52 protein-coding genes and 1 riboswitch are annotated in these 56,967 nt (G+C 71.4%); of the genes, 28 read left to right on the forward strand and 24 right to left on the reverse strand.

The features are described 5' to 3' along the window. Positions 1–106: 106 nt before the first annotated feature. A riboswitch (SAM riboswitch) is annotated at positions 107–224 on the reverse strand. 87 nt (positions 225–311) lie between these two features. The 5 genes from trpD to ctaE form a co-directional block, all read right to left on the reverse strand. After that, positions 312–1,376, reverse strand: a complete 1,065-nt coding sequence (gene trpD, locus ACZ516_RS01835; RefSeq protein WP_358584046.1) for an anthranilate phosphoribosyltransferase — start codon at positions 1,374–1,376, stop codon at positions 312–314. A 208-nt stretch (positions 1,377–1,584) separates the two neighbouring features. After that, the gene (qcrB, locus tag ACZ516_RS01840) at positions 1,585–3,204 is read right to left on the reverse strand and encodes a cytochrome bc1 complex cytochrome b subunit (protein WP_358584045.1); all 1,620 of its coding nucleotides are present in this window, start codon (positions 3,202–3,204) and stop codon (positions 1,585–1,587) included. A gap of 4 nt (positions 3,205–3,208) precedes the next feature. Continuing rightward, positions 3,209–4,270 carry a cytochrome bc1 complex Rieske iron-sulfur subunit gene (qcrA, locus tag ACZ516_RS01845; protein ID WP_358584043.1) on the reverse strand — a complete coding sequence of 354 codons (1,062 nt, stop codon included), beginning with the start codon at positions 4,268–4,270 and terminating at the stop codon, positions 3,209–3,211. Next, the gene (gene qcrC, locus ACZ516_RS01850; RefSeq protein ID WP_358584041.1) at positions 4,267–5,076 is read right to left on the reverse strand and encodes a cytochrome bc1 complex diheme cytochrome c subunit; all 810 of its coding nucleotides are present in this window, start codon (positions 5,074–5,076) and stop codon (positions 4,267–4,269) included. Before qcrC ends, qcrA begins: the two co-directional genes overlap by 4 nt. Positions 5,077–5,150: 74 nt before the next feature. Next, on the reverse strand, positions 5,151–5,771 hold the full coding sequence (ctaE, locus tag ACZ516_RS01855) for an aa3-type cytochrome oxidase subunit III (RefSeq protein ID WP_205035075.1): 621 nt from the start codon (positions 5,769–5,771) through the stop codon (positions 5,151–5,153). 194 nt (positions 5,772–5,965) lie between these two features. Between ctaE and ACZ516_RS01860 the strand changes: the two genes are divergently transcribed. Beyond that, positions 5,966–6,367 carry a hypothetical protein gene (locus ACZ516_RS01860; RefSeq protein ID WP_469008029.1) on the forward strand — a complete coding sequence of 134 codons (402 nt, stop codon included), beginning with the start codon at positions 5,966–5,968 and terminating at the stop codon, positions 6,365–6,367. Between the two features lie 82 nt (positions 6,368–6,449). Here ACZ516_RS01860 and ACZ516_RS01865 read toward each other — a convergent pair whose 3' ends face one another. The 4 genes from ACZ516_RS01865 to ctaC all read right to left on the reverse strand — a co-directional run bounded on the left by ACZ516_RS01865 (position 6,450) and on the right by ctaC (position 10,924). Then, positions 6,450–7,697 carry a L,D-transpeptidase gene (locus ACZ516_RS01865; protein ID WP_469008030.1) on the reverse strand — a complete coding sequence of 416 codons (1,248 nt, stop codon included), beginning with the start codon at positions 7,695–7,697 and terminating at the stop codon, positions 6,450–6,452. Between the two features lie 133 nt (positions 7,698–7,830). After that, positions 7,831–8,229: a cytochrome c oxidase subunit 4 gene (locus tag ACZ516_RS01870; RefSeq protein WP_358584035.1), complete on the reverse strand. Its 399-nt coding sequence runs from the start codon at positions 8,227–8,229 to the stop codon at positions 7,831–7,833. Beyond that, the gene (gene ctaD, locus ACZ516_RS01875; RefSeq protein ID WP_358584034.1) at positions 8,226–9,965 is read right to left on the reverse strand and encodes an aa3-type cytochrome oxidase subunit I; all 1,740 of its coding nucleotides are present in this window, start codon (positions 9,963–9,965) and stop codon (positions 8,226–8,228) included. The genes ACZ516_RS01870 and ctaD overlap by 4 nt, the downstream gene beginning before the upstream one ends. After that, positions 9,962–10,924, reverse strand: a complete 963-nt coding sequence (gene ctaC / locus ACZ516_RS01880) for an aa3-type cytochrome oxidase subunit II (protein WP_358584032.1) — start codon at positions 10,922–10,924, stop codon at positions 9,962–9,964. The genes ctaD and ctaC overlap by 4 nt, the downstream gene beginning before the upstream one ends. 346 nt (positions 10,925–11,270) lie before the next feature. Here ctaC and ACZ516_RS01885 point away from each other — a divergent pair, with 346 nt between their 5' ends. Next, positions 11,271–12,650, forward strand: coding sequence for an aminotransferase class V-fold PLP-dependent enzyme (locus tag ACZ516_RS01885; RefSeq protein WP_469008032.1), 1,380 nt, complete (start codon positions 11,271–11,273; stop codon positions 12,648–12,650). On the opposite strand, the gene ACZ516_RS01890 is transcribed toward ACZ516_RS01885, so the two are convergent. Continuing rightward, positions 12,651–13,625, reverse strand: coding sequence for a carbohydrate kinase family protein (locus ACZ516_RS01890; protein WP_469008033.1), 975 nt, complete (start codon positions 13,623–13,625; stop codon positions 12,651–12,653). It abuts the gene before it with no gap. Between the two features lie 135 nt (positions 13,626–13,760). Between ACZ516_RS01890 and ACZ516_RS01895 the strand changes: the two genes are divergently transcribed. Beyond that, a complete protein-coding gene (locus tag ACZ516_RS01895) occupies positions 13,761–13,988 on the forward strand; it encodes a hypothetical protein (RefSeq protein WP_358584060.1) in 228 nt (75 codons plus the stop codon). Positions 13,989–14,152: 164 nt separating this feature from the next. Continuing rightward, complete coding sequence (locus ACZ516_RS01900) at positions 14,153–15,622, forward strand: hypothetical protein (RefSeq protein WP_469008035.1); 1,470 nt, start codon at positions 14,153–14,155, stop codon at positions 15,620–15,622. A gap of 77 nt (positions 15,623–15,699) precedes the next feature. Here the strand turns inward: ACZ516_RS01900 and ACZ516_RS01905 are convergent, their stop codons facing one another. Beyond that, complete coding sequence (locus ACZ516_RS01905) at positions 15,700–16,056, reverse strand: HesB/IscA family protein (RefSeq protein ID WP_030786960.1); 357 nt, start codon at positions 16,054–16,056, stop codon at positions 15,700–15,702. Positions 16,057–16,312: 256 nt separating this feature from the next. Here ACZ516_RS01905 and nadA point away from each other — a divergent pair, with 256 nt between their 5' ends. Continuing rightward, positions 16,313–17,509, forward strand: a complete 1,197-nt coding sequence (nadA, locus tag ACZ516_RS01910; protein WP_358584025.1) for a quinolinate synthase NadA — start codon at positions 16,313–16,315, stop codon at positions 17,507–17,509. 83 nt (positions 17,510–17,592) lie between these two features. Here the strand turns inward: nadA and ACZ516_RS01915 are convergent, their stop codons facing one another. The 4 genes from ACZ516_RS01915 to ACZ516_RS01930 form a co-directional block, all read right to left on the reverse strand. After that, positions 17,593–18,273 carry a response regulator transcription factor gene (locus tag ACZ516_RS01915; RefSeq protein ID WP_358584023.1) on the reverse strand — a complete coding sequence of 227 codons (681 nt, stop codon included), beginning with the start codon at positions 18,271–18,273 and terminating at the stop codon, positions 17,593–17,595. Continuing rightward, positions 18,270–19,529, reverse strand: a complete 1,260-nt coding sequence (locus ACZ516_RS01920; protein WP_361081761.1) for a sensor histidine kinase — start codon at positions 19,527–19,529, stop codon at positions 18,270–18,272. Before ACZ516_RS01920 ends, ACZ516_RS01915 begins: the two co-directional genes overlap by 4 nt. An 83-nt stretch (positions 19,530–19,612) precedes the next feature. Next, positions 19,613–19,891 carry a PspA-associated protein PspAA gene (gene pspAA, locus ACZ516_RS01925; protein ID WP_358584020.1) on the reverse strand — a complete coding sequence of 93 codons (279 nt, stop codon included), beginning with the start codon at positions 19,889–19,891 and terminating at the stop codon, positions 19,613–19,615. 43 nt (positions 19,892–19,934) lie between these two features. Continuing rightward, entirely contained in the window at positions 19,935–20,732 is a 798-nt protein-coding gene (locus ACZ516_RS01930; RefSeq protein WP_358584018.1) for a PspA/IM30 family protein, read from the reverse strand. A 243-nt stretch (positions 20,733–20,975) separates the two neighbouring features. Here ACZ516_RS01930 and ACZ516_RS01935 point away from each other — a divergent pair, with 243 nt between their 5' ends. Then, positions 20,976–21,572 carry a DUF3043 domain-containing protein gene (locus ACZ516_RS01935; protein ID WP_361081767.1) on the forward strand — a complete coding sequence of 199 codons (597 nt, stop codon included), beginning with the start codon at positions 20,976–20,978 and terminating at the stop codon, positions 21,570–21,572. 74 nt (positions 21,573–21,646) lie between these two features. Continuing rightward, on the forward strand, positions 21,647–22,354 hold the full coding sequence (locus tag ACZ516_RS01940) for a class I SAM-dependent methyltransferase (protein ID WP_361081769.1): 708 nt from the start codon (positions 21,647–21,649) through the stop codon (positions 22,352–22,354). A gap of 108 nt (positions 22,355–22,462) precedes the next feature. Here ACZ516_RS01940 and ACZ516_RS01945 read toward each other — a convergent pair whose 3' ends face one another. Further along, entirely contained in the window at positions 22,463–22,690 is a 228-nt protein-coding gene (locus tag ACZ516_RS01945; RefSeq protein WP_358584012.1) for a hypothetical protein, read from the reverse strand. A 102-nt stretch (positions 22,691–22,792) separates the two neighbouring features. Between ACZ516_RS01945 and ACZ516_RS01950 the strand changes: the two genes are divergently transcribed. After that, positions 22,793–24,019 (forward strand): bifunctional adenosylcobinamide kinase/adenosylcobinamide-phosphate guanylyltransferase, encoded by a 1,227-nt coding sequence (locus ACZ516_RS01950; RefSeq protein ID WP_469008037.1) that lies wholly within the window; start codon positions 22,793–22,795, stop codon positions 24,017–24,019. Between the two features lie 41 nt (positions 24,020–24,060). Here the strand turns inward: ACZ516_RS01950 and ACZ516_RS01955 are convergent, their stop codons facing one another. Further along, positions 24,061–25,140, reverse strand: coding sequence for a class I SAM-dependent methyltransferase (locus tag ACZ516_RS01955; protein WP_361081773.1), 1,080 nt, complete (start codon positions 25,138–25,140; stop codon positions 24,061–24,063). A 162-nt stretch (positions 25,141–25,302) separates the two neighbouring features. Here ACZ516_RS01955 and cobT point away from each other — a divergent pair, with 162 nt between their 5' ends. The 3 genes from cobT to ACZ516_RS01970 are packed head-to-tail and all read left to right on the forward strand — an operon-like array spanning position 25,303 to position 29,005. Then, positions 25,303–26,475, forward strand: coding sequence for a nicotinate-nucleotide--dimethylbenzimidazole phosphoribosyltransferase (gene cobT / locus ACZ516_RS01960; RefSeq protein ID WP_358911299.1), 1,173 nt, complete (start codon positions 25,303–25,305; stop codon positions 26,473–26,475). A gap of 44 nt (positions 26,476–26,519) precedes the next feature. Beyond that, the gene (locus ACZ516_RS01965; RefSeq protein ID WP_469008038.1) at positions 26,520–28,289 is read left to right on the forward strand and encodes a phosphatidylglycerol lysyltransferase domain-containing protein; all 1,770 of its coding nucleotides are present in this window, start codon (positions 26,520–26,522) and stop codon (positions 28,287–28,289) included. Next, positions 28,286–29,005: a hypothetical protein gene (locus tag ACZ516_RS01970; protein ID WP_469008040.1), complete on the forward strand. Its 720-nt coding sequence runs from the start codon at positions 28,286–28,288 to the stop codon at positions 29,003–29,005. The genes ACZ516_RS01965 and ACZ516_RS01970 overlap by 4 nt, the downstream gene beginning before the upstream one ends. Here ACZ516_RS01970 and ACZ516_RS01975 read toward each other — a convergent pair. Continuing rightward, positions 28,924–29,709, reverse strand: coding sequence for a hypothetical protein (locus ACZ516_RS01975; protein WP_361081780.1), 786 nt, complete (start codon positions 29,707–29,709; stop codon positions 28,924–28,926). The genes ACZ516_RS01970 and ACZ516_RS01975 overlap by 82 nt on opposite strands. A gap of 66 nt (positions 29,710–29,775) precedes the next feature. Between ACZ516_RS01975 and ACZ516_RS01980 the strand changes: the two genes are divergently transcribed. The 7 genes from ACZ516_RS01980 to ACZ516_RS02010 all read left to right on the forward strand — a co-directional run bounded on the left by ACZ516_RS01980 (position 29,776) and on the right by ACZ516_RS02010 (position 40,837). Next, positions 29,776–30,558, forward strand: a complete 783-nt coding sequence (locus tag ACZ516_RS01980) for an adenosylcobinamide-GDP ribazoletransferase (RefSeq protein WP_469008041.1) — start codon at positions 29,776–29,778, stop codon at positions 30,556–30,558. Between the two features lie 147 nt (positions 30,559–30,705). Further along, positions 30,706–32,253, forward strand: a complete 1,548-nt coding sequence (locus ACZ516_RS01985; RefSeq protein WP_358585666.1) for a leucyl aminopeptidase — start codon at positions 30,706–30,708, stop codon at positions 32,251–32,253. A gap of 319 nt (positions 32,254–32,572) precedes the next feature. Further along, on the forward strand, positions 32,573–33,961 hold the full coding sequence (lpdA, locus tag ACZ516_RS01990) for a dihydrolipoyl dehydrogenase (RefSeq protein ID WP_358585664.1): 1,389 nt from the start codon (positions 32,573–32,575) through the stop codon (positions 33,959–33,961). 98 nt (positions 33,962–34,059) lie between these two features. Continuing rightward, positions 34,060–35,889 carry a 2-oxoglutarate dehydrogenase, E2 component, dihydrolipoamide succinyltransferase gene (gene sucB / locus ACZ516_RS01995; RefSeq protein WP_469008043.1) on the forward strand — a complete coding sequence of 610 codons (1,830 nt, stop codon included), beginning with the start codon at positions 34,060–34,062 and terminating at the stop codon, positions 35,887–35,889. Between the two features lie 138 nt (positions 35,890–36,027). Next, positions 36,028–36,651 carry a GntR family transcriptional regulator gene (locus tag ACZ516_RS02000; RefSeq protein ID WP_358585662.1) on the forward strand — a complete coding sequence of 208 codons (624 nt, stop codon included), beginning with the start codon at positions 36,028–36,030 and terminating at the stop codon, positions 36,649–36,651. 309 nt (positions 36,652–36,960) lie between these two features. Continuing rightward, entirely contained in the window at positions 36,961–39,657 is a 2,697-nt protein-coding gene (gene aceE, locus ACZ516_RS02005; RefSeq protein WP_358585660.1) for a pyruvate dehydrogenase (acetyl-transferring), homodimeric type, read from the forward strand. Between the two features lie 208 nt (positions 39,658–39,865). Then, the gene (locus ACZ516_RS02010; RefSeq protein WP_469008044.1) at positions 39,866–40,837 is read left to right on the forward strand and encodes a helix-turn-helix transcriptional regulator; all 972 of its coding nucleotides are present in this window, start codon (positions 39,866–39,868) and stop codon (positions 40,835–40,837) included. Positions 40,838–40,848: 11 nt separating this feature from the next. Here the strand turns inward: ACZ516_RS02010 and ACZ516_RS02015 are convergent, their stop codons facing one another. Beyond that, positions 40,849–41,796, reverse strand: a complete 948-nt coding sequence (locus ACZ516_RS02015; protein WP_358585657.1) for an SDR family oxidoreductase — start codon at positions 41,794–41,796, stop codon at positions 40,849–40,851. A gap of 133 nt (positions 41,797–41,929) precedes the next feature. On the opposite strand from ACZ516_RS02015, the gene ACZ516_RS02020 reads away from it, so the two are divergent. Then, positions 41,930–42,451, forward strand: a complete 522-nt coding sequence (locus tag ACZ516_RS02020; protein WP_469008694.1) for a DUF4240 domain-containing protein — start codon at positions 41,930–41,932, stop codon at positions 42,449–42,451. A gap of 27 nt (positions 42,452–42,478) precedes the next feature. Here ACZ516_RS02020 and ACZ516_RS02025 read toward each other — a convergent pair whose 3' ends face one another. Beyond that, complete coding sequence (locus ACZ516_RS02025) at positions 42,479–43,636, reverse strand: PP2C family protein-serine/threonine phosphatase (protein ID WP_469008046.1); 1,158 nt, start codon at positions 43,634–43,636, stop codon at positions 42,479–42,481. 98 nt (positions 43,637–43,734) lie between these two features. Further along, positions 43,735–44,223: a GNAT family N-acetyltransferase gene (locus ACZ516_RS02030; protein ID WP_361081793.1), complete on the reverse strand. Its 489-nt coding sequence runs from the start codon at positions 44,221–44,223 to the stop codon at positions 43,735–43,737. Between the two features lie 163 nt (positions 44,224–44,386). Here ACZ516_RS02030 and ACZ516_RS02035 point away from each other — a divergent pair, with 163 nt between their 5' ends. Both ACZ516_RS02035 and ACZ516_RS02040 read left to right on the forward strand, forming a co-directional pair. Beyond that, positions 44,387–45,313 (forward strand): TIGR01777 family oxidoreductase, encoded by a 927-nt coding sequence (locus ACZ516_RS02035; RefSeq protein WP_358585652.1) that lies wholly within the window; start codon positions 44,387–44,389, stop codon positions 45,311–45,313. A 173-nt stretch (positions 45,314–45,486) separates the two neighbouring features. Further along, positions 45,487–46,878, forward strand: a complete 1,392-nt coding sequence (locus ACZ516_RS02040; RefSeq protein ID WP_469008048.1) for an NAD(P)/FAD-dependent oxidoreductase — start codon at positions 45,487–45,489, stop codon at positions 46,876–46,878. 37 nt (positions 46,879–46,915) lie between these two features. Here the strand turns inward: ACZ516_RS02040 and ACZ516_RS02045 are convergent, their stop codons facing one another. Next, a complete protein-coding gene (locus ACZ516_RS02045; RefSeq protein WP_358585648.1) occupies positions 46,916–48,358 on the reverse strand; it encodes a regulator in 1,443 nt (480 codons plus the stop codon). Between the two features lie 217 nt (positions 48,359–48,575). On the opposite strand from ACZ516_RS02045, the gene lipB reads away from it, so the two are divergent. From lipB to ACZ516_RS02065, 4 genes are all read left to right on the forward strand, one after another. After that, the gene (gene lipB, locus ACZ516_RS02050) at positions 48,576–49,373 is read left to right on the forward strand and encodes a lipoyl(octanoyl) transferase LipB (RefSeq protein WP_358585646.1); all 798 of its coding nucleotides are present in this window, start codon (positions 48,576–48,578) and stop codon (positions 49,371–49,373) included. Positions 49,374–49,505: 132 nt separating this feature from the next. Then, positions 49,506–50,471: a lipoyl synthase gene (locus ACZ516_RS02055; protein ID WP_358585644.1), complete on the forward strand. Its 966-nt coding sequence runs from the start codon at positions 49,506–49,508 to the stop codon at positions 50,469–50,471. Between the two features lie 250 nt (positions 50,472–50,721). Continuing rightward, a complete protein-coding gene (locus ACZ516_RS02060; protein ID WP_358585642.1) occupies positions 50,722–50,925 on the forward strand; it encodes an SCO2195 family GlnR-regulated protein in 204 nt (67 codons plus the stop codon). 30 nt (positions 50,926–50,955) lie between these two features. After that, positions 50,956–51,660 carry a DUF4191 domain-containing protein gene (locus ACZ516_RS02065; RefSeq protein ID WP_358697619.1) on the forward strand — a complete coding sequence of 235 codons (705 nt, stop codon included), beginning with the start codon at positions 50,956–50,958 and terminating at the stop codon, positions 51,658–51,660. Between the two features lie 155 nt (positions 51,661–51,815). Here ACZ516_RS02065 and ACZ516_RS02070 read toward each other — a convergent pair whose 3' ends face one another. Beyond that, positions 51,816–52,283, reverse strand: a complete 468-nt coding sequence (locus ACZ516_RS02070; protein WP_358585638.1) for an RDD family protein — start codon at positions 52,281–52,283, stop codon at positions 51,816–51,818. A 301-nt stretch (positions 52,284–52,584) separates the two neighbouring features. On the opposite strand from ACZ516_RS02070, the gene glnA reads away from it, so the two are divergent. Beyond that, complete coding sequence (glnA, locus tag ACZ516_RS02075; protein ID WP_358585671.1) at positions 52,585–53,994, forward strand: type I glutamate--ammonia ligase; 1,410 nt, start codon at positions 52,585–52,587, stop codon at positions 53,992–53,994. A gap of 74 nt (positions 53,995–54,068) precedes the next feature. Here glnA and ACZ516_RS02080 read toward each other — a convergent pair whose 3' ends face one another. After that, complete coding sequence (locus ACZ516_RS02080; protein ID WP_469008051.1) at positions 54,069–55,031, reverse strand: hypothetical protein; 963 nt, start codon at positions 55,029–55,031, stop codon at positions 54,069–54,071. 179 nt (positions 55,032–55,210) lie between these two features. Between ACZ516_RS02080 and ACZ516_RS02085 the strand changes: the two genes are divergently transcribed. Next, on the forward strand, positions 55,211–56,647 hold the full coding sequence (locus ACZ516_RS02085) for a hypothetical protein (RefSeq protein ID WP_469008053.1): 1,437 nt from the start codon (positions 55,211–55,213) through the stop codon (positions 56,645–56,647). Positions 56,648–56,686: 39 nt separating this feature from the next. Next, positions 56,687–56,866, forward strand: coding sequence for a hypothetical protein (locus tag ACZ516_RS02090; protein WP_469008055.1), 180 nt, complete (start codon positions 56,687–56,689; stop codon positions 56,864–56,866). The last annotated feature ends 101 nt before the right edge of the window (positions 56,867–56,967 follow it).

Below are 56,967 nucleotides of genomic sequence, written 5' to 3' on the forward strand. Positions count from 1 at the left end.
AGGTGTGCGGAAAAGGGGCGACGAGGCCCTAACACATTCGCTTGCTCACGAGACTGCTCCCTTGAGGACCAGGACCCCAGGGCTGTGACATCCACCGATGTCCAGGGGTCCGCGCTTGCCATACGCCTTGCTGCGTACGACCTGGTCTTCACCCGGGGCACCCCGCCACGGACGGAGGGTTGCCGGACAGCGGGCCGGGGCCGTAGTCGCTGTCACTCATGACCTGTGCAGCATCTTGCCACACGATCTTCGGCGCGCAAGGCGCGGTCCAGAATCCGGACCGCGCCTTGCGTCACACGGGTGAGGGGGGGTCAGCGGTTGCTGGCCGCCACCCAGCGCTCCAGGGCCTTCTTGGCGGCCCCGGAGTCGATCGACTCGGCCGCCCGGTCCATGCCCGTGCGGATCTGCTCCGTGAGGGTCCCCGGCTCCTGCGCGAGGGCCACCAGGGCCGCCGCCGAGTTCAACAGGACCGCGTCGCGCACCGGCCCCTTCTCGCCGTCGAGCAGCCGCAGCGCCACCTCGGCGTTGTACGCGGCGTCGGCGCCGCGCAGCGCCTCGACAGGCACCAGGTCGATCCCCACGTCGCGCGGGTCGAAGGCCTCCTCGCGCACGGCGCCGTCGCGCACCGTCCAGACCCGGGAGGTCGCCGTCGTCGTCAGCTCGTCCAGCCCGTCGTCGCCGCGGAAGACCAGCGAGGAGTTGCCGCGCTCGGCGAAGACACCGGCGACGACCGGGGCCATCCGCGCGTCGGCGACCCCGACGGCCTGGGCGCGCACCCGGGCCGGATTGGTGAGCGGGCCCAGGAGGTTGAAGACGGTCCGGATGCCCAGCTGGCCGCGCGCGGCGCCGGCGTGTCGCAGCGCCGGGTGGAACTTCACCGCGAAGCAGAAGGTGATGCCCGCCTCCTCGGCGACCTCCACGACCCGCTCGGGGGTCAGCTGGAGGTTGACGCCGAGCCTCTCCAGCACGTCGGAGGCGCCGCTGGCCGAGGACGCGGCGCGGTTGCCGTGCTTGACGACCTTCGCGCCGGTGCCGGCCACGACGATGGCGGACATGGTGGAGATGTTGACGGTCTTGGCGCCGTCACCGCCGGTGCCGACGATGTCGACGGTCCGCCCCGGCACCTCGATCACGTTGGCGTGGTCGTACATGGTGCGGACCAGGCCGGAGATCTCCTGCACGGTCTCGCCCTTGGCCCGCAGCGCCACGACGAAGCCCGCGATCTGGGCGTCGGTGGCCTCGCCGCGCATGATGCGGTCCATGGCCCAGGCCGTGTCGTCGGCGCTCTGGTCGCGCCCGTCGAGCAGGCCGTTCAGCACGTCGGGCCAGGAACGGCCCGCCGCGGTCGTGCCTCCTGCGGGGGTCACAGCGCTCATGGCCGCTCCTGGTGTTCGTCTGTCGGGGAAGGAAGAACCCGACGCGTCGGCCGGGCCGGGTCCTCGGTGTCCACCCTATCCAGCCGCCGGGACGGCAAAGAGCCCCGTCCATGAACCGGACGGGGCTCTTGCCGTGGCGACCATGTGGGCCCCCCGCTCCGGCGAGGCCGAAAGTGGGGGAGGTCAGAGCTCGTGGAGCTTCAGGTGATCAGTGGTGGCCGTGGCCGCTGGTGATCTCCTTGTACTCCTCGACGGTGGGCTTGGGGATCTGGTTGTCGTCCCCGTAGTAACCCTGGGAGAGCTTGGCCCGGAGCTTCTGCGAACCGGACACCTTGCGCTCGACGCCGTTCTCGTCGACCGAGGGGCCGATCTCGACCGGCGCGTACTGCTCGTGCGCGGTGAGCGTGTGCAGCTGCCCCTGGTCGAGCGGCTCGTGGACCTCGATGAACTCACCGTGCGGCAGGCGCTTGATGATGCCCGACTCGCGGCCGTGCAGCACCTTATCCTTGTCGCGGCGCTGGAGGCCGAGGCAGATCCGCTTGGTGACGATGAAGGCGATGACCGGTCCGACGAAGAAGAAGATCCGGACGAACCAGGTGATCGCGTTCAGCGACAGGTGGAAGTGCGTGGCCCACAGGTCGTTGCCGCCACCGACGAGCATGATCATGTACGCGGTGATCCACGCGACACCGAAGGCCGTACGGGTCGGGACGTTGCGCGGGCGGTCCAGGATGTGGTGCTCGCGCTTGTCCCCGGTGACCCAGGACTCGATGAACGGGTAGACCGCGATGGCCGCGAGGACCAACGGGAAGATCACCAGCGGGATGAACACACCGAGGACCAGCGTGTGGCCCCAGAGGTTGATCTCCCAGCCCGGCATGACACGGATCAGGCCCTCGGCGAAGCCCATGTACCAGTCGGGCTGGGCGCCGGTGGACACGTGGTCCGGACGGTAGGGGCCCATCGCCCAGATCGGGTTGATCGAGGCGATGGCCGCGATGGCCGCGATGACACCGAAGACCAGGAAGAAGAAGCCTCCGGCCTTGGCCATGTACACGGGCAGCAGCGGCATGCCGACGACGTTCTTGTTGCTCTTGCCGGGGCCCGCGAACTGCGTGTGCTTGTGGTAGAAGACCAGGATCAGGTGCGCCACCATCAGGCCCAGCATGATGCCCGGCAGCAGCAGGATGTGCACCGAGTAGAACCGCGCCACGAAGTCGCCGCCCGGGAACTCCCCGCCGAACAGGAACATCGACAGATACGTGCCGACGACCGGGACGGACAGGATCGCGCCCTGCATGAAGCGCACACCGGTGCCGGAGAGCAGGTCGTCCGGGAGCGAGTAACCGGTGAAACCGGTGAACATGCCGAGGACGAACAGCAGGAAGCCGAACAGCCAGTTGACCTCACGCGGCTTGCGGAAGGCGCCCGTGAAGAACACGCGCATCATGTGCACGAACATGCCGGCGAGGAAGATCAGCGCCGCCCAGTGGTGGATCTGCCGGATGAGCAGACCGCCGCGCACATCGAAGGAGATGTGCATGGTCGAGTTGAACGCCTCGGACATCAGCTGTCCCTGCAGCGGGACGTAGCTGCCGTGGTACTCCACCTCGTTCATCGACGGGTGGAAGAACAGCGTCAGATACACACCCGTGAGGATGATGATGATGAAGCTGTACATGCAGATCTCGCCGAGCATGAAGGACCAGTGGTCCGGGAAGATCTTGCGCATGTTGGCCTTGGCCAGGGAGTAGATCCCAAGGCGGCCGTCGGCCCAGTCGGCCACCCGCTCGCCGGCGGGTGCCTTCTTCTTGTTGTCGCTGCTCATCAGGTCAGCCCCTCTCGAAGAAGGCAGGACCGACGGGCTCTTCGAAGTCGCCGAGCGCCTCGAGGTAGCCCTCCTCGTTCACACCGATGCGCAGCTGCGGCAGGGGGTGACCAGCGGGGCCGAAGATCACTCGGGCACCGTCGGAGAGGTCGAAGGTGGACTGGTGGCACGGGCACAGGACGTGGTGCGTCTGCTGCTCGTACAGGGAGATCGGGCAGCCCACGTGGGTGCAGATCTTGGAGTACGCCACGACGCCCTCGTGCGACCACTCGAGCTCGCGCTTGTCCTTGATGTTCTCCGGCTGGATCCGGACGATCATCAGGGCGGCCTTGGCGATCTGGGTCTGGAAGTCGTGGTCGTGCTCCGACATGCCCTCGGGCATGGCGAACGTCAGCGAACCGACCTGCACGTCCGAGGGACGCAGCGGCTCGTTGGTGTTCATGTTGACGAGCTTCTTGCCCTTGGCCCACTTGGTGTGCCGGAGCTTGTCCTCGGGCAGCGGACCGAGGTCGCGCAGGAGGACGACACCGGAGAGCGGGACCAGGGCCAGCGCGCCGAACATCGTGTTGCGGATCAGCTTGCGCCGGCCGAACTGCGACTCCGCGGCACCGGCCTTGAAGTCGGCCATGACCTTGGCCCTGACCTCGGGCTCGGCCTCGATCGGGTGACGCTCGTCGGCGACCTCCACGTCAGACATCAGGGTGCGGGCCCAGTGGACCGCACCCGCGCCGATGCAGAAGAGCGCGAGGCCGAGGGTCAGACCCAGGGCGAAGTTGAGCCCGCTGATGTGTCCGATCGGCCAGACGAAGACGCTGCGGTCGGCCGGGATGGTCACGAACGCGGCGATGAAGCCGACCGTGGCCAGCATGGACAGCGTGAACAGGAACGCGATCGCACGCTCGGAGCGCTTCGCGGCCCGCTCGTCGATGTCCTGGATGCGGTGCTGGTGGGGCGGGAGCCCCGGGTCGGCGAACGGGTTCTCGTCCGCGACCGCCACCGAACCGTGCTCGGGCTCGGTCACCTGCTTGCTGGGCAGGTTCTCTTCTGGAATCTCTTGGCTACTCATGACTTCTTGGCCTTTGCGGTCCGAGCGGCGACCCACACGGCGACCGCGATCAGCGAGCCGAGACCGAAGATCCAGCCGAAGAGGCCTTCACTGACCGGGCCCAGCCCACCCAGCTTGAGACCGCCGGGGCTCTGGGTCTTCTCGCCGTTGACCGCGTCGAGGTACGCGATGATCTCCTTCTTCTCCTTCTCCGGCATCGTGGTGTCGGGGAAGGACGGCATGTTCTGCGGGCCGGTCTGCATGGCCTCGTAGATGTGCTTCGGGGAGACACCTTCGAGTGACGGCGCGTACTTGCCGTGCGTCAGCGCGCCACCCTCACCGGTGAAGTTGTGGCACTGCGCGCAGTTGGTGCGGAACAGCTCGCCACCCTTGGCGATGTCCGCCCCGGCCGGGCTGTACTGCTTCTCGGTGGGGACCGAGGGACCGGCGCCGAGCGAGGAGATGTACGCCGCGAGCTGGTCGATCTGGGCCTGGTTGTAAATGACCTTCTTCTTGGGCGCCTGGGCACCCTGCTGCTGGAGCGGCATACGCCCGGTGCCGACCTGGAAGTCGACCGCCGCGGCGCCCACGCCCGTCAGCGGCGGACCGTCGGAGGACCCCTGACCGCCGGTTCCGTGGCAGCTGGAGCAGCCCACGGCGTAGAGCTTCTTGCCCTCGTCGATGGCGAGGGACTGGGCGGTGTCGTCGGCCTGCGCCTTGTCCGCCGGCGCGAACGCGGCGTACAGCCCCCCGGTGGCCGCCAGCGCGAGGAGTAGGACGACGACCGCCGCCAGCGGATGGCGTCGTCGTGCGGAGAGCTTTTTCACGGATTACCCCGGTGTCAGGATCTTCTGCGTCGATGCTGGAATGTGTCGGTACGTCGCGCGAGCGACCCCGCCGATTACTTGATCATGTAGATCGTGGCGAAGAGTCCGATCCAGACCACATCGACGAAGTGCCAGTAGTAGGACACGACGATGGCTGCGGTCGCCTGTTCATGGGTGAACTTCCTGGCCGCGTAGGTGCGGCCGAGGACCAGCAGGAAGGCGATCAGGCCGCCTGTCACATGCAGTCCGTGGAAGCCGGTGGTCAGGTAGAAGACCGAGCCGTACGGGTCGGAGGAGAGCGAGAGCCCGTCCTTCTTGACCAGCTCGGTGTACTCGAACACCTGACCGCCGATGAAGATCGCACCCATGATGAAGGTGACGATGAACCACATCCGGAGCTTCTTCACGTCGCCACGCTCAGCGGCGAAGACGCCGAGCTGACACGTGAGAGAGGAGAGCACCAGGATGGTGGTGTTCGTCGCCGAGAACGGGAAGTTCAGGGCCGAGGCCATTTCCTTCCAGTGATCAGGACCTGTCACCGATCGCAGGGTGAAGTACATCGCGAAGAGGGCCGCGAAGAACATCAGCTCGGAACTCAGCCAGATGATGGTTCCGACGCTGGTGAGGTTCGGTCGATTGACCGGCGGGTGCGCGTGCCCGGTATCTACTGTCGTTGCTGTCGCCACGACCGACATTATGTCGGTCGCTTATCCCGCCCTCACCCCGGGGGGTGCCGTTCGGAGTGTCTGCGGGGTGTGTCCTGCCCGTATGGCCCATCGGAGGCCTGTCCGAACCGCTGTTGACGGGGTGTCGGGAGGGGTAGCATCCGCGCATCGGTCCCCGATCCCACGACGGCACAGCCTGTTCAGCTCGATGATCTGGAGGAACAATGCAGCCGACCGCCACGGTGCTGGTCTACAGCGACAACGCGAGCACCCGCGAGCAGGTCCGGTCGGCCACCGGGCGCAGGCCGGCGACGGACGTTCCCGAGGTCGAGTTCATCGAGTGCGCGACCCTGCCCGCCGTGCTCAAGCAGCTGGACGAGGGCGGCGTCGACGTCTGTGTGCTGGACGGCGAGGCGACGCCGGCGGGCGGCATGGGCGTGTGCCGTCAGATCAAGGACGAGATCTTCCAGGCGCCGCCGGTCCTGCTGCTCATCGGGCGTCCCCAGGACGCCTGGCTCGCCACTTGGAGCCGCGCGGAAGCGGCGGTGACCCTTCCGGTCGAGCCGGTGGAGTTCGCGGAAGTGCTGGCGGGCCTGCTGCGCGGCAGGGCGGCCGTGCGGGCCTGAGGCCCGAGGGCCGGGCCGCCGCGGCCCGGCCGGGGTCTCACGGCGCGGCGTGGGGCCCTGTGAGCCGTCTCCTGCGGCCTCGCTAGACCTGCGGCCGCAGTCGGGCCGCGTCGGCCGCCGTGGGGCCCTCCTTGGTGCCGGAGAGCAGCGCGCTGCCCTTGCGCCAGTTCGTCCAGCTCATGTTCCAGTCGCCGAGGCCGTTGCCGAACGCCGGCATGTCCTCGCCGTAGCTGTTGACGACCTTCACCAGGTCGCCCTGACGCACGTTCTCGTAGAACCAGGCGGCGTTGCCGGTGCTCATGCCGGTGCAGCCGTGGCTGGTGTTCGCCACGCCCTGGGAGCCGGTCGACCAGGGCGCGGCGTGCACGTACTCGCCGGAGTCGGTGACCCGCGTCGCGTAGTAGACCTGCTTGTCGTAGAAGTCCGAGGCGCCGATGCTGGCGCTGGTCATGCGTACGGAGTACTCCTTGCCGAGCACGACCTTGACGCCGTTGCGGGTGGAGTAGCCGGGCTTGCCGGTGGTCACCGGGATCGAGTTGATCTCCTTGCCGTTGCGGTAGACCGTCATCCAGTGGGATCCGGCGTCCGTCACGGCCTCGACCCGGTCCCCGGTGGTGAACTTCAGGGGCTTGCTCTCACCGCCCCACAGCTTGTCGGCGACCTTGATGCCCGCCAGGTTGCTGGACACGCTGATCGTGGCGCGGGCGGGCCAGTACTCCTTGGGGCGGTAGTGCAGCGTCTTGTCGTCCACCCAGTACCAGGCGCCCTCGACCGCGGGCACCGACCGGACCTTCAGGGCCCGCTCGACGGTCGCCCTGGCCTCCTTGCCCTTCACCGAGGCGTCGAGGGAAGCGATGACGGGCTGTCCGACGCCGTAGGTGCCCGCCTCGGGGCCGAAGGTGACGCCCAGCCGCTTCTTCTTGGGCGGCACCTCGGTCTCGAAGTTCATGACCTTGCGGCCCGGCGCGCCCTCCTCGTCCTCGGTGCTCACCCGGACGGTGTACTGGGCGCCTGCCGCCAGCGGGCCGGTGCTGCGCCAGCGGGCGCCGTCGGCGGAGAGTTCGCCCGCCACGTACCGCCCCAGGGCGTCGGTGGCCGTGACGTCGGTGATGCGTCCGTCCTCGCCCTGGGCGGTGACCTCAAGGGGCTTGTCCGGGTCCGCCTTCTTGCTGCCCACCGGGCCGTTGAAGGCGATCTGGCCGGCCGCGTCGTACGGCTTCGCCGAGAGCGGGTGGCCGTCGGGGCCGCCGCATGCGGTGGCCCCCGCACCGAGTGCGGCCACCAGCATCGTGCAGCTCAGTACCGTGGGGATTCGCGGTGAGTGGCTCATGAACTCACGGTAGGGAGGTTCATCCGGTCCGGCGCGGTGAGTGACCCGTTGGAGGGGCGAGCGCGACACGCCGAGGGGCCCGGACGCTCCTGACGGAGTGTCCGGGCCCCTGGCGCGGGCGGGAGCTACAGACTCACTGGGTCTGGTTCTCGCCGCGGTAGTACTCGAAGACCCAGCCCCACAGGCCGATGAGCAGGAGGGGGGCGGAGAAGTACAGCAGCCACCAGCCGATGGCGATGCTCATGAAGGCGAGCGCGCCGCCGATGGCCAGCGAGAGCGGCTGCCAGCTGTGCGGGCTGAAGAAGCCCACCTCGCCGGCCTCGTCCGCGACGTCGGCCTCCTTGTTGTCCTGTGCGGAGGCGTCGACCCGCCGGGCCGTGAAGGCCAGGTAGTAGCCGATCATGATGCACAGGCCGAAGGCCAGGAAGAGCGCCGTGGTACCGGCCGGCTCCTTCGACCACACGCCATAGACGATCGCCATGGCGAGGACGAAGACGCTCAGCCAGATGAACATCTTGCCCTGGATCTTCACTTCGCGGCCTCCTTGTCGCCACCGAACATCTTGGTGTCCTTCTGCCCGGCGTTCTCGATCTGGCCGAGCGCGGCGATGTCGGGGTGGTGCAGGTCGAAGGCCGGCGATTCACTGCGGATGCGCGGCAGGGTGAGGAAGTTGTGCCGCGGCGGCGGGCAGGACGTGGCCCACTCCAGCGAGCGGCCGTAGCCCCACGGGTCGTCGACCTCGACCTTCTTGCCGTACTTGGCCGTCTTCCAGATGTTGTAGAAGAACGGCAGGATCGACAGGCCGAGCAGGAACGAGCTGATCGTCGAGATCGTGTTCAGCGCGGTGAAGCCGTCGGCGTCGAGGTAGTCCGCGTAACGACGCGGCATGCCCTCGGCGCCCAGCCAGTGCTGGACCAGGAACGTGCCGTGGAAGCCCACGAACAGCGTCCAGAAGGTGATCTTTCCGAGGCGCTCGTCCAGCATCTTGCCGGTGAACTTCGGCCACCAGAAGTGGAAGCCGGAGAACATCGCGAAGACGACGGTGCCGAAGACCACGTAGTGGAAGTGCGCCACCACGAAGTACGAGTCCGAGACGTGGAAGTCCATCGGCGGCGAGGCCAGGATGACACCCGTCAGACCGCCGAAGGTGAAGGTGATCAGGAAGCCGACCGCCCACAGCATCGGGGTCTCGAAACTCAGTGACCCCTTCCACATGGTGCCGATCCAGTTGAAGAACTTCACGCCTGTCGGTACGGCGATGAGGAACGTCATGAAGGAGAAGAACGGCAACAGCACGCCGCCCGTGACGTACATGTGGTGCGCCCACACCGTCACCGACAGACCCGCGATCGCGATCGTCGCGCCGATCAGGCCCATGTAGCCGAACATCGGCTTGCGGGAGAAGACCGGGATGACCTCGGAAATGATTCCGAAGAATGGCAGCGCGATGATGTACACCTCTGGATGGCCGAAGAACCAGAAGAGGTGTTGCCAGAGCAATGCGCCGCCATTGGCCGCGTCGAAGACATGGGCACCGAATTTGCGGTCCGCCTCCAGGGCGAACAGCGCGGCGGCCAGGACCGGGAAGGCCAGCAGCACGAGGACGGCCGTCAGCAGCACGTTCCACACGAAGATCGGCATGCGGAACATGGTCATGCCGGGCGCGCGCATGCAGATGATCGTGGTGATGAAGTTGACCGAGCCGAGGATCGTGCCGAAGCCGGAGAAGGCCAGACCCATGATCCACATGTCGGCGCCGATGCCCGGGGACCGGACGGCGTCCGAGAGCGGGCTGTAGGCGAACCAGCCGAAGTCGGCCGCGCCGTTCGGCGTGAGGAAACCGCCGACCGCGATGAGCGAGCCGAACAGGTAGAGCCAGTAGGCGAACATGTTCAGTCGCGGGAAGGCGACGTCGGGCGCGCCGATCTGCAGCGGCATGATCCAGTTCGCGAAGCCGGCGAACAGCGGCGTCGCGAACATCAGCAGCATGATCGTGCCGTGCATCGTGAACGCCTGGTTGAACTGCTCGTTCGACATGAGCTGCGAACCCGGGCGGGCGAGTTCGGCGCGCATGAAGAGCGCCATCACTCCGCCGATGCAGAAGAACGCGAACGAGGTGACCAGATAGAGCGTGCCGATGGTCTTGTGGTCAGTGGTGGTCATCCACTTGACGACGACGTTTCCCGGCCGCTTGCGCCTGACCGGCAGCTCGTTCTCGTACGAGTCTTCTGCTGCCGCGGCACCCTGAGGTTCGTTGAGGATGCTCACAGGTTGTTCGTCTCCCGGTTCTTCTCGTGGGGCGTCTGCTCGATGCCGGCCGGGATGTAACCGGTCTGGTTCTTCTTCGCCAGGTCCTCGAGGTGCTGCTTGTAGCGCTCGGGAGAGACGACCTTGACGTTGAAGAGCATCCGGGAGTGGTCGACGCCGCACAGCTCGGCGCACTTGCCCATGAAGGTGCCCTCCTTGTTCGGAGTCACCTCGAAGGCGTTGGTGTGGCCCGGGATGACGTCCTGCTTCATGAGGAACGGCACCACCCAGAAGGAGTGGATGACGTCACGCGAAGTCAGGACGAAACGAACCTTCTCGCCCTTGGGGAGCCAGAGGGTCGGGCCGGGGTTTCCGTTCTGGGGGTTCCGCTCGCCGGGCGTGCCGACTTCGTAGACGCCGTTGGCCTTGGCCGGGAAGTCGTCGCGGAACTTGTCCGGGATGGCCTCCAGGTCCTTGGAGGTCCTGGCGTTCTCCTTGCCCGCGCCCGGAACGTTCTCGACGTAGTTGAAGCCCCAGCTCCACTGGTAGCCGACCACGTTGATGGTGTGGGCCGGCTTGTCCTCGAGCTTGAGGAGCTTCGACTCGTCCCGTGCCGTGAAGTAGAACAGCACGGAGACGATGATGAGGGGGACGACCGTGTACAGCGCCTCGATGGGCATGTTGTAACGGGTCTGAAGAGGAACCTCCACCTTGGTGCGGCTTCGCCGGTGGAAGATGACGCTCCACAGGATCAGGCCCCAGACCAGCACGCCCGTGGCGAGCGCTGCCGCCCACGAGCCCTGCCAGAGGGAGAGAATCCGCGGAGCCTCTTCCGTTACCGGGGTCGGCATTCCAAGGCGGGGGAAATCCTTGTATGTGCAACCGGTGGCGGTCGCCAGGATCAGGCCCGCAGTCAGCACCTGCGGCAGCTTCCGCCGCATCGGGCGCCGCGACGAGCGGTCGGAGCCGTTGGGACTCACGTAGCGCCTTCCCGAGAGTCTCGCCCGCGCTTGTCGGCTGCGGCCTTCTCGCTGGTCGGTCGCCGCCCTGCGACGGGCAGGGGTTTGGATGTTTATGCGGACCAAACCCTACTGGACGCATTTTGGGGTCGCGCGGGGAGGGTGCCTAACGCGCCGCGGGTCACTCCGAAGGGTGGGGCGGGCGTCCCCCGGCGCTTTCTGACGGGGGGTCGGAGCGCCCACCGGGGTGGTGGAATCTCTCGGTCCGCGGGTGCGGGTCGGTGGGGGCTGGGCGCGCAGTTCCCCGCGCCCCTGAGGGGTGCGCCCTGCGGGCGCCCCTCAGGGGTGGGCGGTCTAGCGTTGGGGGGTGGCTTACTTTGATGTTGCTTCTTCCGTGCCTCTTCATCCCGTTGCCCGGCAGGCCCTGGTGGCCTCGCTGGATGAGGGGTGGGCCGATCCGGCGCGGCTCTATCGGGAGGGGCGGCGGGCCCGGCTGCTGCTCGACGCGGCGCGGGAGGCGGCCGCCGAGGCCGTGGGGTGCAGGCCCGACGAGCTGGTCTTCACCTCCTCCGGCACCCGTGCCGTGCACTCCGGGGTCGCGGGCGCGCTGGCCGGGCGGCGCCGCGCCGGACGCCACCTGATCGTGTCGGCGGTCGAACACTCGTCGGTGCTCCATTCGGCCGCGGCCCACGAGGCCAGCGGCGGGACGGTGACCGAGGTGCCGGTGGACCGGGGCGGGGCGGTCGACCCGGGGGTGTTCGCCGCCGCGCTGCGCGAGGACACCGCGCTCGCCTGTCTGCAGTCCGCCAACCACGAGGTGGGCACCGAGCAGCCGGTGGCCGAGGTGGCGGCGGCCTGCCGGGCGGCCGGGGTGCCGCTCCTGGTGGACGCGGCGCAGTCGCTGCCCTGGGGGCCGGTGGGCGGCGACTGGTCGCTGCTGACCGGAAGCGCCCACAAGTGGGGCGGTCCGGCGGGGGTCGGGCTGCTCGTCGTGCGCAAGGGGGTGCGCTTCGCCGGGCAAGGTCCCGCCGACGAGCGGGAGTCGGGGCGCGCCGCCGGGTTCGAGAACATTCCGGCCGTCGTCGCGGCGGCGGCCTCGCTGCGGGCGGTGCGCGCCGAGGCCGCGGCGGAGGGGGTGCGGCTGCGGGAGCTGACGGAGCGGATCAGGGCGCGGGTGCCCGCCCTGGTGCCGGACGCGGAGGTGGTGGGCGACCCCGTACGGCGGCTGCCGCACCTCGTCACCTTCTCCTGTCTCTATGTCGACGGGGAGAGCCTGCTGCACGAGCTGGACCGGGCCGGGTTCTCCGTGTCGTCCGGGTCGTCGTGCACCAGCTCCACGCTGACCCCGAGCCATGTCCTGAAGGCGATGGGGGTGCTGAGCGAGGGGAACGTCCGGGTCTCGCTGCCGATGGGCACGGAGGCGGCCGAGGTGGAGCGGTTCCTCGACGTGCTGCCCGGAGCCGTCGCCGGGGTGCGCGAGCAGCTGGGGGCGCCGGTGGGGGCGCGGCCCCGTACGGAAGGGGCGGCACTGGTCGTCGACGCGCTCGGCAAGCGGTGTCCGCTGCCCGTCATCGAGCTGGCGAAGGTCATCGGGGACGTCCCGGTGGGCGGGACGGTGACCGTGCTCGCCGACGACGAGGCGGCGCGCCTCGACATCCCGGCGTGGTGCGAGATGCGCGAGCAGGAGTACGTGGGTGAGCGGCCGGCGGACCGGGGCAGCGCGTACGTGGTCCGCCGGCGCTCGTGATCACACGAGGTGGGCGCCGATCTCGGCGGCGGCCTCGTGGCCGTACGCCTTGGTGAAGCGGTCCATGAAGTTGCTGCGCCGCAGCTCGTACTCCTGGGTGCCGACGGTCTCGATGACCAGGGTGGCGAGCATGCAGCCCACCTGGGCGGCGCGCTCGTGGGAGACGCCCCAGGCGAGGCCGGACAGGAAGCCCGCGCGGAACGCGTCGCCGACGCCGGTCGGCTCGACCTTGGCCTCTTCCTCGGGGACGCCGACCTCGATCGGGTCCTGGCCGACGGCCTCGATGCGCACGCCGTTCGCGCCGAGGGTCGTCACGCGGTGGCCGACGCGGGAGAGGATCTCGGCGTCGGTCCAGCCGGTCTTGGACTCGATGAGCCCCTTCTCGTACTCGTTGGAGAAGAGGTAGGTGGCGCCGTCGAGGAGGGTGCGGATCTCCTCGCCCCCCATGCGGGCGATCTGCTGGGAGAAGTCGGCGGCGAAGGGGATGCGGCGGGTGCGGCACTCCTCGGTGTGCCGGAGCATCGCCTCGGGGTCGTCGGCGCCGATCAGGACGAGGTCGAGTCCGCCGACGCGGTCGGCGACCGTCTTCAGCTCGATCAGGCGCGCCTCGCTCATCGCGCCCGTGTAGAAGGAGCCGATCTGGTTGTGGTCGGCGTCGGTGGTGCAGACGAAGCGTGCGGTGTGCAGCGTCTCGGAGATCCGGACCGAGGCGGTGTCCACGCCGTGCCGGTCGAGCCAGGCGCGGTACTCGTCGAAGTCGGAGCCCGCGGCGCCGACCAGGATCGGGGCGGTGCCGAGCTGCCCCATGCCGAAGGTGATGTTGGCGGCCACGCCTCCCCTGCGGACGTCGAGCGCGTCGACCAGGAACGAGAGGGAGACCGTGTGCAGCTGATCGGCGACCAGCTGGTCGGCGAAGCGGCCGGGGAAGGTCATCAGATGGTCGGTGGCGATGGAGCCGGTGACTGCGATACGCACGGCTGGGTGCTCCTGTAGAGGAGAGGCGAGGGGTTGACAGTTCACGTTAGCGGGTCGAACACCCACGCTGAAGAGGCCAAAACTACCCGATAGTAGGGCTTTTTTCCTGGGCGTCCAGATGCCTACGGTGCCGTTATGACCGTTATCCCGAAGGATGTCGTCACCAAGCGTGCCCGCAGGCTCTCCGCGGAGAGCCCCGAGAGCATGGAGACCCTGCGCGGCGACTGCGCCCGCATGGCGCCGCACTGGGCGGTACCCGTCCGGGCCGCCGCCACTCCCGTGCCGCCGTCCCTGATCCACGGCGTCACCGTGCCGCCGTCCTCCGCGCGGCTCATCGACGGGATGTCCGAGTACGGCGACTGAGAAGGGCCGCCCGCGAGGCCCGGCGCCCGAACCCCGCGCGTGAAAGGGAACCGCGCGCTCCCCCGCCACGTCCCATCGCCGACTCCCGCAAAGGGGGTACCGGGATACGACGGAGCCCGCCCGTGGGTTTCCAGGGACAGCAGTGCAGTCGAAGGAGCGATGCGGTGAACACCGAGCGATCCGTGCAAGAGACGGCCGAGCCCCGGCGTCGGCGTGCCCGCCTCGCCGTCACCTCGGTGGCGGCCACGGTCCTGCTGGTCGGCGGCGGCGGGGCGTACTTCGCCGCGACCGCGTCCGGCGGTGGCGACCGGGGCGGTGACGGGGCCCCCGCCGGGGACGGCGGCAATCCGCCGCCGCTCGCGCTGGACGGCTATCCGGCCGGCAACCGGCAGGACGGCTCCGCTGCGCCCGGCGGCACCGGCGGGATCGCGCCGGGCGAGCCCGACCCGAGCGGCGCCACGTACCAGGCGACCGGCAAGCTGCCCGAGGGCCCGGACGCGGCCTTCGTCTACCACGCCCGGGGCGAGGTGACCCGGGGCGAGGTGGTCGCGCTGGCCGAGGCGCTCGGCCTGTCCGGGACGCCGACGTCGAGGGACGGCACCTGGCAGGTGGAGCAGGACAAGGACGGTTCGGGCCCCTCCCTCCAGGTGAACAAGCAGGCGCCCGGCACCTGGACGTACACCCGGCACGGGGTGGGCGGCACGGACAACTGCCCCAAGGGCAAGCCGTGTTCGGGCACCTCCACCGCGCCGGGCGGCGACACGGGCGACGCGGTGGGCGAGCAGGCGGCCAAGGACGCCGCCGCGCCGCTGCTCAAGGCGCTCGGCCAGGACGACGCGAAGCTCGACGCCCGCCAGCTGATGGGCGCGGTGCGGGTGGTGAACGCCGACCCGAAGGTGGACGGCCTGCCCACCTACGGCTGGTCGACCGGCGTCCAGGTCGGCTCGGACGGCCAAGTGGTGGGCGGCAGCGGCCAGTTGAAGGCGCCGGTCAAGGGCGCCAAGTACCCGGTGATCGGCGCCCGTCAGGCCCTGGACCAGCTGAATTCGAGGGGCGGCGAGCACGTGGGCATCGGCGGCTGCGCCACCCCGGTGCCGCACGCCGACGACCGTACGAAGACGGAGGGCGGCGGGCAGCAGGCGCCGTGCGGGCCGTCGTCCGCGCAGCCGAAGCCGCGGTCCGTGGCCGTGACCGGCGCCACCTTCGGGCTCGCCACGCACTACGTCGCCGGCCGCCCAACCCTCGTACCGTCGTGGCTGTTCGAGGTGAAGCCGCAGGGCGCGCGGGAGACCTTCACGGTGACGCATCCGGCGCTCGCCCCCGAGTACCTGACCTCGCCCGGCAGCCCGACGCCCACCGAGGAGCCCGGCACCGGGCGTGCGGCGGCCATCGAGTCCTACGGCGCCGACGGCAGGTCGCTGACCCTGCACTTCTGGGGCAGCGCGTGTGGCCGGTACTCGGCGTCCGCGCGGGAGGACGGCGACCGGGTGAGCGTCGAGGTCACGGAGACCAAGAAGAAGGGCCAGGTCTGCGTCATGATCGCCAAGAGGCTCTCGAAGACCGTCACGCTGGACAAGCCGCTCGGTGAGCGCGAGGTCGTGGACGCCTCGGGCAAGAGCGTGCGCCGCGCCTAGACAGACACAACGAAGGCGGCGGCCCCCTGGAGTCCAGGGGGCCGCCGCCTTCGTACGTCTGTCTGTCGCCCGCAGCTCTAGCTGAAGGAGTCGCCGCAGGCGCAGGAGCCCGTGGCGTTGGGGTTGTCGATCGTGAAGCCCTGCTTCTCGATGGTGTCGACGAAGTCGATGGAGGCGCCGCCCAGGTAGGGAGCGCTCATCCGGTCGGTGACGACCTTCACGCCGTCGAAGTCCTTGACGACGTCGCCGTCGAGCGTGCGCTCGTCGAAGAACAGCTGGTAGCGCAGGCCCGAGCAGCCGCCGGGCTGTACGGCGACGCGCAGCGCCAGGTCGTCCCGGCCCTCCTGCTCCAGCAGGCCCTTCACCTTGGCCGCGGCGGCGTCCGACAGGAGGATGCCGTCGCTCACGGTGGTGGTCTCGTCCGATACGGACATCTGCTTCTCTCCCGGGTTGTACGGAGACTGCTTGCCGACGGTTGCAACCGGCGGGGCCGCGGATTCATTCCGGGCCGAGCGCTTACGTCTTACCCCCTCATGCTCGCACATGGTCTCCCCCGGGGCACCGGTCCCGGCGACGGCGAATGCGTCACATCGACACTATGGCCATCGTCAAACTGACGTGAAGCGGTTATGATAGATAACGTCAATTAGACGAAAACTCGTCTGCAGAAGAGAAAGGGTAGGTGTCGTCGTGACCACCGCCCAGTCCCCCGGGGACCTCGTGGACCTCGATGTGCAGCCCACGCCGCTCGCCCTGCTCCTGCTCGGCCGTGAGGCCGACCCCAAGAGCGAGCGGGGCGTGGACTGCCCCGGCGACCTGCCGTCCCCCTCCGACCCGGACCTGGTGGAGCGCGCCCGGGCCGCCAAGGAGAAGCTCGGCGACAAGGTCTTCGTCCTCGGCCACCACTACCAGCGCGACGAGGTCATCCAGTTCGCGGATGTGACCGGCGACTCCTTCAAGCTGGCGCGCGACGCCGCGGCGCGGCCCGACGCGGAGTACATCGTCTTCTGCGGTGTGCACTTCATGGCCGAATCGGCGGACATCCTGACGACGGACGACCAGAAGGTCGTGCTGCCCGACCTGGCCGCCGGCTGCTCGATGGCCGACATGGCCACCGCCGAGCAGGTCGCCGAGTGCTGGGACGTGCTGACCGACGCCGGCATCGCCGAGCGGGTCGTCCCCGTCTCGTACATGAACTCCTCGGCCGACATCAAGGCGTTCACCGGCAAGCACGGCGGCACGATCTGTACGTCGTCCAACGCCAAGCGCGCCCTGGAGTGGGCCTTCGAGCAGGGCGAGCAGGTGCTGTTCCTGCCCGACCAGCACCTGGGCCGCAACACCGCCGTGCGCGACATGGGGATGTCCCTGGACGACTGCGTGGTCTACAACCCGCACAAGCCGAACGGCGGCCTGACCGTCGAGCAGCTGCGCGGCGCGAAGATGATCCTGTGGCGCGGCCACTGCTCGGTGCACGGGCGCTTCTCGCTGGAGTCGGTCGCGGACGTGCGCGCGCGCATACCGGGCGTGAACGTCCTGGTGCACCCGGAGTGCAAGCACGAGGTCGTGGCCGCCGCCGACCACGTCGGTTCCACGGAGCACATCATCAAGACCCTGGAGGCCGCGCCCGCCGGGTCGAAGTGGGCCATCGGCACGGAGCTGAACCTCGTCCGCCGCCTGGCGAACCGTTTCGCCGCGCAGGACAAGGAGGTCGTCTTCCTGGACAAGACGGTCTGCTTCTGTTCGACGATGAACCGGATCGACCTGCCGCACCTGGTCTGGACGCTGGAGTCGCTGGCCGAGGGCAAGCTCGTCAACCAGATCGCGGTGGACCGCGAGACCGAGCAGTTCGCGAAGCTGGCGCTGGAGCGGATGCTGGCGCTTCCGTAGGGTCACGCCGGTCAGCGGTAAGGGGCGTCCGCCATGGCGGGCGCCCCTTACGTCATCCCCAGTCGCCGCCAGTCGTTCCCCGGTCACTCCACCCGTGGGCGCACCAGGCCCGACTCGTAGGCGATGACGACGAGTTGGGCGCGGTCGCGCGCCCCGAGCTTGGCCATCGCGCGGTTCACATGGGTCTTCACGGTGAGCGGACTGACCTGGAGGCGCTCGGCGATCTCGTCGTTCGAGTGCCCCCCGGCGACCTGCACCAGGACCTCCCGCTCGCGGGTGGTGAGGGCGTCCAGGCGCTCGCCGCGCACCGCGCCCTCGCCGTCCCCGTCGCCGCCCTGCGCCAGGAACTTGGCGATCAGCCCTTTGGTGGCCACCGGGGAGAGCAGCGCCTCGCCCGCCGCCGCGATACGGATGGCGCCGAGCAGCTCCTCGGGCTCCGCGCCCTTGCCGAGGAAGCCGGAGGCGCCCGCCCGCAGCGACTGCACGACGTACTCGTCGACCTCGAAGGTCGTCAGCATCACCACCCGCACCTGGGCCAGGGCGGGGTCGGCGCTGATCATGCGGGTGGCGGCCAGGCCGTCCGTGCCGGGCATGCGGATGTCCATCAGGACCACGTCCGCCCGCTCCGAGGCGGCGAGCCGCACCGCCTGGGCGCCGTCGGACGCCTCGCCGACCACCTCCATGTCGGGCTCGGAGTCGACGAGCACCTTGAACGCGCTGCGCAGCAGCGCCTGGTCGTCGGCGAGCAGTACGCGGATCGTCACGCGGTCCCTTCCTTTGCCGGGGTGAGGGGGACGACCGGCAGGATCGCATGGACGCGGAAGCCGCCGCCGTAGCGGGGGCCGGCGGAGCAGCTGCCGCCGAGGGCGGTGACGCGCTCGCGCATGCCGAGCAGGCCGTGCCCGCCGCCGTCGGCGCCGGGGCCCCCGTCCGGGTCCCGCTGCCCCTCGCCGTCACCGGCCCGGCCCGGCCCCGGGCCGTCGTCGAGGACGGTGACCTCGACGTTCGGGCCCACCCGCACGACGCTCACCTCGGCCTTGGCGCCCCGCCCCGCGTGCTTGCGCACGTTCGTGAGCGCCTCCTGGATGATCCGGAACGCGGCGAGGTCGACGGCCGCCGGGAGGTCGAGGCCGACCTGGCCGAGGGCGACCTCCACGGGCAGCCCCGCGTTGCGGAAGGTCTCGACCAGCTCGTCGAGCCGGTGCAGGCCGGGGGCCGGCTCGGTGGGCGCCTCGGGGTCGCCGCTCTGGCGCAGCAGACCGACGGTGGCGCGCAGTTCGTTGAGCGCGGAGCGGCTGGCGTCGCGTACGTGGGAGAGGGCCTCCTTCGCCTGGTCGGGCCGCTTGTCCATGACGTGCGCGGCGACGCCCGCCTGCACATTGACCAGGGCGATGTGGTGGGCGACCACGTCGTGCAGGTCCCGGGCGATGCGCAGCCGCTCCTCGGCGACGCGCCGCCTGGCCTCCTCCTCCCGGGTGCGCTCCGCCCGCTCGGCGCGTTCCCTTATGGCGTCCACGAAGGCGCGCCTGCTGCGCACCGCGTCGCCCGCGGCGGCGGCCATGCCGCTCCAGGCGAAGATGCCGAGGTTCTCCTGGGCGTACCAGGGCAGCGGTCCCGAGAGCATGGCGACGCCGGTGAGGCCGGTCATGGTGACCAGGCCGACGCGCCAGGTCGTCGAGCGGTCCGTGGTGGCGGCCACGGTGAACAGGGCGACGACCGCGGACATCACGACGGGCGCGCGGGGATCGCCCGTGAGCAGCTCCGTGACGGACGCGGCGCAGGTCACGGCGAGCACCGCCCAGGGGGCGCGGCGGCGCAGGACGAGGGCGAGGGCGCCGAAGGCCATCAGGAGCAGGCTGGGGGCGTCGGGCGCGCGGGTGCCCCAGGTGGGTCCGTGCTCCCCGTAGGGCTCGGCGAAGGAGCCGACGACCATGAAGACGAGGACGGCGCAGGCGAGCGCGGCGTCCACCGCCAGCGGGTGCGCCTTGGCCCAGCAGCGGCCTCTGCCCAGCGTGGTCAACTTCCGCTCTTCCGTCGCGTTCTCCGCCGCGGGTCCCGCGGTCGGGCCATCTCGCGCCCACGCGGCGGGGCCGCGCCGGGGGCTCAGCCCGGGATCAGGCCGTCGTCGCCCAGCATGGCCCGGACCTCGTCGAGCGTCGCGTCCGGCGCGGGCAGGATCAGCTCGGAGGGCTCCAGCGCGTCGTCCGGGAGCGGTTCGCCGAGCTCGCGGACCCTGTCCAGGAGCGCGTGGAGCGTGCCGCGGAAGCCGACGGGGTCGCCGCCCTCCAACTCCGCGAGCAGTTCGTCGTCCAGCTTGTTCAGCTCGGCGAAGTGGCTGTCGGCCAGCTTCACCTGGCCCTCCCCCATGATCCGTACGATCATGTCGTCCTCCTCGGACGTGAGCGGTACCCGTGCCGCCGCGCGACTACTGCTTGTCGAAGCGCGGAGTGTCCTGCGGCTGCTGCTGCGACCTGGGCTGCCCCTGGCCGCCCTCGATGGCCTGCTGGCCGGCGCCGGAGCCGCCCGCCAGCTCCGCCTTCATGCGCTGCAGCTCCAGCTCCACATCCGTACCACCGGAGAGGCGGTCCAGCTCGGTCTGGATGTCGTCCTTGGCCAGTCCGGAGGAGTCGTCGAGGGCGCCGGAGGCGAGCAGTTCGTCGATCGCGCCGGCCCGCGCCTGGAGCTGCGCGGTCTTGTCCTCGGCGCGCTGGATCGCCATGCCGACGTCGCCCATCTCCTCGGAGATGCCGGAGAAGGCCTCGCCGATGCGGGTCTGCGCCTGCGCGGCGGTGTACGTCGCCTTGATCGTCTCCTTCTTCGTGCGGAAGGCGTCGACCTTGGCCTGGAGGCGCTGCGCCGCGAGGGTGAGCTTCTCCTCCTCGCCCTGGAGCGTCTGGTGCTGCGTCTCCAGGTCGGTGACCTGCTGCTGGAGCGCGGCCCGCCGGGAGAGGGCCTCGCGGGCGAGGTCCTCGCGGCCGAGGGCGAGCGCCTTGCGGCCCTGGTCCTCCAGCTTGGCGGACTGGCCCTGGAGCTGGTTCAGCTGCAGTTCCAGGCGCTTGCGGGAGGTCGCCACGTCGGCGACGCCGCGGCGGACCTTCTGCAGCAGCTCCAGCTGCTTCTGGTAGGAGTAATCGAGGGTTTCGCGCGGATCCTCGGCCCGGTCAAGGGCCTTGTTCGCCTTCGCGCGGAAGATCATCCCCATACGCTTCATGACACCGCTCATGGGCTTCGCGCGCCCCCTTCTGACGGACTTCCAGCTCCAGGTACTGCTCAGAACCCACAGTACGGGCCCTGCATCCATTACCGCACTGTTCGCGTGCGGATGCGCTCATCCCCAAGGACGACTGCGTACGGCCCGGCTCCGGCGTAAGGAGTAGGTGTACCCCTGTGAAGACGCCCGGTGTTGCCGGATCGTTCCCCATGGGACGGGGGTCCATGCCCGGCGCACCACGTACCCTTGGGTTTTGTGTTCCGTAGCCGATCCAAGGAAGAGAAGGCCCCGGCCGCGCAGGCGCCGGTGACCGACTCCAAGCAGCCCCGTGACCCGCAGGCCCCCAAGGGCCGCCCCACCCCCAAGCGCTCCATGGCACAGTCGCAGCGCCGCGGCGTGACCAATACGCCGACGTCGCGCAAGGAGGCGGCGAAGCGGCAGCGCGACGAGCGCCGTGCGCAGATGGCCAAGCAGCGCGAGGCCCTGGCCAGCGGTGACGAGCGGTTCCTGCCCGCCCGTGACAAGGGCCCGGTGCGCAAGTTCGCGCGCGACTTCGTGGACTCGCGCTTTTGCATCGCGGAGTTCTTCCTGCCGCTCGCGGTGATCATCCTCGTCCTCAGCATGGTCCGCGTGCCCCAGCTGCAGAACATCGCGCTGCTGCTCTGGCTCGTCGTGATCGTGCTGATCGTCCTGGACTCCGTGGTGACCGCGTTCCGCCTGAAGAAGCGTCTCGCCGAGCGCTTCCCGAGCGAGAACAAGAGGGGCGCCGTCATGTACGCCCTGATGCGTACGCTCCAGATGCGTCGGCTCAGGCTGCCGAAGCCGCAGGTCAAGCGCGGAGCGCGGCCCTGAGCGCATTCACCGGCGGGGCCGGTGCCTGGCTGGAGAAGCTGGGCGGTCTGCGCAATGCCGTACGCCAGGAGCTGGTGGCCCGCCAGCTCGACGAGCAGATAGCCGCCCGCTTCCCCGTGGGGCAGCGGCTGCGGGTGCTGGACGTCGGCATGGGCCAGGGCACGCAGGCGTTGCGGCTCGCCCGCGCCGGGCACAAGGTGACGGGGGTCGAGCGGGACCCCGAGATGATCGCCGCCGCCCGCGAGGCGCTCGCCGCGGAGCCCGAGGGCATCCAGGGTCGGGTGCGGCTCGTGCAGAGCGACGGCCACCAGACCGGGGCGCACTTCCTGCCGGGCAGCTTCGACGTGGTGCTCTGCCACGGCGTCCTGATGTACGTGGAGGAGCCCGACGCCCTGCTGGCCGGGCTGGCCCGGATGCTGGCCCCCGGCGGGCTGCTCTCGCTCCTCGTGCGCAACGCCGACGCGCTGGCCATGCGGCCGGGGCTCGGCGGCGACTGGAGCGGCGCGCTGGCCGCCTTCGACTCCGTCGCCTACCGCAACCGGCTCGGCCTGGACGTGCGGGCCGACCGCCTCGACGCGCTGTCGTCGACGCTGGCGGGCATCGCGGCGCCGCTGCAGACCTGGTACGGCGTGCGGGTCTTCACGGACACCGCCGAGGACGGCGCGCCGCTTCCCCCGCACGAGGAGCTGGAGGCGCTGCTGGCCGCCGAGGAGCGGGCCGGGCGCACCGACCCCTACCGGCGGGTCGCCGCGCTGCTGCACCTGTGCGGGGTACGGGATTGAGCACCGCGGGCGCCTGAAGTGCGGGCGTGTGGGAGGCGGCGGCCGGAGTCCGGTCGCCGCCTCCCGCGCGTCGGCCACCGGGTGCCTCGCCCCGGTCGGGCCGCAGGACTAGGCCTGCGCGTCCTCGGCGTCCTGCGGGTGCAGGCTCATCGGGCCGTAGATCTTGGTCGTGTCCTCGAAGAGGGACACCTGGTCGGCGCCGCCCTCGGACAGTTCCTTCCAGTACTCGCCGACCCAGGACTCCGCGTCGCCCTGGGTGGTGAACTCCTCCGGCTGCACCGCGGGCTGGACCTCCGTCCCGTCCGCCTTCTCGAACCGCCACGTCCATGCCGCCATGTCAGCCTCCCGAGGGTTCCGTGGCGGTCTGAGGAACCGCCTGAATCCGCCTGAAGCCTAGCCGGACGCGCGGCCCCGGACCCGACGCGGGAGGATCTTCGTGTGGAACTGACTCTGCTCGGCACCGGCGCCCCCGAAGGACTGCCCCTCCCCGGCTGCCCCTGCGCGGCCTGCGCGACCGCTCTGGGCGGCGCGGCGCGCGCCGCCACCGCGCTGCTCGTGGACGGCGTCCTGCTGCTCGACCTCACCCCGGGAGCCGCCCTCGCGGCCGCCCGCGCGGGACACTCGCTCGGCGGTGTGCGCCAGGTCCTGCTCTCCCATCCGCACGACGGACCCGCCGTGGAGGTCCCGGCCGGCCTCCCGCAACCCGTACGGGGCGCCGACGGGCGGGAGTTGACGCTCCTGACCGGTCACCGGGTGCGCGCGGTGGCGCTGGACGCGCCCGGCTCCGGTTACGAGGTGACGGGGCCCGACGGGGAGCGGCTGCTGTACCTGCCGCCGGGCGGCGCTCCCGCGGGGCTCGGCGAGGGGAACGGCTCGGCGGCGGCGAACGGCGGGCGCGGGACGTACGAGATGATCGTCGGCGATGTGCTCGGGCGCCCCGACGGGCTGGCCCGGCTGCGCGCCGCCGGCGCCGTCGGCCCGACCACGGATGTGATCGCCGTCCACATCGGCCACAAGGTGCCCCCGGGCGCCGAGTTGGCGCGCCGGCTCGCGGCGGCGGGCGCGCGGGCGGTGCCGGACGGGACGACGCTGGTGGTCGGCGCCTACGAGGACGTGCCGGACGTGCCGCGCCGCACCCTCGTCCTCGGCGGCGCCCGCTCGGGCAAGTCCGTGGAGGCCGAGCGGCGCCTGGCGGCCTTCCCCGAGGTGCTGTACGTGGCGACGGGCGGGACCCGCGGCGGCGACGCCGAGTGGGCGGACCGGGTGAGCCTGCACCGGGAGCGGCGCCCCGGTTCGTGGCGGACCGCCGAGACCTGCGACCTGGTGCCGCTGCTGGCGCAGGACGGGCCGCCGCTGCTGATCGACTGCCTGTCGCTGTGGCTGACCCACGCCATGGACGAGGTGGGCGCGTGGGACGACGCGCGGTGGGCGGGCGGCGGCGAGCGGGCGCTGCGGGGGCGGATCGCCGAGCTGGCCGACGCGGTGCGCGCCACCCGGCGCACGGTCGTCGCCGTGTCGAACGAGGTCGGCTCGGGCATCGTCCCGGCGACCGCGTCGGGCCGCCGCTACCGGGATGAACTGGGGCGCCTGAACGCCGCGTTCGCCGCCGAGTGCGAGCACGTCCTGCTCGTGGTGGCGGGCCAGGCCCTCCCGCTGCGCGCCTGACCCGGCCCGCCGTGTCGGGCGTGCGCCTCGGCCCTCGTACGTCAGTCGTCCGCGCCGCGGCGTGCGAGGAGGCGGTAGGCGTTGGAGAAGCCGGTGCGGGTGAGCAGGGGGGCCAGGAGCGCGTCGAGCAGCAGGGCGAGGGCGAGCAGGGGCAGGCAGGCCCCCCAGGCGGCGCGGCGGAGCCGCAGCCTCAGGGGGTGCGCGGGTCTGGCGCGCCAGGGGACGTCGGCCCGGGGCAGGCAGCGGTTGAGCAGGAGCGCGAGCGCCCCGCCCAGGTCGGCCGGGACGTGCGCCGCGCGGCGCTCGACGCCGACGACGGTGAAGCCCAGCTCCTCCAGCTCCCGGCGGAGGTTGGCGAGCGGGATGAGGTGCAGGTGCCGCGGCTGGGCGTACGAGGGCCACCACTTGCCGAGCACTTTCGCGTACCGGCAGCCGGGGTCGGTGGTCTCGATCATCAGGTGTCCGCCGGGGCGCAGGGCGGCCTTCGCGGCTCTCAGCTCGGCGCGCGGATCGGGCGCGCGCTCCAGCTGGTGGAACAGGCTCAGGGCGTCGTAGCGGCCGGCGAGGGCGTCCGCGAGGCCGGTGAGGGTGCCGCGGTGGCCCTCCTCGACGCGGCCGCGGCGCACGGCCTGCTCCACGCCCCGGCCCGGGTCGAGCCCGTCGAAGGACGTGTACGGCAGGACCTGCCGGGCGAGGGCCGGGAAGCGGGCCCGGCCGGTGCCGACGTCCAGCCAGCACTCGGGCTCGTCGAGGGCGCGCATCGCGCGGGCGCGGGCGAGGTGGCGCCGGTCGGTGGGCCGGACGCCGACGAGCGCCGCCGCGGCCTTCGCGCCGAGCCCGGCGCGCAGGTCCCGGTCGGAGGAGTCCCGGCGGTAGAACTCCTGGCCCTCGGGGGTGAGGCGGGGGTTCTGGAACAGGTGGGCGCAGTTGGCGCAGCGGTCGAGCGTGAAGGCGCCCGGCTTGTGCTGGATCAGGTCGGCGGTGCGCAGCCGGATCCGCAGCCGGGGCGAGCCGCACCACGGGCAGTCGGCGCTGCGGGGCTCGTGGAACCGTTCGGTGCCCCCGGCGAGTGCGGCGAGGTAGGCGGGGCGTCGTTGGGCCACACGCTGGGCGACGTCCAAGGTCGTACTCCTGAAGTCGGTTTTGACGCGTTCGGTCCGGCAATGACGTTATGTGCCCCATACGCGAGAACTCGTAACCGCTCGTCAGGCCGGACCGCCTGTGGGGTGCAGGGCCCGGGCCGTTCGAACACGGGCGCCGCGCGTGCCGGTACTGTTCGGCGAATGAGTTCGCTGAATCTCGACGACTTCACCGACCTGATCGAGCGGCCCGACGGCGGGGTGCGCCGCGACGCCGAGGAACGCAGGGAGCGGCAGACCGTGCCGCCCGGCGCCCTGGGGCGCCTCGACGAGCTGGGCGAGTGGCTGTCGGCGGCGCAGTCCGCGGTGCCGGTCCGGCCCGTGGAGCGGCCGCGCGTGGTGCTCTTCGCCGGTGACCACGGGGTCGCCGGGCTGGGTGTCTCGGCGCGGCCCGCGGGCGGCGCCACCGCGCTCGTGCGCGCCGTCCTGGCCGGCGAGAGCCCCGTCGCCGTGCTCGCGCGCCGCCTCGACGTGCCGGTCCGGGTCATCGACATGGCGCTGGACTGCGACCCGGCCGAGCTGCCCGCCGAGGTGACGGGGTACCGGGTGCGGCGCGGGTCGGGGCGTATCGACGTCGAGGACGCGCTGAGCGCCGAGGAGGCCGAGCGGGCGGTGCGCGCGGGCATGGCCGTCGCCGACGAGGAGGCCGACTCGGGCACCGACCTGGTCGTGCTCGGGGACGTGAGCGTCGGCGGCACGACGCCCGCCGCGACGCTGATCGCCGCGCTGTGCGGCACCGACGCGTCCGTGGTGACCGGGCGGGGCGGCGAGCCCATCGACGACCTGGCGTGGATGCGCAAGTGCGCGGCGGTGCGCGACGCCCTGCGGCGGGCCCGGCCCGTGCTCGGCGACCAGTTGGAGCTGCTCGCCGCGGTCGGCGGCGCCGACCTGGCCGCGATGACGGGGTTCCTGCTCCAGTGCGCCGTGCGGCGTACGCCGGTGATCCTCGACGGTGTCGTGGCGTCGGCGGCGGCGCTGGTGGCCCAGCGGGTCGCCTTCCGGGCGCCGGACTGGTGGCTCGCGGGGCACGACAGCGGGGAGCCCGCGCAGGCCAAGGCGCTGGACCGGATGGCGCTTGAGCCGCTCCTGGGGCACGGGGTGCGGGTCGGCGAGGGAACGGGGGCGCTGCTCGCGCTGCCGCTCGTGCGGGCCGCCGCCGCGCTCTGGGCGGAGCTGCCGGAACGGGCCGCCGAGCCCGAGGCCGCAGCGGGGGCCACCCCGGGGAGCGGAGCGGTGGCCGAGGCCGGGAGCGGCGCGCAGGCCGTGGCGGAGGTCGGAGCGGGGCCGGCGGGACCGGCGGTCGAGCAGGCTCCCTGAGGGCCGGGGCGGCGGCCTCGATCTTGCCCATATGATCCCTTTTCATGGGAGATGAGCAAGTCGTTGCCGGACGACAGAAGCCACGCACCGTCACACAGCGCCGCGCCGCGGGGTTCACCGTCTGGTACCTCCGCGCCGTCACGTTCGTCAACTTCCTCAGCGCGGTCTGGGTCTCCCTCGGGCAGGACGTGCGCCAGCACAACACGGAGGACTACTACACCCCGTACCTGCTGACCGCCGGCTTCGCCTCGGGGGCGCTCACGCTGTTCCTGGCGATCACCATGCGGCGCCGCAAGCGCGCCGCGTGGATCCTCAACCTGGTGCTCAGCGGCCTCCTCCTGCTGCTCCTGGCCCTCGTGGTGGGCTTCTTCCCGGAGGTGCGCCGGTACGCGCAGAACTGGATCTCCCTGGTCCTGACCGCCGCGTTCGTCGCGGCGCTGATCGTCGGGCGCCGCGAGTTCTACGCCAAGGGCGACCGCTCCAACCCGAAGCTGGCCTGCGCCGTCGCCGCCGGCGGGCTCCTGGTGACCTCGCTGATCGCCGCGCTGCTGGTCACCGTCACCAACCACGCCGACGACGACTACCGTTCGACCTTCCTGGACCGCTGGCGCTACGGCACCATGCGGCTGGTCTCGCTGGCCGCCGACGACCGGCGCTTCGAGGGCATCGCCACGCCCGGCTGGGTCAACGTCACCATCAACGTCCTGAGCACGCTGCTGCTGTGCGCCGTCCTGTACGCCGCGTTCCGCTCCCGCCGGGCCGTCGACCCGCTCACCGAGGACGACGAGGAGCGGCTGCGCGCGCTGCTCGACCAGCACGGCGAGCGCGACTCGCTCGGCTACTTCTCGCTGCGCCGCGAGAAGAGCGTCGTGTGGTCACCGACCCGCAAGGCGGCGGTCGCCTACCGCGTCGTCGGCGGTGTCTCACTGGCCTCCGGCGACCCCATCGGCGACCCGGAGGCCTGGCCCGGCGCGATCGAGCCCTGGCTCACCGAGGCCCGCGAGCACGGCTGGCTCCCCGCCGTGATGGGCGCGAGCGAGGAGGCCGGCACGATCTACGCCCGGCACGGCCTGGACGCCCTGGAGCTGGGCGACGAGGCCATCGTGGAGACCGCGGAGTTCTCGCTGGAGGGGCGGGCGATGCGCACCGTCCGCCAGGCGTACAACCGCGTGAAGCGCGCCGGGTACACCGTCCGCGTCCGCCGCCACGAGGACATTCCGCAGGACGAGATGGCGCGGCTGCTGCGCCTCGCCGACGACTGGCGCGACGGCGCCACCGAGCGCGGGTTCTCGATGGCCCTCGGGCGGCTCGGCGACCCGGCGGACGGGCGGTGCGTGATGCTGGAGTGCACCGACGGGGAGGGCAGGCTGCGGGCGGTGCTCTCCTTCGTGCCGTGGGGGCCGCACGGGCTCTCCCTCGACCTCATGCGGCGCGACCGCGACTCCGAGAACGGCCTGATGGAGTTCATGGTCATCGAACTCCTCCAGCGCGCCCCCGAGATCCAGATCACGCAGGTCTCCCTCAACTTCGCGATGTTCAGGTCCGTCTTCGAACGTGGCTCGCGGCTCGGTGCGGGACCGGTCCTTCGCCTGTGGCGGTCGCTGCTCAGCTTCTTCTCGCGGTGGTGGCAGATCGAGTCCCTCTACCGCGCCAACGCCAAGTACCGGCCCATCTGGGAACCGCGCTTCCTCCTCTTCGAGAAGAGCGGCGACCTGCCGCGCATCGCCATCGCGGCGGCGCGCGCGGAGGGTTTCCTCGAAGCGCCGGGCCTGCCGAAGCTGCTGCACCGCAAACACCTGGAGTCGAGACGATGAGCGCCCTGGCCCGCCGCGCCCGCGCCGAGTGGGGACCGCTGTCCTCCGCCGTGCGGGACGGGCTCACCGCCCACCGGTGGCGGGCCGCGCCCATGACGCCGGCGGCCGTCTGCCTCACCGCGCTCCTCCAATGCGTCCAGAACCAGTCCTGGGGCTACCAGTTCGTCCAGAACGTCGGCTCCGTGCGCGCCGAGGATCCCCTGTGGCTCGCGCTGGCGCGCACCCCGCTCTCCCTCTTCGTGCCCGCGCTCGACCTGCCGGTGTGGGGGGCGCTCGCCCAGATCCTGCTCGTCTTCGGCATCGCGGAGATCTGCCTCGGCTGGTGGCGCACCCTCCTCATCGGCTACGCGGCCACCCTCGCCGGCACGCTCTACGCGCGCGTGGGCATCGAGCTGGGCCCCGGCCACCCGCTCGGGCTCCCCGCCTCCGACGCCCGGGTCGTCGACACGGGCCCGTCCGCCGCCGTCGTGGGCCTCGCGGTGTACCTGTGCTGGCGGTACCGGGCGTACGTCACGGCCGCCCTGGTGGTCGCCCTGATGGCCGTCGAGGTGATCGTCAAGAACAACCTGGCGGGCAAGGAGCACCTGGCGGCGATCGCGGCCGCGCTGGCGCTCTGCGCGGTCACCGCCCTGCGTCACCGGGGCGGCGGTGGGCGCTCGGGGGCGCGCTCCCCGGACCGCCCGGAGTCGGGCGAGAAGCCGCCGATCCAGTCCTGAAGTCTGCGGCGCGGGCCGGCCCAGCGGCGGTCGTGCCGGAAGGCGCGCAGCCCCGCACGCGCGCGTGCCCGGTGCCGGCGGCGGTAGAACCGCCGCGCCCACGCCGAGCCCGGCCGGGCAAGACGGACGGCACCGACCAGCGCGACGAACGGGACCACCAGGCCGATCAGGGCCGTGCGCAGCTTGCCCTTGAGAAGCGCCACCAAGGCGAAGACGCAGTTCAGAGCGATGTCCAGGACCAGCAGCCCACGGTTTTGCCGCTCCCCCGGTGTCAGGTCGTCGACCCCGAACGGCGTGAAGCCGGTGAGCACCAGCACCACCAGGGCGGCCGTGAGCATGACGGCCTCCACGCTCTTGCGGCCCTGCTCGCTCCAGTAGACGTCGTCGAGGTGGAGGATCAGCGCGAACTCGTCCAGCACGAGCCCCGCGCCGATCCCGAAGACGACGGCGGCGTACAGCGGCCCGGCGCCCTGCTGCCCGGCGGCCACCGCCCAGAATCCGCCCACGAGCATCAGGAAGATGCCCGGTACGACGTGGTGGATGTGCACCTCGCCCGAGCTGATGTCGCGGAAGGGCCCCTTGCCCGCCCGGATGAGCCGGGTGACCGTCCGGGTGACCAGGAACGACCCCACGAAGGAGAGCAGGGCGAGCAGCAGCGGCAGTTTCCCCGGCTCGACGATGTTCCGGTACCACCAGTCGCTCATGCGGCCATCCTCTGCCCCGCACGAGTGATCCGCAGGGCGGGCGTGCCCTCGGGGTAGCCTTCCGCGGTGTCCACCTCCTCCCCCGCCGACGGCATACGTTTCGCCTTCGGCACCCTCACCGCGCTCCCCGTCCGCGTCACCCGCTGGGACCGGGGGGCCGCGCGCGCCGGCATGCAGTGGGCGCCCCTCGCCGGCCTGGTGATCGGCCTGGCCGCCGCGGGTACCGGCGCCGCACTGGGCCTGCTCGGCGGCGGACCGCTGCTCGCCGCGGTGGCGACCGTCGCCACCCCCGCCGCCCTCACCCGCGGGCTGCACCTGGACGGCCTCGCGGACACCGCCGACGGCCTGGGCAGCGCCCGGCCCGCCGAGGACGCGCTGCGCATCATGAAGCAGTCCGACATCGGGCCCTTCGGCGTCATCACGCTGCTGTTCGTCCTGCTGGCCCAGGTCGCCGTGTTCCACCGGCTCTACGAACGCTCCTGGGCCGCGGGCGCCGTCGCCGCCGTCGTCTCGGCCGCCGCCGCCCGCCTCGCGCTCACCCTGGCCGCCCGCGCCTCGGTGCCCCCGGCCCGCCCCGAGGGCCTCGGCGCGGCCGTCGCCGGGGTCGTGCCGCGCGGCCGCGCGCTGCTGGTCACGGCGCTCGTCCTGGCCGGGGCGGCGGCAGCGGGCGCGCCGCTCGGGGCGTACGACGCCGTGCGCTGCGCGATGGCCGTCCTCCTGGCCGTCGGCGCCGCCGAGCTGCTGCTCCGACACTGCGTACGGCGGTTCGGCGGGGTCACCGGGGACGTGTTCGGGGGCCTCGCGGAGACGGCGGCGACCACCGCTCTGGTGGTGCTCACGCTCGGCTGAGACCCCGCCGCGGCAGGGCCCCGGTGGGCGCGACACCGCACCGAACACACACAGTGAGGCGCACCGCAGCACTCACGGGCGTAGGCTCGCGACGGGCTCACCACCCCGCAGCCCGTCGAAACTCAACCGAAAGAGGACCTCACCACCGTGACTGCTCTGACTCTCAGCACCGCCGCGGCGTCCGGCCTGCGTGCCGACGCGATCGTCGTCGGTGTCGCGAAGGGCTCTGGCTCCAAGGGGACTCTGGTCGTCGCGCCCGGCGCCGAGGCCGTGGACAAGGCGTACGACGGCAAGCTCGCGTCCGTCCTGGAGACCCTCGGCGCCTCGGGCGGCGAGGGCGAGGTGACGAAGCTGCCCGCGCCGTCCGGCTTCAAGGCGCCGGTCGTCGTCGCGGTCGGCCTCGGCGGGGTCCCGGAGAAGGACGAGACGTACGGCACGGAGGCGCTGCGCCGCGCCGCCGGTGTCGCCGCGCGCGCCCTGACCGGCTCGAAGAAGGCCGCGTTCGCCCTGCCCGTCGAGGACGCCGACGACCTCTGCGCCATCGGCGAGGGCGCGCTGCTCGGCGCGTACTCCTTCGTCGCCTACAAGGACCAGGGCGACGCCAAGGACGCGAAGAAGAACGGCAAGGGCGCCAAGGCGCCGCTCGCCGAGATCACCCTGCTCGGCGGCAAGCCCCGCGACAAGGCGTACAAGGCCGCCCTGGAGCGCGCCACCGCCGTCGCCGAGGAGCTGAACCGCGCCCGCGACCTCGTCAACACCCCGCCGAACGACCTCGACCCCGAGGCCTTCGCGGCGGTCGCCACCGCGGCCGCCAAGGAACACGGCATCAAGATCCAGGTGCTCGACGAGAAGGCGCTCCTCAAGGGCGGCTACGGCGGCATCCTCGGTGTCGGCGCCGGCTCGGACGCCCCGCCGCGCCTGGTGAAGCTCTCGTACACGCACTCCAAGGCCAAGAAGCACCTCGCCTTCGTCGGCAAGGGCATCACGTACGACTCGGGCGGCATCTCGCTGAAGCCCGCCGGTCACAACGAGACCATGAAGTGCGACATGGCCGGTGCCGCGGCGGTCTTCGCCGCCGTCGTCGCCGCCGCGCGCCTGGGCCTGGAGGTGAACGTCACCGGCTGGCTGGCGCTCGCCGAGAACATGCCCTCCGGCTCCGCGACCCGCCCCGGCGACGTGCTGCGCATGTACAGCGGCAAGACCGTCGAGGTCCTGAACACCGACGCCGAGGGCCGTCTCGTCCTCGCCGACGCGATCGCCAAGGCCTCCGAGGAGCAGCCGGACGCGATCGTCGACGTGGCGACCCTGACCGGCGCCATGATGGTGGCGCTCGGCAACCGCACCTTCGGCATCATGGCCAACGACGACGCCTTCCGTACCTCGGTGCACGAGATCGCCGAGGAGGTCGGCGAGCCGTCCTGGCCCATGCCGCTCCCCGCCGAGCTGCGCAAGGGCATGGACTCCCCCACCGCCGACATGGCCAATATCGGCGACCGGATGGGCGGCGGCCTGGTGGCCGGCCTCTTCCTGAAGGAGTTCGTGGGCGAGGGCATCATCTGGGCCCATCTGGACGTCGCGGGCCCCGCCTACCACGAGGGCGCGCCGTTCGGCTACACGCCCAAGGGCGGCACCGGCACCGCGGTGCGCACCCTGGTCCGCCTGGCGGAGCGCACCGCCGCGGGCGACCTCGGCTGAGCCGGGCAGCACGCCTCGGGGCTCCGGACGTATCCGCGTCCGGGGCCCCGCACGTTCCCGCGCGCGAAGCCCCGTTCGATTTCGCCCTCGACGAAATCCGCGGGTCCGCGCGCGGGGCAACCGCTGTGAGACGGCTGATCGGACGTCTCACAGCCTGGCCCGGCGTCCCGTCTCCCGTCGACAAGTGCGAAGATGGGTTCTCGGCAGGACAGGGCCCCCACCAAAGGGCCGAAACAAGAGCGGCCGAATACCAGCCGACCGACCGGTCGTCCCCACGCACGGGGTCCGGCGTACGGCGCACATGCATGGAGGACGTGACGTGGCGAACGACGCCAGCACCGTTTTCGACCTAGTGATCCTCGGCGGCGGTAGCGGCGGTTACGCCGCGGCCCTGCGCGGAGCGCAGCTGGGCCTGGACGTCGCCCTGATCGAGAAGAACAAGCTCGGCGGCACCTGCCTGCACAACGGCTGCATCCCCACGAAGGCGCTGCTGCACGCCGGTGAGATCGCCGACCAGGCACGCGAGGCCGACCAGTTCGGCGTGAAGGCCACCTTCGAGGGCATCGACATCGCGGCCGTCCACAAGTACAAGGACGACGTGATCTCCGGCCTCTACAAGGGCCTGCAGGGTCTCGTCGCCTCCCGCAAGGTGACCTACATCGAGGGTGAGGGCAAGCTCTCCTCGCCGACCTCCGTGGACGTGAACGGCTCGCGGATCCAGGGCCGCCACGTCCTGCTCGCGACCGGCTCCGTGCCGAAGTCGCTGCCGGGCCTGGAGATCGACGGCAACCGCGTCATCTCCTCGGACCACGCGCTGACCCTGGACCGCGTGCCGCAGTCCGCGATCATCCTGGGCGGCGGCGTCATCGGCGTCGAGTTCGCCTCGGCGTGGAAGTCCTTCGGCACCGACGTCACGGTCATCGAGGGCCTCAAGCACCTCGTGCCGGTCGAGGACGAGAACAGCTCCAAGCTTCTTGAGCGCGCGTTCCGCAAGCGCGGCATCAAGTTCAACCTCGGCACGTTCTTCGAGAAGGCCGAGTACACCGAGAACGGCGTGCGCGTCACCCTCGCCGACGGCAAGACCTTCGAGGCCGAGGTCCTCCTGGTCGCCATCGGCCGCGGCCCGGTCTCGGCCGGTCTCGGCTACGAGGAGCAGGGCGTCGCCATGGACCGCGGCTACGTCCTGGTCGACGAGTACATGCAGACCAACGTGCCGACCATCTCGGCCGTGGGCGACCTCGTCCCGACCCTCCAGCTCGCGCACGTCGGCTTCGCCGAGGGCATGCTGGTCGCGGAGCGCCTGGCCGGCCTCAAGCCCGTCCCGGTGGACTACGACGGCGTGCCCCGGGTGACGTACTGCCACCCCGAGGTCGCCTCCGTGGGCATCACCGAGGCCAAGGCCAAGGAGATCTACGGCGCGGACAAGGTCGTCGCCCTCAAGTACAACCTCGCGGGCAACGGCAAGAGCAAGATCCTCAAGACCGCGGGCGAGATCAAGCTCGTCCAGGTCAAGGACGGCGCCGTCGTGGGCGTCCACATGGTGGGCGACCGCATGGGCGAGCAGGTCGGCGAGGCCCAGCTGATCTACAACTGGGAAGCGCTGCCGGCCGAGGTCGCCCAGCTCATCCACGCCCACCCGACGCAGAACGAGGCGCTGGGCGAGGCCCACCTGGCCCTCGCGGGCAAGCCGCTGCACTCCCACGACTGACGTCAGTCACCGGGCGCGACGACCAGACTTTCCGCTTCCCCAAGCTCTCGACTTCGCTCGAGCAGGGGAGTCCCCATCCGTAAGGAGCAACCGAAACCATGGCGGTTTCCGTATCCCTTCCGGCGCTCGGCGAGAGCGTCACCGAGGGCACTGTCACCCGTTGGCTGAAGGCCGAGGGTGAGCGCGTCGAGGCCGACGAGCCGCTGCTCGAGGTCTCGACCGACAAGGTCGACACCGAGATCCCCTCCCCGGCCGCCGGCATCCTGGCGTCCATCAAGGTCGCCGAGGACGAGACCGTCGAGGTCGGCGCCGAGCTGGCCGTCATCGACGACGGCTCCGGCGACGCGGGCGGCTCGGCCGCCCCGGCGCAGGAGGAGGCCCCGGCGGCCCCCGCCCAGGAGGAGGCCCCGGCCGCCCCCGCGCAGCAGGAGGCCCCCGCCCAGGCCGAGGCGCCCGCCGCCCCGGCGCAGTCCGGCGGTTCCGCCGAGGGCACCGAGGTCACCCTGCCGGCGCTCGGTGAGAGCGTCACCGAGGGCACCGTCACCCGTTGGCTGAAGGAGGTCGGCGAGGAGGTCGCGGCCGACGAGCCCCTCCTGGAGGTCTCGACGGACAAGGTCGACACCGAGATCCCCTCGCCCGTCGCGGGCGTGCTCCTGGAGATCGTCGTCGGCGAGGACGAGACCGCCGAGGTCGGCGCCAAGCTCGCCGTCGTCGGCGCGCCCGGTTCCGCCGCGGCTCCGGCCAAGGAGGAGGCCCCGGCCGCCCCCGCGCAGCAGGAGGCCCCGAAGCAGGAAGCCCCCGCGCAGGAGGCCCCCAAGCAGGAGGCTCCCCAGCAGGAGGCCCCGAAGCAGGAGGCTCCGGCCAAGGCCGAGGCGCCCGCCGCCCCGGCCGCCCAGGCCCCCGCCGCCCAGGCCGCGCCCGCCGCTGCCGCCCCGGCTCCGGCCAAGGCCGCGGCCCCGGCCCCGTCGGCTCCCGCCGCCCCGGCCCGGCCCACCCCGGCCGACGACGGCGCGTACGTGACCCCGCTGGTGCGCAAGCTGGCCTCCGAGAACGACGTGAACCTCTCCGAGGTCAAGGGCACCGGCGTCGGCGGCCGCATCCGCAAGCAGGACGTCATCGCCGCCGCCGAGGCCAAGCAGGTCGCCCCGGCCCCGGCCGCCGCCGCGCCGAGCGCCCCCAAGGCCCCGGCCCTGGAGGCGTCCCCGCTGCGCGGTCAGACGGTCAAGATGACCCGCATGCGCAAGGTCATCGGCGACAACATGATGAAGGCCCTGCACTCGCAGGCCCAGCTGACCTCGGTCGTCGAGGTCGACATCACCAAGCTGATGAAGCTGCGCGCCAAGGCCAAGGACGCCTTCGCCGCCCGTGAGGGCGTCAAGCTGTCCCCGATGCCGTTCTTCGTCAAGGCCGCCGCCCAGGCGCTGAAGGCCCACCCGGTCATCAACGCCCGGATCAACGACGACGAAGGCACCATCACGTACTTCGACTCGGAGAACATCGGCATCGCCGTGGACGCCGAGAAGGGTCTGATGACGCCGGTCATCAAGGGTGCGGGCGACCTGAACATCGCCGGCATCTCCAAGAAGACCGCCGAGCTGGCCGGCAAGGCCCGTGGCGGTGGCCTCACCCCGGACGACATGTCCGGCGCCACCTTCACGATCTCCAACACCGGCTCGCGCGGCGCCCTGTTCGACACGGTCATCGTGCCGCCGAACCAGGCCGCCATCCTCGGCATCGGCGCCACCGTCAAGCGCCCGGTCGTCATCAACCACCCCGACCTCGGCGAGACCATCGCCGTGCGGGACATGACGTACCTGTCGCTGTCCTACGACCACCGCCTGGTCGACGGCGCCGACGCCGCCCGCTACCTGACCGCCGTCAAGGCGATCCTGGAAGCCGGCGAGTTCGAGGTCGAGCTCGGCCTGTAGTCAGGTCGCGGGTGAGGCTGTAACACTCGTCTCATCAGCGCGTACGCCCCCGTCCGGAGTCTTCCGGTCGGGGGCGTCGCCGTATTGTCTAGGGGTCACACGCCCTTGGGGCCCGCAGCCCCCGCCGGAGGAGCTCTCATGACCGCGCCCGTCGTTCACTCGCTGCGCGAACAGATCCGCGAGCACATCGTGGAGGGGATCGTCAGCGGGCGCTGGAAGCCGGGCGAGCGCATCGTGGAGCGGCGGATCGCCGTGGAGCTGGAGGTCTCGCAGACCCCGGTGCGGGAGGCGCTGCGCGAGCTGGAGACGCTGCGGCTCATCGAGTCGGCGCCCAACAAGGGTGTGCGGGTACGGAACTTGACGGCCGCCGACCTGGAGGAGAGCTACCCGGTCAGGGCGGGCCTGGAGGCGATCGCCGCGGAGCTGGCGGCGGAGCGGCTGGCCGAGGACTGCTCGGCGCTGGAACCCCATGTGGCGGCCCTCTACGAGGCGGACCGCGCCGCCGACGGCACCGGGCAGGTGCGGCACACGGTCGCCTTCCACCGGGAGCTGGTGCGGGCGGCGGACAACTCGGTGCTCCTGCACACCTGGGAGGGTCTCGGCATCGAGGTCTTCACGGCGCTGTCCATCCGGTGGCTCGGCACGGTCCAGCAGTCGTACGCGGAGGAGCACGAGGCCCTCGTCACGGCCTTCCGGCGCCGGGACCCCGCGATCGCGGAGCTGGTCAAGTCGCACGTCCTCGGCTGCGCGCCGCGCGCCTGACCGACGCGCTCATGCGTGAGGCGGGGGCCGCAAACGTGCTCCCACCTGCGCGGACTCCCCTCGATTCCTTCAAATCGAAGGCACCCGGTGCCCTTTTCGCTGGCACCGGATGCCGACTTTCGCGTTCCGGGAAAGTTTTTCGTCGAACGCTTTGATCGATCATCGATCACGGGCTTACAGTCGGCGGTGGCCCTGAGGCGGACCCACACCAATGTTCCGCTCCAGCGCCGCACGCCCTGTCCTGCCAGACAAGGCACCCCCACCCCTTACCGAAACAGGGGACCCCCTCCGACTCAGGAAGGCGGCGCAATGACCGACCCCTCCGCAATCCAGCCGAGCGAGCTCGACCAGCTCCCGGACCGCGACCCCGAGGAGACCGCCGAATGGCAGGCCTCCCTGGACGCCGTTACCCAGGCGGCCGGGCCGCACCGTGCCGCGTACCTGATGCGGCGCACGCTGGAGCGCGCCGAGGGCGCGGGCCTGGCGCTGCCCAAGCTCCTCGAGACCGATTACGTCAACACCATCCCCACCTCCGCCGAGCCGGCGATCGACGGCGACGAGGAGATGGAGCGGAAGATCACCGCGTGGAACCGCTGGAACGCGGCCGCGATGGTCACCCGCGGTGCCAAGCACGGCGTCGGCGGCCACATCGCGACCTTCGCGTCGGCGGCCTGGCTGTACGAGACCGGCTTCAACCACTTCTTCAAGGGCAAGGAGGGCGACGGTTCCGGTGATCAGCTGTACATCCAGGGCCACGCCTCCCCCGGCATCTACGCCCGCGCCTTCCTCGACGGCCGCCTGAACGAGGCGCAGCTCGACAACTTCCGGCGCGAGTCCGGCGGCGACGGCCTGCCCTCCTACCCGCACCCGCGCCGCCTGCCCTGGCTGTGGGAGTTCCCGACGGTGTCGATGGGCCTCGGCCCGCTCTCCGCCATCTACCAGGCGCGCTTCAACCGCTACCTCACCAACCGCGGCATCAAGGACGTCTCCGCCTCGCACGTGTGGGCGTTCCTCGGTGACGGCGAGATGGACGAGCCCGAGTCGACGGCGGCCCTCGCCCTGGCCGCCCGCGAGGGCCTCGACAACCTCACCTACGTCATCAACTGCAACCTCCAGCGCCTCGACGGCCCGGTCCGCGCCAACTTCCGCGTGGTGCAGGAGCTGGAGGCCCAGTTCCGCGGCGCCGGCTGGAACGTCGTCAAGGTCCTGTGGGGCAACGCCTGGGACGAGCTGTTCCAGCTCGACACCACGGGCGCCCTGGTCCGCCGCCTGCGCGAGGTGCCGGACGCGCAGTTCCAGACGTACGCCACGCGCGACGCCGCCTACATACGCGAGCATTTCTTCGGCTCGGAGCCGGCGCTCGTGGAGCTGGGCAAGCTGCTGAGCGACGACAAGATCAGCGAGTGCTTCCACCTCTCGCGCGGCGGCCACGAGGCCCGCAAGGTGTACGCGGCCTACCGCGCGGCGCTCACCCACAAGGGCGCGCCGACCGTGATCCTCGCGCAGACGGTCAAGGGCTTCACCCTCGGCAAGGGCTTCGAGTCCAAGAACGCCAACCACCAGATGAAGAAGCTGACGGTGGACGAGTTCAAGGACATGCGGGACCGGCTCGACCTGCCGATCCCGGACAGCGCGTTCGTCGACGGCCAGGTGCCCTACGGCCACCCCGGCGCCGACTCCCCCGAGGTCCGCTACCTCCAGGAGCGCCGCGCGGCCCTCGGCGGCCCCGCCCCGGCCCGCCGCACGCAGCCGCTCGCACCGCTGCCCGCCCCGGCCGACAAGGCGTTCGCCGCGTTCGACAAGGGCTCCGGCTCGCAGTCGGTGGCGACGACCATGGCCTTCGTACGCCTGGTCAAGGACCTGGTACGCGACAAGGAGACCGGCAAGCGCTGGGTGCCGATCGTCCCCGACGAGGCGCGCACCTTCGGCATGGAGTCGCTCTTCCCCTCCCTCGGCATCTACTCGCCCAAGGGCCAGACGTACGAGCCGGTCGACCGCGACCAGCTGATGTACTACAAGGAGGCCAAGGACGGCCAGATCCTCAACGAGGGGATCACCGAGGCCGGTTCGATGGCGGACTTCATCGCCGCGTCGTCGTCGTACGCCACGCACGGCGAGGCGATGATCCCCTTCTACATCTTCTACTCCATGTTCGGCTGGCAGCGCACCGCCGACCAGATGTGGCAGCTCGGCGACCAGCTCGGCCGCGGCTTCCTCGTCGGCGCCACGGCCGGCCGTACGACGCTGACGGGTGAGGGCCTCCAGCACGCGGACGGCCACTCGCCGGTCATCGCGGCCACCAACCCGGCCGCCCTGACCTACGACCCGGCGTTCGCCTACGAGGTCGCCGCGATCGTCAAGGACGGTCTGCGCCGCATGTACGGCGAGGCGCTGCCCGGCGAGGACCAGAACGTCTTCTACTACCTCACCGTCTACAACGAGCCGATGCCGCAGCCCGCGAAGCCCGCGGGCGTCGACGAGGGCATCGTGCGCGGCCTCTACCGCTTCAACACGGCGGAGTCGGCCGGCCTCTCCCCCGCCTCCGACGCCCCGCGCATCCAGCTGCTCGGCTCCGGTACGGCCATCCACTGGACGCTCGCCGCGCAGAAGATGCTGGCCGAGGAGTGGAACGTGGCCGCGGACGTGTGGTCCGCCACCTCCTGGACGGAGCTGCGCCGGGACGCCCTGGAGGCGGACGAGGCGCTGCTGCGGGGCGAGGAGCGCACCCCGTACCTCCGTACGGCGCTCGAAGGCGCGCAGGGTCCTGTCCTCGCCGTCTCCGACTACATGCGTCAGGTCCCCGACCAGATCGCCCAGTGGGTCGAGCAGGACTACTCCTCGCTCGGCGCGGACGGCTTCGGCCTCTCCGACACCCGGGACGCGGCCCGCCGCCACTTCGGTGTCGACGCGGAGTCGATCGTCGTCGCGGCGCTGGCGCAGCTGGCCCGGCGGGGCGAGGTGCCGGCGTCGGCGGTGAAGGAGGCACGGGCGAAGTACGGCCTGTAGCCCTCCCGGTGTCTCCCGCCCACCCACCCGTTAACCCGGCAACCCCGGGCAATCGGGCGGGTGGGCGGGAAACACCCGCCGCGAAGCGGCGGCCCAGGAGATGACACCGGGCAATCGGGCGGGTGGGCGGGAAAACATCCGCCGCGAAGCGGCGGCTCAGGAGAAGCCCCAGCACAGCGCAGCGCACAGCGCCCCGCATGATGGACCCATGCGCGCTGCCCGCCTCATCAAGATGGTGCTCCTGCTCCAGTCCCGCCCCTCCATGACCGCCGCGGAACTGGCCACCGAGCTGGAGGTCTCCGAGCGGACCATCACCAGGGACGCGCAGGCCCTGTCGGAGGCGGGCGTCCCCGTGTACGCCGACCGCGGCCGCACCGGCGGCTACCGCCTCGTCGGCGGCTACCGCACCCGCCTGACGGGCCTCGGCCGCGACGAGGCGGAGGCCCTGTTCCTGTCCGGAGTGCCGGGCGCCCTGCGGGAGATGGGCCTGGAGGACGCCGCCTCCGCGGCCCGCCTGAAGGTCTCGGCCGCGCTCATGCCCTCCCTCAGGGACGCCCCGCAGAGCGCGGCCCAACGCTTCCACCTGGACGCGCCGGGCTGGTTCAAGGAGACGCCCGCCCCCGAGCTGCTGCCCGCCGTCGCGGAAGCGGTGTGGGACGACCGCCGGGTCACCGCCCGCTACCGCCGCCAGGAGTCGGAGGTGGAGCGGGAGCTGGAACCGTACGGGCTCGTGCTCAAGGCGGGCGTCTGGTACGTGTGCGCCCGCGTCCCCGACGACGGCACGCACCGCGTGTACCGCATCGACAGGTTCGCCGAGGTCAGCGTCGGCGACGAACGCTTCGCACGGGACGAGGGGTTCGACCTGCCGGGCTTCTGGGAGGAGCGGGCGGCGCAGTTCGCGCGGGCGATCCTGCGCTCCGAGGTCGTGGTGCGGCTCACCGAGGCGGGCGTACGGCAGCTCCCGTACGCCACCGACCGGGCGGTGGCGGCCGAGGCCATGGAGTCGGCGGGCGCCCCGGACGCGGCGGGCCGGGTGACGGTCACCCTGCCCGTCGAGAACGACGACGTGGCGTACACGCAGCTCATGGCGCTCGGCCCGGAGGCGGAGGTGCTCGAACCCGCCCCCCTGCGCGAGCGGTTCGCCCGCGCGGCGGAACGCTGGGCGGAGCTCTACCGGTAGCCGGTCCTCGGTCACCGGTAGCCGGTGACGTCCGCGGTGTCGCTCTCCTGGTCGACCTCCGTGAGGTAGCGCCAGGCGTCGGGCGCCGAGCCGTCCACGTCCGTGAAGCCGTACTCCTTGGCGAGGCCGCCGCTGGAGAGCGAGGCGCCGTTGTGCCGTGCCACGTCGGGGTCGGCGGCGAGCGCGACGAGGGCGCGGCCCACGAAGGCGGGCGTCTCGGAGATCGCGAAGTGCGGGTTCTGCGCGCAGCCCGCGCGCCAGTCGTCCTCGGTCACCTTGAAGTGGGTGTCGAGCATGGCCTCCGAGCGCAGCCAGCCGGGGGTGAGGCAGAGCGCCGTGCAGCCGTACTCGGCGACCTCCTCGGCGAGGTCGCGGGCCATGCGCAGCGGGGCGGCCTTGGCGAGGTCGTAGTAGAAGGGCTTGCGGTAGCGGGGGCCGTTGTACTCGGCGGTGCCGTCGGTGACCTCGACGATCAGGCCGCCGGGGTTCCTGACGAGGAGCGGCAGCGCGTACCGGCTGGTGACGATGTGGGTCTCGACGCCGAGGCGCAGCACGCGCAGCCCTTTGCCGAGGTCGTGCTCCCACATCTTCTTGTCCCATTCGACGTGGAGGTCGCCGCCCCAGATGTCGTTGACGAGGATGTCCAGGCGGCCCTGCTCGCGGTCGATCCGCTCGACGAGCGCCTCGACCTGTTCGGGTTCCAGGTGGTCGGTGGGTACGGCGACGCCCGTGCCGCCCGCCGCCCGGACCAGCTCGGCGGTCCCCTCGATGGTCTCGGTGGCGCGGCCGGTCTCGCTGAGGTGCTCGCGCGTGGTCCGCCCGGTCACGTACACGGTGGCGCCGGCCCGGCCCAGTTCGACGGCCATGGCGCGGCCCGCGCCGCGTGTGGCGCCCGCGACGAGGGCGATCTTCCCGGTCAGGGGGTGCGTACTGTCGGTCGTTCGCCGTGTGGTGTCCATGTCTTCGAGGCTTCCACCAAAAGGCGACAACCCCTGTCGGTTTTTCCATCGGCATGTGCGCGATAACGAGACAGTCGCATTCCGGTGTACTCCGCGTGCGTCCCCCCTCCCCAGGACCGATGCTGGACCCGTGATGGACGAGACGGAGTTCTGGGAGATCGTGGACAGCACCCGCGAGGCCGCCGGCGGCGACCCCGAGGACCACGCCGAGCTGCTGGTCGAGAGACTGCTGCGGTACGACCCGGAGTCCGTCCTCGACTTCGCACGCCACTTCGAGGCCCGTTACAACCGCGCCTACCGCTGGGATCTGTGGGGCGCGGCCTGGGTGCTGCTCGGCGGCGCGAGCGACGACGCGTTCGACTACTTCCGGTGCTGGCTGATCGGCCAGGGCCGGGAGGTCTTCGAGGGCGCGGTGCACGACCCCGACGCGCTCGCCGAGCTCCTGGACGACTTCGACGAGGAGCTGGACGGCGACGGCGAGGAGTTGGGTTACGCCGCCGACGAGGCGTACGAGCAGCTCACCGGTGTCGTCGCCCCGGACCTCGGCATCCTGCCCGCCCCGCCGGAACCGGCGGGCACGCCGCTCGACCTCGAGGACGACGCGGTGATGGCGGAGCGCTATCCGAAACTGTGGGCCCGCTTCATGGCGAAGTGACCAGGCAGGCTGATCACTGCGGCCTGATCATTCCGGATCGGCCCCACGGCTCGGCTCGCAGACCTCCTGGCCGCCCGCCTCCGGCGCGAACACCATCATCGTCACGTCGTCCCGTACCGTCCCCGCGTACCGCACCACGTCCGCCCACATCCGCTCGGTCAGCTCCGCCGGGTCGTCCAGGATCTCGGGCTCGGACTTGATCAGCTCGCTGAGCCGCTCGGCCAGCGGGTAGAACGCGCCGGACACGTCCCGTGCCTCGCTCACCCCGTCGGTCAGGCCGAGCAGCCGGTCCCCGGCGAGCAGCGGCACCGTCAGCTGTTCGGGCGGGGCCAGGCCCGCGATGCCGAGGCCGAGCGGGGGCCCGGCCGCCACGGCGAGCTCGGTGACCTCGGGCCCGCGCAGCAGCAACGGCGCCGGGTGGCCGCAGGAGACGACGCGTACGCACGCGCAGTCGTCCGGGAACTCCAGGAGTACCGCCGTGGCGAACAGCTCGGCGTGCTCGTCGTCCGCCGAGTCCACGACGAGCCTGCGGTCCAGGCGCCCGGCGACGCCCTGGAGGTCGGGCTGGTCGAGGACCGCCTCGCGGAAGGCGCCGAGCAGCGCGGCGACCGTGCCGACGGCCGTGAGCCCGTGGCCCTGCACATCGCCGATCAGGGCCCGGACGGCTCCCGGGCCCCTGCGTACGTCGAAGAAGTCGCCGCCGACGAGGGACTCGTGCTCGGCGGCCTGGTAGAGACCGGCGCACCGCACCCGGCCGACCCGTTCCGGCAGCGGCGGCAGGACCGCGAACTGGGCCGCCTCGGCGACGGTGCGGACCGTGACGAGCTGGGCCTCGCGGCGGCTGCGCACCCACGCGAAGAGGATGCTGAGCAGTGCGATGAAGGTGATCGTCAGCGCGTCGCTGTTGCCGGGACGGCCGAGCCCGAAGCCCGGCAGGGTGAGCAGCGCGACCACGACGCCGCCGAGCAGGGCGGTGGCGGCGGGCCCGTACGACAGGGCGGCCAGCGGCGGGACGGCCGCGACCAGGAAGCTCAGGTCCACCGTCTTCGGCGTGATGAGCTGGATCAGGATGATCGCGACGAGGAGCAGCGGCGGCGGCCAGCGCACCCAGGGCGGGGGCGGCGTGCCGCGCAGCAGCCAGTCGCGCTCCTCCGCGTCACGACGTCTCGCCGCAGCCCTGATCATTACCTCACGCTCCTACGCGCGAGGGGTCGCCGCACCCCGGGCCGGTCCTTCGGGTGCCCGGACCCGCGTGGCGGCGGGCCGGGATTCCCGGGGGGCGGTCACAGGGAGCGGCCCATGAGGACGTCGTCCACGTACGCGCCGTCCAGCAGGAACTCGCCGGGCAGGACCCCCTCGATGGCGAAGCCCTCGGCCTCGTACAGCTTGCGGGCCGGGGTGTTGTGCCCGAGCACCCGCAGGGTGATGCGGACGGCGCCCTGGCGGCGCGCCTCGTCCATGGCCGCCCGCATCAGCCGTCTGCCGACCCCTTTGCCGCGTGCCTCCTCGGCGACCACGAAGCCCTGGATCTGGCGTACGTGCGCGTTGACGAGGAGCGGGGTGGGGAAGCCGAGCTTCACATAGCCGACGAGCCGCCCGTCCAGTTCGGCGACGAGGTGGTCGCCGGCCCCGAAGCGGTCGTCGAAGAAGGGCTCGTAGGGAGGCTCGGGGCGGGGCTGGACCGCGTGCAGCGGGGACCAGGCGGCGCGGTCCAGACGGGCCAGGGCGTCGTCGTCCTCGGGCAGCGCGATGCGTATGTGCGGGGCCGTCATGGCGCCACTGTACGGCGATCATCGCGCGTCCCGGTGGCATTCCGGCCACGTTCCAGCCGCGTTCCGGCCAGTCTCCGCCGTGCCCCTTCCCGGTGTCCCGACCCGGTGTTCCGGCCGGGCGTCGGCAGGCCTCTTCCCGGGGTTCGGGGGCAGGATGGGGCCCATGGAACCCACACAGCCGACGCGTTCCCCGCAGCCGTCCCGGGTGGCCGTCGCCGGCGCCTCCGGGCTCATCGGCACGGCGCTCGCGCGCTCCCTCGCCGCGGACGGGCACGACGTCGTCCGGCTCGTGCGCAGAGCCCCCCGCACCCCCGACGAGGTGCGCTGGGACCCCAAGAAGGGGTACGTCGACACGGCCGGGCTCGTCGGCTGCTCCGCGGTCGTCAACCTCGCGGGCGCGGGGATCGGCGACCACCGTTGGACGGACGCCTACAAGCGGGAGCTGCGCGACAGCCGGGTCCTCGGCACGGCCGCGCTGGCCGCCGCGGTGGCCTCGCTGGACGAGCCGCCCCGGGTGTTCCTGAACGCGAGCGCGATCGGCTACTACGGAGACACAGGTCAGCACGCGGTGGACGAGAGCGCGCCCGCCGGGGAGGGCTTCCTGCCGGCGCTGTGCGTCGAGTGGGAGGCCGCGACCGCCGCCGCCCAGGAGGCGGGCATCCGCACCGTCCTGGCCCGCAACGGCCTGGTGGTGGGCCGCGAGGGCGGCGCCTGGGGGCGGCTCTTCCCGCTCTTCAGGGCGGGGCTCGGCGGGCGCCTCGGCGACGGCAGGCAGTACTGGAGCCACATCTCCCTGCACGACGAGGTGGCGGCGCTGCGCCACCTCCTGGACACCGGGACGCTGTCCGGCCCCGTCAACCTCACCGCGCCCCACCCGCGCACCAACCGCGAGGTGACGGCCGCGATGGGGCGGGTGCTGAAGCGGCCCACGCTCCTCACGGCCCCCGCGCCCGCGCTGCGCCTGGTGCTGGGCGAGATGGCCGGGGACGTCCTCGGCAGCCAGCGGGTGCTGCCGAAACGCCTGCTGGAGTCCGGCTTCGTCTTCGCGTTCCCCGACATCGAGGACGCGATCCGGGCGGCGCTGCGGTAGTCGGCCGTACTTCGCGGGGGGGCACCCGGTGTGCGACCCGCGTGCGACCGTGCCCGGTCCGTGCGCGAGTGCCCCCGGACGGTGCCGCTCCTACCCTCGTGCCGAAGTCGGGGATTCCGGGCCCCGCCGGGGGCATCAGCTCCCCACCAGCCGCGCGACCTCTGGGAGGGCACGTGCTAGAGCCTGCGCACCATGCGGATGTCGTCATCGTGGGGGCCGGGGCCGCGGGGCTCGCGGCCGCGCACCGGCTGACCAGCGCCGGTGTGCCGACCCTCGTCCTGGAGGCCGCCCCTTGCGTGGGCGGCCGGATGTCGACCGACAAGGTCGACGGGTTCCGGCTCGACCGGATCGGACAGCTGCTCACCACCTCCTACCCCGAACTGCGCCGCACCCCGGGGCTCGACTCCCTCGTCCTGCGGCCCTTCGCGCCGGGCCTCCTGGTGCACAGCGACGGCCGCCACCACCGCGTGGCGGAGCCCCTGCCCGGACGGAGCGCGAGGGGCGCACTCACCGCAGCGCGCGCCCTGGCGAGCGCCCCCCGCACGGCATCGCGCGGCGGCACCCCGGCACGCGGCACCGCGCCCCGAGGCGCCTCCTCCCGTGGCACCTCGTCCCGAGGCACCGCCCCTCTAGGCGGTCCGCTCGACCAGGCCCGGCTCGGAGCCGCGCTCGCCCGTCTGGCGGCGACCCCCGTCGAGCGGCTCCTGTCCCGCCCCGAACTCCCCGCCGCTCAGGCCCTCTCCGCGCACGGCCTGCCCTCGCGCACCATCGACGGGTTTCTGCGGCCGCTGCTCTCCGCGCTGCTCTGCGACCCCGGTCTGACCACCTCCAGCCGGTGCGCCGACCTGGCCCTGCACGCCTTCGCGCGCGGCCGGCTCTGCGTGCCGGAGGGCGGCGCGGAGGTCCTGCCCGAACTGCTCGCCGCCGCGCTGCCGCCGGGCACGGTCCGCACCGGCGTCCGTGTCACGGCGGTCTCCACCACGTCCGTCACCACCGCCGAGCACGGCGAGGTCGCCTGCCGTGCCGTGCTGCTCGCCACCGACGCCCGCGCGGCCGCCGAGCTGCTGCCGGGCCTGCGCGTCCCACCGTTCCACGAACTGACGGTGGTCCACCACACCGCCCCGGAGCCACCGCTGGAGGGGCCCGCGCTCCTCCTGGACGCCGACCGCGCGGGCCCCGTCGCGCACACGGCCGTCATCAGCCAAGTGGACCCCTCGCGGGCGCCCGCCGACCGCGTCCTCGTCTCCTCCACGGTGCTCGGCCCACCGCCCGACGAGCGGACCGTCCGCGCGCATCTCGCCGCCCTGTACGGCACGCCGACCGACCGCTGGGAACTGCTCGCCGTCCACCACACCCGCGAGGCGGTGCCCGCGATGCCACCGCCGCACGACCCGCGCCGCCCGGTCCGGCTGCTCGCGGGGCTCTACGTCTGCGGGGACCACCGGGACACCAGCACCGTGCAGGGCGCGCTGCACTCCGGCCGGCGCGCGGCGCACGCCGTGCTCACGGACTTCGGCCTCGCTCCGGCGCACGCCCAGGGCGCACCGCTGCCGGCCGCGGCCTGATCCCCTCACCCGCCGCTCGGACGTGGGGGCGTGCGGCTCAGCCCAGCGCCGCCACCTTGTCGCGGTACCCCCGCACGGGCGCCGCGTCCCGGTACGGCTCAAGGCGGCGCTCGAAATCGCGTACGTACTCATGGGCCCGCGCCGACCGCATCTCGCCGGCCGCCTGGGCCGCCTCGGCACCCAGCAGGCAGGCCTGCTCCAGGTCGCCGAGGCCGAGCCGGGCCGTGGCGAGCACCACCCGGCAGAACAGGCGGCTGCGCGCGAACCCGGGGGCGCGCAGTTGCAGGGAGCGCTCGGCGTGCTGGGCGGCGACGCGGTACTGCTGGAGGTCGCGGTAGCAGTGCCCCTGCTCGTCGGCCAGCTGCGCCTCGTCGAAGAAGCGGGCCCAGTACGGCACCTCGTCGCCCGGCCGGGACGCCTCCAGCGAGCGCTCGGCCCGCATCAGGGAGGCCGTGCAGGCCCGCGCCTCGCCGAGCACGCCGTGGCCGCGCGCCTCGGCGGCGTACAGCAGGGACTGCACGACGGGCGGCGCGGCGGAGCCGACGCCCTGCTGGGCCACCCGCGCGAGCTGCACGGCCTCCCGCCCGTGCCCGAGGTAGACGGCCTGGCGGCTCATCGTGACCAGGACGTAGGAGCCGTACGCCCGGTCGCCCGCCGCCTGGGAGAGGCGCAGCGCCTGGACGTAGTACCGCTGGGCCAGTCCGTGGGCGGCGATGTCGTACGACGTCCAGCCCGCGAGCCGGGTCAGGTCGGCGGCGGCGCCGAAGAGCCGCCGCCCGGCCTGCTCGCCGTAGGTGCCGCGCAGCATCGGCTCCGCCTCGTGCTCCAGGTAGCGGACGAGGGCCTGGCGGGCGTGGCCGCCGCCGTAGGTGTGGTCGAGGGCGCGGAACAGCTCGCCGACCGAGCGCAGGGCCGCGATGTCGCCGTTGGTGACGCGCTGCCCGGGGCCGCGGTCGGGCTCCCTGCGCTGGCGGGGCACCCCGGGGCGGCCCTGGGCGGGCACGCGGTGCGCGGGGTCGGGCTCGCCGCGGCCGACGCGTTCGTCGGCCCGGCCGATCAGCCAGTCCCGGCTGGGCACGACGAGCCCGGCCGGGGTGAACGCGATCTTCCGCAGCTCGGCGTGGCTGCCGGAGTCCTTGCGCCACAGGCCGCCGACGATGTCGACGGCCTCTTCGGGGGTGGCCGCGAATTCGAGCCCGGCGTACACCGGCGCGCACGCGTCGAGCCCGAGGTCCTGGGCGGACAGGCGCCGCCCGAGGCGTCTGGTGAAGACCTCGGCGATCAGTGCGGGTGTGGTGCCTCTGGGCTGCTGGCCGCGCAGCCAGCGGGTCACGGACGTCTTGTCGTACCGGAGGTCGAGGCCGTGTTCGAGCCCGAGCTGATCGACGCGGCGCGCGAGGCCCGCATGGGAGAACCCGGCTTCCGAGATGAGCGCGGCTAGCTGGCGGTTGGGCGTGCGCTGCGGGGGTCGTTCCGTCATCGGCTGTGCGGTCTCCTGCCTTCCGGACCTGCCTTGAGCAGCCCTTATGGCCTCGTGAACGGCGCGAATGTAACGGCCATCACAGCCCGCGTCGGCGCCTTCCCCCCTCGTTCATCCGATCGTGTGAGGAACCCGGGCCGAGGTTGCCTGCACGGGGGGCCCGTACAGTGGCTGGGGCGCGATATGTGCACGGTGAACGTTCAGGGAGGCACCAGCCGTGAATGAGTTTCGGTTCGTCCGACTGGGCTTCGGCCCGGACGCCGTGGAGTACCAGGAGGCGTGGGACGAGCAGCGCCGGGTGCACGCCGCCCGCTTCGCCGACGAGATCCCGGACACCTGCCTGCTGGTGGAGCACCCGCCGGTGTACACCGCGGGACGCAGGACCCAGGACAGCGAGCGGCCGCTGGACGGCACGCCCGTCGTGGACGTGGACCGGGGCGGCAAGATCACCTGGCACGGGCCGGGCCAGCTCGTGGGGTACCCGATCCAGAAGCTGCCGCGCCCGGTGGACGTCGTAGCACATGTGCGGCGCCTGGAAGAGGCTCTTATCCGTACGTGTGCGGAGTTCGGTCTCGAGACCTCGCGGGTCGAGGGCCGCAGCGGGGTCTGGGTCCTCGGCGACCCGGTGGAGCGGCGCCCCGCGCTCGGCGGTCTCTCCCTGGACTTCGACCCGCGCCTGACGGACGAGGAGTTCGACGCCCGGTTCAACGGTCCGGAGTACGCCCCGTCCAACGCGGGCCAGCGCCGCGAGGACCGCAAGATCGCCGCGATCGGCATCCGCGTCGCCAAGGGCGTGACGATGCACGGCTTCGCGCTGAACGTGAACCCGGACAACACCTGGTTCGACCGGATCATCCCGTGCGGCATCCGGGACGCGGGCGTGACGTCGCTCTCGTACGAGCTGGGTCGCGAGATCACGATCTCCGAGGTGCTGCCCGTGGCGGAGCGGCACCTGCGGGACGTGCTGGAGAACGCGGAGCTGAAGCCGCGCCCGGTGGAGAAGACCGCCGTCTAGGGCGGGCCCGCCGGACCCGGGGGAATGCACCCCGTTGGCCAGAGGTTGGCCGGAAGTAAGGCCGACGACATCACGGGCGTACCCTGGTGTGCGCCGATGAATCGAAGATACGCCAGCTAGCAGGGAGCCGATGTGTCCGCAGTCGCACCCGACGGACGCAAGATGCTGCGCCTGGAGGTCCGGAACAGCCAGACCCCCATCGAGCGCAAGCCCGAGTGGATCAAGACCCGGGCGAAGATGGGCCCCGAGTACAACGCCCTGCAGAAACTCGTGAAGAGCGAGGGCCTGCACACGGTCTGCCAGGAGGCGGGCTGTCCGAACATCTACGAATGCTGGGAAGACCGCGAGGCGACGTTCCTCATCGGCGGCGACCAGTGCACGCGGCGCTGCGACTTCTGCCAGATCGACACCGGCAAGCCGCAGGCCCTCGACCGCGACGAGCCGCGCCGCGTCGGCGAGTCCGTCGTGACGATGGACCTCAACTACGCCACGATCACCGGCGTCGCCCGCGACGACCTGGCCGACGGCGGCGCCTGGCTGTACGCGGAGACCGTGCGCCAGATCCACGCGATGACCGCGGAGCGCGCCGAGGGCCAGACCAAGGTCGAGCTGCTCATCCCCGACTTCAACGCCGACCCCGACCAGCTGGCCGAGGTCTTCTCCTCGCGCCCCGAGGTCCTCGGGCACAACGTGGAGACGGTGCCGCGCATCTTCAAGCGCATCCGCCCCGGCTTCCGCTTCGAGCGCTCGCTGGAGGTCATCACGCGGGCGCGGGAGGCCGGCCTGGTCACCAAGTCGAACCTCATCCTCGGCATGGGCGAGGAGCGCGCGGAGATCAGCGAGGCGCTGCACGCGCTGCACGAGGCGGGCTGCGAGCTGATCACGATCACGCAGTACCTGCGCCCGACGCCGCGCCACCACCCCGTGGAGCGCTGGGCCAAGCCGGCGGAGTTCGTGGAGCTGAAGGAGGAGGCCGAGGAGATCGGTTTCTCCGGCGTCATGTCGGGCCCGCTGGTCCGCTCCTCCTACCGCGCCGGCCGCCTGTACCAGATGGCGATCGAGAAGCGCGGGGCGTACGTCGCCTCCCAGGCCGTGTGAATCCGCGCACAAGCCTTTACTGACAGGTAGCCGCCGCGACGCCGCGGCCCGCGTGATCCCGCAGGTGACGGGGGTGTGCGGGCCGCGTCGGCGTTTCGGGGTCCGGATCGAGGTTTCATCGGCGTTTGACCGGTCGGTCACGCCCTGGTAACACCAATCAGTGACCCTGGTATCACCGCACGTACAGCTCCACCGCCAGACGTACAGCTTTCCCCCGAGCCATCGAGCTGGTCCTCAGGAGGGCCCCATCATGCAGGCCGCGCCCGTACGCGCCACCGCCATCCCGTCCGTCACCGACGCCCTGCGCGTCGTCGAGTCCCTGCTGCTGAGCGGCGGCCAGCGCACCGCGCGCCGCAACGCCTGGACTTCCGTCCTGGAGGACCGGCGCCGTGCCAAGGACCGGGTCGAGGCGCTGCGTGTCTTCGAGGAGACGGTGGCAACCCGCACGTCGTAGTCGCGTCCGGGGCCACGTAGACTTCAGGGCATGGCGAGGAAGGAAACCACCGCGGCGGATGCGGCCGCGGAGCCAGGGCGACTCAAGCAGATCGCTCTGACCTACAAGATGACCCGACGGGCCGACTCAAAAATCGGGCTCATCATCGCGGCCGTGGGAATCGTCACCTTTGGTGTCTTCCTCGCGATCGGCTTCTTGATCGGCCACCCGGTCTATCTGGGCATTCTCGGCTTCCTGCTCGCCTTCCTCGCGATGGCGATCGTCTTCGGACGCAGGGCCGAGCGTGCCGCCTTCGGGCAGATGGAGGGCCAGCCCGGTGCGGCGGCCGCCGTGCTCGACAAGATCGGCCGCGGCTGGACGACGACCCCCGCGGTCGCGATGAACCGCAGCCAGGACGTGGTGCACCGCACCGTCGGCAAGGCCGGCATCGTCCTGGTGGCCGAGGGCAACCCGAACCGCGTGAAGGGCCTGCTGGCCGCCGAGAAGAAGAAGATGGCGCGCATCGTGTCGGACGTGCCGGTGCATGTCGTCATCGTCGGCACCAGTGAGGGCACGGTCTCCCTCAAGAAGCTGCGCACGACACTGCTGAAGCTGCCGCGCGTGCTGACCGGCCCGCAGGTCACGGCGACGAACGACCGGCTGCGCGCGATGGGCGACCTGATGTCGAACATGCCGCTGCCGAAGGGTCCGATGCCGAAGGGCATGCGCATGCCGCGCGGGTCGAAGGGCAGGTAGTCCCGGTCCGCCCCTTCCACCCGCTTCCCTGACGACGATGCCCTACGACGATGAGGGCCCCGGAACCGATCGGTTCCGGGGCCCTCATCGTCGTAGGGCGCCCTCGTGGCCGTCCTGATTGGCTGGGTGCGCTAGATCCTGCTCGGCTGGGTCCGCTAGATCCGCACCTGCACGGCGCGGGCGAGGCGGTCGTGGAGGCCGCGGCCGTCGCGGTCCCAGATCAGGGCCGGGATGGCGACGCAGAGCAGGAGGGTGCGGAGCAGCCCCCGGCCGAAGCCCAGCCGGCCGCCGCCCTCGGCGACGACGCGGAGCCGGAAGAGGGCCTTGCCGGGCGTGCAGCCGACCGTGCCGACGGTGAGCACGCCGAGGACGAAGAAGATGCCGAGCGCCCAGTTGCCCATCGCCTGCTGGTCACCGCGGGCGAACAGACCGTATGCGATCACCATGCACAGGCCCCAGTCCACGGCGATGGCCCCGATGCGGCGGCCCGGACGCGCGATCGACCCCGGCCCCTCCTCGGGCAGACCGAGCTGCTCGCCCCGGTACCCGAAGTCGACACCGGCGTCCTCCGCGGCCGCGCGCGGGCCCGAGAGCCACGATCCGATTGCTTGCCTGTTGTCCACCCGTCCACGGTACTGCGCCCGGATTCGGGCGGACACGGGCGGGTCGGGTGTGCGTGTGACGGCCGGCGGGGGCGCGAGGACAGGGGTGCGAGGTCAGGTGTACGAGGGCAGGTGTACGAGGGCCGGGGAGCGGGGTACCGGGGGTACACGCAAGCGCGCCGGTTAACTTCGGCGAAACAAATGGGTCATGCTTGAGAAATCCCCCGTCCCTAAGGTCGGGTCCCAGCGTGTGCCACCCCACCGGCCGCACCACGAGCTGCAAACCCGTCCCGCCCCGGGCGGGAGTAGGAGGAGTTGGATGTTGTTCCAGAACGCCGACGACGCGAAGAAGTACATCGCGGACGAGGACGTCAAGTTCATCGACGTCCGGTTCTGCGACCTGCCCGGTGTCATGCAGCACTTCACGATTCCGGCGGCGGCGTTCGACCCGGAGGAGGAGCTGGCCTTCGACGGATCGTCGATCCGTGGCTTCCAGGCCATCCACGAGTCCGACATGGCGCTGCGCGCCGACCTGTCGACGGCCCGGGTGGACCCCTTCCGCCGCGACAAGACCGTCAACATCAACTTCTTCATCCACGACCCGATCACGGGTGAGCAGTACAGCCGTGACCCGCGCAACGTCGCGAAGAAGGCCGAGGCGTACCTGGCCTCGACCGGCATCGCCGACACCGCGTACTTCGGCCCCGAGGCCGAGTTCTACGTCTTCGACAACGTCCGCTTCCAGACGTCGGCGAACGAGAGCTTCTACCACATCGACTCCGAGGCCGGCGCCTGGAACACCGGTGCGGTCGAGAACAACCGCGGCTACAAGGTCCGCTACAAGGGCGGTTACTTCCCGGCCCCGCCGGTCGACCACTTCGCCGACCTCCGCGCCGAGATCTCCCTGGAGCTGGACAAGAACGGCCTCCAGGTCGAGCGCCAGCACCACGAGGTGGGCACGGCGGGCCAGGCCGAGATCAACTACAAGTTCAACACGCTGCTGGCCGCGGCCGACGACCTGATGCTCTTCAAGTACATCGTGAAGAACGTCGCCTGGCGCAACGGCAAGACCGCGACCTTCATGCCGAAGCCGATCTTCGGCGACAACGGCTCGGGCATGCACGTCCACCAGTCGCTGTGGACGGGCGGCACCCCGCTCTTCTACGACGAGCAGGGCTACGCGGGTCTGTCGGACACCGCGCGCTACTACATCGGCGGCATCCTCAAGCACGCGCCGTCGCTGCTGGCGTTCACCAACCCGACGGTGAACTCCTACCACCGCCTGGTCCCCGGCTTCGAGGCCCCGGTCAACCTCGTCTACTCGCAGCGCAACCGCTCCGCGGCGATGCGTATCCCGATCACGGGTTCGAACCCGAAGGCCAAGCGGGTCGAGTTCCGCGCGCCGGACCCGTCCTCGAACCCGTACCTCGCCTTCTCGGCGCTGCTCCTGGCGGGCCTCGACGGCGTCAAGAACAAGATCGAGCCGGCCGAGCCGATCGACAAGGACCTCTACGAGCTGGCCCCCGAGGAGCACGCGGGCGTCCCCCAGGTCCCGACGTCCCTCCCCGCGGTCCTCGACGCCCTCGAGGCGGACAACGAGTACCTCCAGGCGGGCGGCGTCTTCACGTCCGACCTGATCGAGACGTGGATCGACTACAAGCGGACGAACGAGATCGCCCCGATCCAGCTGCGACCGCACCCGCACGAGTTCGAGCTGTACTTCGACATCTAGAAACGCGGTTCTTCCCAGAAGGCCGTCACTCCTCACCGGAGTGACGGCCTTCTCCGTGAGGAACGGACGGCCGACTATGCTGCGGGGGGCTCAGGGACGCGCCAGGTGATACGGAAGCGCTCGGCATCGGGAAGGCCGAGCGGACCTACGGGACCGATCTCCTTGATCAAGTAGCCGAAGACCATGTGGTGCGCCTCCTCGGAAACCTCGTCCCAGGTGTCAGGAGTCACGATCATCAGCTCGCGCATCAGGCTGACGTCCGACTCGTTCTCCAGCATCTCCGCCCGGTCATCCCGGTCCATCGTCTCGTCGGTGCGCATTGCCCTGATCGACTCGGCCAGGAGGTTCGGCTCGTCGCCGAGGCGGCGGAGGATCTCTTGACAGCCGTACTGGAAGGCCGCGTACGCCTCCATAGCCTCCCGATCGGGGTTTCGGTAGCCGTAGGGCGCGCCCTCCTCCGCGCCGACATAGTCACCCTTCAGCAGGTGCAACAGGAGTCGCAGAGCGTGTTCCGCTCCCTGCTCCTCGATGAGTCGTGCCATCCCGTGGACCCACTGGTCCTCCGGTATCAGTGGCTCGTGCGGGACAGCGAGCGAAGGGTGGATCTCTATGGCACTGAAGGGATTGATCAACATCCCCATCACCAGTTCTGGCGTCCACTTGCCGTCCTCGCCTCCCCAGCCGCCGTTGACAAGCTCCTGGAACGACTTCAGCGCGCCCGCCTCGCCTTCACCGATCGCGCGCCACAGCGGCAGGAACCTGGCTGTCTCGGACTCCTCGTCCCGGGGCGGGCTGCACTGCCCGGCCAGGACCAGGACGATGTCGTGGACGGTTTCCCAGCGTGGCACCCGTAACCCGTTGACAGCGGAGCGCACGGTCTCATGGCTGGCCGACGACAGCTGGTCGTCGCGGCTGCTGATGAGCAAGCTCACCTTGCGGAAGCTCAACTTGCCCGCTGCGCGATGCAGTTCTTGCAGCGCTTCTACCAACTCGCGGTGCGCACCGCTCGCTTGGGGCGGGACGGTCGTGGTGGCCAAGAGGTTCCTCCTGCTCAGGGTGTCAAGTTCCGCCAACACCGTAGAAGCCGCAGGCCACGGCCAAGTCAGTATTCGTCAAGTTCGCCGCTCCAGCCGCCAAACCGTGACTCGCGGCCGACCGGTGAGGCGAGCATGGAGGCGGCGCCGAAGGAGCGCCACCATCCCAGGAGTCGCCACACATGCACATCCCTGCCTACGCCTATGACACAATCCGCGCCGCCGTGCTGCCCGGCATGCCTACTTCACGACAGGCGGGAGGTCTGGAGTGCTGCCTCTGCAGCAGGCCGTTCGGCCCGGACTTGACCGCCATACCACTCGGGCCAGCCCCGACGGTCGGCCTTTCCGGCTGCCGTCCCTGCCTGACCCGCCTGGTCACTCGCGCGCGGTGGGATCGTGACGCCGCGTTGACCCAAGACGCGGAGCAGGCTCGGGCGGAGTCCGCAGCCTGGACACCGATACGTGAACATCACCTCGCCCGGCTCGACAGTGTGCGGCAGGCCGCCGAGGCCGTGGCGATGCTGGCCCCGGACGATGGCATTGAGGCGCTTCGCGTCGCCTGGCTGCTGATTTCGCTGGAGTCCGCGTACACCTGGGTTCCCGCTACACCGGAGCCTCCCACTTCCGTGGACCGCTTCGACCAGGAGTTCACGGAGCTGAAGAACGAGGCATTCCGGCTCGACCTCGCCATGATCACTGCGCGGGAGACGGTGGCGGAACGGCTCGCCTACCACCTGATCAACGCGGCACAGCCCGAGGAACCTGAGATGTGTGGGGAGCTTGAATGCCCGGAGGGTTGCTCGGGGCGGCATGACTCTGCGGAAATTGACTGCGGTCCCGACGCCGTGTTCGAGGAGTTGGCGGAGCTTGAAGTCGCCGTGGAACAGCCGGGGCCCGGACCTTTGCCTCCTCGGCTCACAGCGCTCTTCAGCGAGGCCGCGGACGAGAATGAGGAGGACAGATCTGCGCCACTGCAGGGCATCGAGGAACGGGGACCCGCTCTCCTCATGCACTTCGGCATCGATGCGGATGACACGGACGTCCTGCTGAGCGCGGCGGCGGTAGGTCTGGTCGATGACGCCTGGCGGGAGGGTCCGTTGGAGGCGATCCACTCGGCGGACGACGGGCCGAGCGACGGGGAGATCTTCGCGCAGAGCGTCGATCTGTACCGCCGGGCCCGGGCGGCGCTGCTGGCCGCGAGGGACGAGGGGCCCGAGAGACTGCTCGCCTTCGTGGCCGTCGCCTCAGATGTGGACCTTCCGTGGGCTGGCAGCACACATTTCGCGCTGCGGACCGTGAAGGGGGACATGACGGAGTTCGTCCAGCACGTCGACAACCGGGTCTGGTTCACCTCGAAGGTGATGCGGGAACAGAGCTGGCGAGCGGGACTGCTGCACAGAGCCGGTTCGGCCGCTCTCAAAGCTCCCGGGCACTTCGGAATGCCGGGCTGGCCCGATGCCGTCGCCTCGGTGATGGAGCGGCTCGCCGTGCTGGACCGGTCCGGCGCGCCTGAGTCGCTGGCCGACCTCACGGCGGCGGAGACAGCGTTGCTCGAAGCCCCGGACAGACTGGGGGCAGATGCCCTCGACTGGCTCTGCCGCCAGGGTCTGTTCTGCTAACGAGTTCTCATAAAGACGTCGGAAGCCAGAGGCCACGCCATGAAGTGGGACGAAGTGACCCTTGTGATCCTCGCCGCATTCGGCTGCGTCACGCTCCTGCTGACGCAGATCAGCGACGTGTTGTCGAGGCTGCCGCAGCTCATCCGCGCCTGGCGGCAAGTACGGCGGGAGCTGAGCGGTGGGACGGAGGGTGATGGCCGGACGCCGCCCGATCAGTGACAGTGGAGGTACGGGCGTGAGAGTACGGCTGTGATGTGAGCGGAGGGATGGGCGCGTGGTGGTTGGGGGATCCGGAATCCGGTGGGCACGGGTGGGAGGCC

The sequence above is a fragment of the Streptomyces sp. NPDC034037 genome (assembly GCF_055575715.1).

Coding starts and splice junctions, on each gene's coding strand:
- trpD (WP_358584046.1), bottom strand. CDS start 1,376: ATGAGCGCTGTGACCCCCGCAGGAGGCACGACCGCGGCGGGCCGTTCC.
- qcrB (WP_358584045.1), bottom strand. CDS start 3,204: ATGAGCAGCGACAACAAGAAGAAGGCACCCGCCGGCGAGCGGGTGGCC.
- qcrA (WP_358584043.1), bottom strand. CDS start 4,270: ATGAGTAGCCAAGAGATTCCAGAAGAGAACCTGCCCAGCAAGCAGGTG.
- ctaE (WP_205035075.1), bottom strand. CDS start 5,771: ATGTCGGTCGTGGCGACAGCAACGACAGTAGATACCGGGCACGCGCAC.
- ACZ516_RS01860 (WP_469008029.1), top strand. CDS start 5,966: ATGCAGCCGACCGCCACGGTGCTGGTCTACAGCGACAACGCGAGCACC.
- ACZ516_RS01865 (WP_469008030.1), bottom strand. CDS start 7,697: ATGAGCCACTCACCGCGAATCCCCACGGTACTGAGCTGCACGATGCTG.
- ACZ516_RS01895 (WP_358584060.1), top strand. CDS start 13,761: ATGACCGTTATCCCGAAGGATGTCGTCACCAAGCGTGCCCGCAGGCTC.
- ACZ516_RS01905 (WP_030786960.1), bottom strand. CDS start 16,056: ATGTCCGTATCGGACGAGACCACCACCGTGAGCGACGGCATCCTCCTG.
- pspAA (WP_358584020.1), bottom strand. CDS start 19,891: ATGATCGTACGGATCATGGGGGAGGGCCAGGTGAAGCTGGCCGACAGC.
- ACZ516_RS01930 (WP_358584018.1), bottom strand. CDS start 20,732: ATGAGCGGTGTCATGAAGCGTATGGGGATGATCTTCCGCGCGAAGGCG.
- ACZ516_RS01945 (WP_358584012.1), bottom strand. CDS start 22,690: ATGGCGGCATGGACGTGGCGGTTCGAGAAGGCGGACGGGACGGAGGTC.
- cobT (WP_358911299.1), top strand. CDS start 25,303: ATGAGTTCGCTGAATCTCGACGACTTCACCGACCTGATCGAGCGGCCC.
- ACZ516_RS01965 (WP_469008038.1), top strand. CDS start 26,520: ATGGGAGATGAGCAAGTCGTTGCCGGACGACAGAAGCCACGCACCGTC.
- ACZ516_RS01970 (WP_469008040.1), top strand. CDS start 28,286: ATGAGCGCCCTGGCCCGCCGCGCCCGCGCCGAGTGGGGACCGCTGTCC.
- ACZ516_RS01975 (WP_361081780.1), bottom strand. CDS start 29,709: ATGAGCGACTGGTGGTACCGGAACATCGTCGAGCCGGGGAAACTGCCG.
- sucB (WP_469008043.1), top strand. CDS start 34,060: ATGGCGGTTTCCGTATCCCTTCCGGCGCTCGGCGAGAGCGTCACCGAG.
- ACZ516_RS02000 (WP_358585662.1), top strand. CDS start 36,028: ATGACCGCGCCCGTCGTTCACTCGCTGCGCGAACAGATCCGCGAGCAC.
- aceE (WP_358585660.1), top strand. CDS start 36,961: ATGACCGACCCCTCCGCAATCCAGCCGAGCGAGCTCGACCAGCTCCCG.
- ACZ516_RS02010 (WP_469008044.1), top strand. CDS start 39,866: ATGCGCGCTGCCCGCCTCATCAAGATGGTGCTCCTGCTCCAGTCCCGC.
- ACZ516_RS02015 (WP_358585657.1), bottom strand. CDS start 41,796: ATGGACACCACACGGCGAACGACCGACAGTACGCACCCCCTGACCGGG.
- ACZ516_RS02020 (WP_469008694.1), top strand. CDS start 41,930: ATGGACGAGACGGAGTTCTGGGAGATCGTGGACAGCACCCGCGAGGCC.
- ACZ516_RS02025 (WP_469008046.1), bottom strand. CDS start 43,636: ATGATCAGGGCTGCGGCGAGACGTCGTGACGCGGAGGAGCGCGACTGG.
- ACZ516_RS02030 (WP_361081793.1), bottom strand. CDS start 44,223: ATGACGGCCCCGCACATACGCATCGCGCTGCCCGAGGACGACGACGCC.
- ACZ516_RS02035 (WP_358585652.1), top strand. CDS start 44,387: ATGGAACCCACACAGCCGACGCGTTCCCCGCAGCCGTCCCGGGTGGCC.
- ACZ516_RS02045 (WP_358585648.1), bottom strand. CDS start 48,358: ATGACGGAACGACCCCCGCAGCGCACGCCCAACCGCCAGCTAGCCGCG.
- ACZ516_RS02060 (WP_358585642.1), top strand. CDS start 50,722: ATGCAGGCCGCGCCCGTACGCGCCACCGCCATCCCGTCCGTCACCGAC.
- ACZ516_RS02065 (WP_358697619.1), top strand. CDS start 50,956: ATGGCGAGGAAGGAAACCACCGCGGCGGATGCGGCCGCGGAGCCAGGG.
- ACZ516_RS02085 (WP_469008053.1), top strand. CDS start 55,211: ATGCACATCCCTGCCTACGCCTATGACACAATCCGCGCCGCCGTGCTG.
- ACZ516_RS02090 (WP_469008055.1), top strand. CDS start 56,687: ATGAAGTGGGACGAAGTGACCCTTGTGATCCTCGCCGCATTCGGCTGC.